General features: G+C 67.7%; 49 protein-coding genes (2 of these 49 only partly in view). 32 read left to right on the top strand and 17 right to left on the bottom strand.

Annotated features, from left to right (window positions below; all coding sequences use genetic code 11):
- The 5 genes from ptsP to ftsH form a co-directional block, all read left to right on the top strand.
- On the top strand, nucleotides 1–818 hold the final stretch of the coding sequence (gene ptsP / locus ASE22_RS25230) for a phosphoenolpyruvate--protein phosphotransferase (RefSeq protein WP_056366520.1). The gene continues 1,462 nt to the left of window position 1, outside the view; 818 of the gene's 2,280 nt are visible here — the last part of the coding sequence; the start codon falls outside the window, past its left edge; the stop codon is at nucleotides 816–818.
- 114 nt (nucleotides 819–932) lie between these two features.
- Nucleotides 933–1,862 (top strand): helix-turn-helix domain-containing protein, encoded by a 930-nt coding sequence (locus tag ASE22_RS25225; protein WP_056366517.1) that lies wholly within the window; start codon nucleotides 933–935, stop codon nucleotides 1,860–1,862.
- A gap of 58 nt (nucleotides 1,863–1,920) precedes the next feature.
- On the top strand, nucleotides 1,921–2,856 hold the full coding sequence (locus ASE22_RS25220) for a tetratricopeptide repeat protein (RefSeq protein ID WP_056366514.1): 936 nt from the start codon (nucleotides 1,921–1,923) through the stop codon (nucleotides 2,854–2,856).
- 304 nt (nucleotides 2,857–3,160) lie between these two features.
- Complete coding sequence (gene tilS, locus ASE22_RS25215; RefSeq protein ID WP_082545845.1) at nucleotides 3,161–4,105, top strand: tRNA lysidine(34) synthetase TilS; 945 nt, start codon at nucleotides 3,161–3,163, stop codon at nucleotides 4,103–4,105.
- Nucleotides 4,106–4,184: 79 nt separating this feature from the next.
- Nucleotides 4,185–6,137, top strand: a complete 1,953-nt coding sequence (gene ftsH, locus ASE22_RS25210; RefSeq protein WP_056366511.1) for an ATP-dependent zinc metalloprotease FtsH — start codon at nucleotides 4,185–4,187, stop codon at nucleotides 6,135–6,137.
- A gap of 68 nt (nucleotides 6,138–6,205) precedes the next feature.
- On the opposite strand, the gene ASE22_RS25205 is transcribed toward ftsH, so the two are convergent.
- Nucleotides 6,206–6,598: a winged helix-turn-helix transcriptional regulator gene (locus ASE22_RS25205; protein WP_056366644.1), complete on the bottom strand. Its 393-nt coding sequence runs from the start codon at nucleotides 6,596–6,598 to the stop codon at nucleotides 6,206–6,208.
- Between the two features lie 135 nt (nucleotides 6,599–6,733).
- Here ASE22_RS25205 and ASE22_RS25200 point away from each other — a divergent pair, with 135 nt between their 5' ends.
- The gene (locus ASE22_RS25200) at nucleotides 6,734–7,498 is read left to right on the top strand and encodes an SDR family oxidoreductase (protein WP_056366641.1); all 765 of its coding nucleotides are present in this window, start codon (nucleotides 6,734–6,736) and stop codon (nucleotides 7,496–7,498) included.
- 232 nt (nucleotides 7,499–7,730) lie between these two features.
- On the opposite strand, the gene ASE22_RS25195 is transcribed toward ASE22_RS25200, so the two are convergent.
- The gene (locus tag ASE22_RS25195) at nucleotides 7,731–8,183 is read right to left on the bottom strand and encodes a MarR family winged helix-turn-helix transcriptional regulator (protein WP_056366507.1); all 453 of its coding nucleotides are present in this window, start codon (nucleotides 8,181–8,183) and stop codon (nucleotides 7,731–7,733) included.
- A gap of 82 nt (nucleotides 8,184–8,265) precedes the next feature.
- Here ASE22_RS25195 and ASE22_RS25190 point away from each other — a divergent pair, with 82 nt between their 5' ends.
- The 7 genes from ASE22_RS25190 (at nucleotide 8,266) to ASE22_RS25160 (ending at nucleotide 16,475) form a co-directional block, all read left to right on the top strand.
- Nucleotides 8,266–9,423: an HlyD family secretion protein gene (locus ASE22_RS25190; protein ID WP_056366504.1), complete on the top strand. Its 1,158-nt coding sequence runs from the start codon at nucleotides 8,266–8,268 to the stop codon at nucleotides 9,421–9,423.
- Entirely contained in the window at nucleotides 9,420–10,991 is a 1,572-nt protein-coding gene (locus ASE22_RS25185; protein ID WP_056366500.1) for an MDR family MFS transporter, read from the top strand. Before ASE22_RS25190 ends, ASE22_RS25185 begins: the two co-directional genes overlap by 4 nt.
- An 8-nt stretch (nucleotides 10,992–10,999) precedes the next feature.
- Nucleotides 11,000–12,442 carry an efflux transporter outer membrane subunit gene (locus tag ASE22_RS25180; RefSeq protein ID WP_056366638.1) on the top strand — a complete coding sequence of 481 codons (1,443 nt, stop codon included), beginning with the start codon at nucleotides 11,000–11,002 and terminating at the stop codon, nucleotides 12,440–12,442.
- A gap of 208 nt (nucleotides 12,443–12,650) precedes the next feature.
- Nucleotides 12,651–13,883, top strand: a complete 1,233-nt coding sequence (locus tag ASE22_RS25175; RefSeq protein ID WP_235536056.1) for a hypothetical protein — start codon at nucleotides 12,651–12,653, stop codon at nucleotides 13,881–13,883.
- Between the two features lie 25 nt (nucleotides 13,884–13,908).
- Entirely contained in the window at nucleotides 13,909–14,415 is a 507-nt protein-coding gene (locus ASE22_RS25170) for a PepSY domain-containing protein (RefSeq protein ID WP_056366634.1), read from the top strand.
- A 30-nt stretch (nucleotides 14,416–14,445) separates the two neighbouring features.
- Nucleotides 14,446–15,123, top strand: a complete 678-nt coding sequence (locus tag ASE22_RS25165) for a response regulator transcription factor (protein ID WP_056366495.1) — start codon at nucleotides 14,446–14,448, stop codon at nucleotides 15,121–15,123.
- Nucleotides 15,120–16,475, top strand: coding sequence for a sensor histidine kinase (locus ASE22_RS25160; protein WP_056366492.1), 1,356 nt, complete (start codon nucleotides 15,120–15,122; stop codon nucleotides 16,473–16,475). Before ASE22_RS25165 ends, ASE22_RS25160 begins: the two co-directional genes overlap by 4 nt.
- Before the next feature lie 4 nt (nucleotides 16,476–16,479).
- On the opposite strand, the gene ASE22_RS25155 is transcribed toward ASE22_RS25160, so the two are convergent.
- Both ASE22_RS25155 and ASE22_RS25150 read right to left on the bottom strand, forming a co-directional pair.
- Nucleotides 16,480–18,081, bottom strand: a complete 1,602-nt coding sequence (locus ASE22_RS25155) for a GMC family oxidoreductase (RefSeq protein WP_200933315.1) — start codon at nucleotides 18,079–18,081, stop codon at nucleotides 16,480–16,482.
- Between the two features lie 146 nt (nucleotides 18,082–18,227).
- A complete protein-coding gene (locus ASE22_RS25150) occupies nucleotides 18,228–18,629 on the bottom strand; it encodes a UrcA family protein (RefSeq protein ID WP_268797212.1) in 402 nt (133 codons plus the stop codon).
- Nucleotides 18,630–18,853: 224 nt separating this feature from the next.
- On the opposite strand from ASE22_RS25150, the gene ASE22_RS25145 reads away from it, so the two are divergent.
- Nucleotides 18,854–19,564, top strand: coding sequence for a lysozyme inhibitor LprI family protein (locus ASE22_RS25145; RefSeq protein WP_056366481.1), 711 nt, complete (start codon nucleotides 18,854–18,856; stop codon nucleotides 19,562–19,564).
- Between the two features lie 30 nt (nucleotides 19,565–19,594).
- On the opposite strand, the gene ASE22_RS25140 is transcribed toward ASE22_RS25145, so the two are convergent.
- The gene (locus ASE22_RS25140; protein WP_200956581.1) at nucleotides 19,595–22,087 is read right to left on the bottom strand and encodes a PAS domain-containing protein; all 2,493 of its coding nucleotides are present in this window, start codon (nucleotides 22,085–22,087) and stop codon (nucleotides 19,595–19,597) included.
- A 314-nt stretch (nucleotides 22,088–22,401) separates the two neighbouring features.
- On the opposite strand from ASE22_RS25140, the gene ASE22_RS25135 reads away from it, so the two are divergent.
- On the top strand, nucleotides 22,402–23,187 hold the full coding sequence (locus ASE22_RS25135; RefSeq protein WP_056366478.1) for a class I SAM-dependent methyltransferase: 786 nt from the start codon (nucleotides 22,402–22,404) through the stop codon (nucleotides 23,185–23,187).
- An 81-nt stretch (nucleotides 23,188–23,268) separates the two neighbouring features.
- Nucleotides 23,269–23,418: a hypothetical protein gene (locus ASE22_RS27070; RefSeq protein WP_156397552.1), complete on the top strand. Its 150-nt coding sequence runs from the start codon at nucleotides 23,269–23,271 to the stop codon at nucleotides 23,416–23,418.
- On the opposite strand, the gene ASE22_RS25130 is transcribed toward ASE22_RS27070, so the two are convergent.
- From ASE22_RS25130 to ASE22_RS25120, 3 genes are read right to left on the bottom strand one after another with little or no spacing between them, the layout of a single operon-like run.
- Nucleotides 23,419–24,450, bottom strand: a complete 1,032-nt coding sequence (locus tag ASE22_RS25130) for an acyltransferase family protein (RefSeq protein ID WP_056366475.1) — start codon at nucleotides 24,448–24,450, stop codon at nucleotides 23,419–23,421.
- Nucleotides 24,447–25,457 (bottom strand): glycosyltransferase family 2 protein, encoded by a 1,011-nt coding sequence (locus tag ASE22_RS25125; RefSeq protein ID WP_056366628.1) that lies wholly within the window; start codon nucleotides 25,455–25,457, stop codon nucleotides 24,447–24,449. Before ASE22_RS25125 ends, ASE22_RS25130 begins: the two co-directional genes overlap by 4 nt.
- Nucleotides 25,454–26,575 (bottom strand): hypothetical protein, encoded by a 1,122-nt coding sequence (locus ASE22_RS25120; RefSeq protein ID WP_056366472.1) that lies wholly within the window; start codon nucleotides 26,573–26,575, stop codon nucleotides 25,454–25,456. The genes ASE22_RS25125 and ASE22_RS25120 overlap by 4 nt, the downstream gene beginning before the upstream one ends.
- 233 nt (nucleotides 26,576–26,808) lie before the next feature.
- On the opposite strand from ASE22_RS25120, the gene ASE22_RS25115 reads away from it, so the two are divergent.
- Complete coding sequence (locus tag ASE22_RS25115) at nucleotides 26,809–27,798, top strand: glycosyltransferase family 2 protein (protein ID WP_056366469.1); 990 nt, start codon at nucleotides 26,809–26,811, stop codon at nucleotides 27,796–27,798.
- 39 nt (nucleotides 27,799–27,837) lie between these two features.
- A complete protein-coding gene (locus tag ASE22_RS25110) occupies nucleotides 27,838–29,445 on the top strand; it encodes an FAD-dependent oxidoreductase (protein WP_056366467.1) in 1,608 nt (535 codons plus the stop codon).
- 25 nt (nucleotides 29,446–29,470) lie between these two features.
- On the opposite strand, the gene ASE22_RS25105 is transcribed toward ASE22_RS25110, so the two are convergent.
- The gene (locus ASE22_RS25105; protein WP_056366464.1) at nucleotides 29,471–30,715 is read right to left on the bottom strand and encodes a glycosyltransferase family 2 protein; all 1,245 of its coding nucleotides are present in this window, start codon (nucleotides 30,713–30,715) and stop codon (nucleotides 29,471–29,473) included.
- A gap of 247 nt (nucleotides 30,716–30,962) precedes the next feature.
- Here ASE22_RS25105 and ASE22_RS25100 point away from each other — a divergent pair, with 247 nt between their 5' ends.
- Genes ASE22_RS25100 through ASE22_RS25090 form a run of 3 tightly spaced genes read left to right on the top strand, consistent with a single transcriptional unit; the run spans nucleotide 30,963 to nucleotide 36,000 of the window.
- Nucleotides 30,963–32,519 (top strand): lipopolysaccharide biosynthesis protein, encoded by a 1,557-nt coding sequence (locus ASE22_RS25100; RefSeq protein WP_082545848.1) that lies wholly within the window; start codon nucleotides 30,963–30,965, stop codon nucleotides 32,517–32,519.
- A 49-nt stretch (nucleotides 32,520–32,568) separates the two neighbouring features.
- Nucleotides 32,569–34,701: a GumC family protein gene (locus ASE22_RS25095; protein WP_056366458.1), complete on the top strand. Its 2,133-nt coding sequence runs from the start codon at nucleotides 32,569–32,571 to the stop codon at nucleotides 34,699–34,701.
- Between the two features lie 36 nt (nucleotides 34,702–34,737).
- Nucleotides 34,738–36,000 (top strand): outer membrane beta-barrel protein, encoded by a 1,263-nt coding sequence (locus ASE22_RS25090; RefSeq protein WP_056366455.1) that lies wholly within the window; start codon nucleotides 34,738–34,740, stop codon nucleotides 35,998–36,000.
- A 3-nt stretch (nucleotides 36,001–36,003) separates the two neighbouring features.
- Here ASE22_RS25090 and ASE22_RS25085 read toward each other — a convergent pair whose 3' ends face one another.
- From ASE22_RS25085 to ASE22_RS25070, 4 genes are read right to left on the bottom strand one after another with little or no spacing between them, the layout of a single operon-like run.
- Entirely contained in the window at nucleotides 36,004–37,140 is a 1,137-nt protein-coding gene (locus tag ASE22_RS25085; protein ID WP_162248294.1) for an acyltransferase family protein, read from the bottom strand.
- On the bottom strand, nucleotides 37,137–38,486 hold the full coding sequence (locus ASE22_RS25080) for an O-antigen ligase family protein (RefSeq protein ID WP_056366449.1): 1,350 nt from the start codon (nucleotides 38,484–38,486) through the stop codon (nucleotides 37,137–37,139). The genes ASE22_RS25085 and ASE22_RS25080 overlap by 4 nt, the downstream gene beginning before the upstream one ends.
- A gap of 7 nt (nucleotides 38,487–38,493) precedes the next feature.
- Nucleotides 38,494–39,090: a polysaccharide biosynthesis/export family protein gene (locus ASE22_RS25075; protein WP_056366446.1), complete on the bottom strand. Its 597-nt coding sequence runs from the start codon at nucleotides 39,088–39,090 to the stop codon at nucleotides 38,494–38,496.
- Nucleotides 39,091–39,130: 40 nt separating this feature from the next.
- Entirely contained in the window at nucleotides 39,131–40,603 is a 1,473-nt protein-coding gene (locus tag ASE22_RS25070) for an exopolysaccharide biosynthesis polyprenyl glycosylphosphotransferase (RefSeq protein ID WP_235536018.1), read from the bottom strand.
- 395 nt (nucleotides 40,604–40,998) lie between these two features.
- Here ASE22_RS25070 and ASE22_RS25065 point away from each other — a divergent pair, with 395 nt between their 5' ends.
- Complete coding sequence (locus ASE22_RS25065; RefSeq protein ID WP_235536019.1) at nucleotides 40,999–41,904, top strand: glycoside hydrolase family 16 protein; 906 nt, start codon at nucleotides 40,999–41,001, stop codon at nucleotides 41,902–41,904.
- A gap of 3 nt (nucleotides 41,905–41,907) precedes the next feature.
- Here ASE22_RS25065 and ASE22_RS25060 read toward each other — a convergent pair whose 3' ends face one another.
- A complete protein-coding gene (locus tag ASE22_RS25060; protein ID WP_056366440.1) occupies nucleotides 41,908–43,260 on the bottom strand; it encodes a UDP-glucose dehydrogenase family protein in 1,353 nt (450 codons plus the stop codon).
- Nucleotides 43,251–45,539, bottom strand: a complete 2,289-nt coding sequence (locus ASE22_RS25055) for a glycosyltransferase (protein ID WP_056366437.1) — start codon at nucleotides 45,537–45,539, stop codon at nucleotides 43,251–43,253. Before ASE22_RS25055 ends, ASE22_RS25060 begins: the two co-directional genes overlap by 10 nt.
- A 242-nt stretch (nucleotides 45,540–45,781) precedes the next feature.
- On the opposite strand from ASE22_RS25055, the gene ASE22_RS27065 reads away from it, so the two are divergent.
- Nucleotides 45,782–46,060 carry a hypothetical protein gene (locus ASE22_RS27065; RefSeq protein ID WP_156397557.1) on the top strand — a complete coding sequence of 93 codons (279 nt, stop codon included), beginning with the start codon at nucleotides 45,782–45,784 and terminating at the stop codon, nucleotides 46,058–46,060.
- A gap of 1 nt (nucleotide 46,061) precedes the next feature.
- Here the strand turns inward: ASE22_RS27065 and ASE22_RS25050 are convergent, their stop codons facing one another.
- Both ASE22_RS25050 and ASE22_RS25045 read right to left on the bottom strand, forming a co-directional pair.
- Nucleotides 46,062–46,856, bottom strand: coding sequence for a metallophosphoesterase family protein (locus tag ASE22_RS25050; RefSeq protein WP_056366434.1), 795 nt, complete (start codon nucleotides 46,854–46,856; stop codon nucleotides 46,062–46,064).
- The gene (locus tag ASE22_RS25045; protein WP_056366432.1) at nucleotides 46,853–47,659 is read right to left on the bottom strand and encodes a hypothetical protein; all 807 of its coding nucleotides are present in this window, start codon (nucleotides 47,657–47,659) and stop codon (nucleotides 46,853–46,855) included. The genes ASE22_RS25050 and ASE22_RS25045 overlap by 4 nt, the downstream gene beginning before the upstream one ends.
- Nucleotides 47,660–48,289: 630 nt before the next feature.
- On the opposite strand from ASE22_RS25045, the gene ASE22_RS25040 reads away from it, so the two are divergent.
- From ASE22_RS25040 to ASE22_RS25005, 9 genes are all read left to right on the top strand, one after another.
- Nucleotides 48,290–49,297 (top strand): phosphoribosyltransferase family protein, encoded by a 1,008-nt coding sequence (locus ASE22_RS25040; protein ID WP_056366430.1) that lies wholly within the window; start codon nucleotides 48,290–48,292, stop codon nucleotides 49,295–49,297.
- A gap of 561 nt (nucleotides 49,298–49,858) precedes the next feature.
- Nucleotides 49,859–50,053, top strand: coding sequence for a lasso RiPP family leader peptide-containing protein (locus ASE22_RS27060; RefSeq protein WP_056601294.1), 195 nt, complete (start codon nucleotides 49,859–49,861; stop codon nucleotides 50,051–50,053).
- An 81-nt stretch (nucleotides 50,054–50,134) separates the two neighbouring features.
- The gene (locus tag ASE22_RS25035; RefSeq protein ID WP_235536024.1) at nucleotides 50,135–50,440 is read left to right on the top strand and encodes a PqqD family protein; all 306 of its coding nucleotides are present in this window, start codon (nucleotides 50,135–50,137) and stop codon (nucleotides 50,438–50,440) included.
- Nucleotides 50,433–50,855 carry a lasso peptide biosynthesis B2 protein gene (locus ASE22_RS25030; protein ID WP_056366427.1) on the top strand — a complete coding sequence of 141 codons (423 nt, stop codon included), beginning with the start codon at nucleotides 50,433–50,435 and terminating at the stop codon, nucleotides 50,853–50,855. The genes ASE22_RS25035 and ASE22_RS25030 overlap by 8 nt, the downstream gene beginning before the upstream one ends.
- Nucleotides 50,852–52,729: an asparagine synthase-related protein gene (locus ASE22_RS25025; protein WP_056366424.1), complete on the top strand. Its 1,878-nt coding sequence runs from the start codon at nucleotides 50,852–50,854 to the stop codon at nucleotides 52,727–52,729. Before ASE22_RS25030 ends, ASE22_RS25025 begins: the two co-directional genes overlap by 4 nt.
- A complete protein-coding gene (locus tag ASE22_RS25020) occupies nucleotides 52,726–53,736 on the top strand; it encodes a hypothetical protein (RefSeq protein WP_056366421.1) in 1,011 nt (336 codons plus the stop codon). The genes ASE22_RS25025 and ASE22_RS25020 overlap by 4 nt, the downstream gene beginning before the upstream one ends.
- Nucleotides 53,733–55,541: an ABC transporter ATP-binding protein gene (locus ASE22_RS25015; protein WP_056366419.1), complete on the top strand. Its 1,809-nt coding sequence runs from the start codon at nucleotides 53,733–53,735 to the stop codon at nucleotides 55,539–55,541. The genes ASE22_RS25020 and ASE22_RS25015 overlap by 4 nt, the downstream gene beginning before the upstream one ends.
- Nucleotides 55,531–56,745 carry a nucleotidyltransferase domain-containing protein gene (locus ASE22_RS25010; protein WP_235536027.1) on the top strand — a complete coding sequence of 405 codons (1,215 nt, stop codon included), beginning with the start codon at nucleotides 55,531–55,533 and terminating at the stop codon, nucleotides 56,743–56,745. The genes ASE22_RS25015 and ASE22_RS25010 overlap by 11 nt, the downstream gene beginning before the upstream one ends.
- Nucleotides 56,746–57,075: 330 nt before the next feature.
- Nucleotides 57,076–57,671, top strand: the 5' end (the start) of a protein-coding gene (locus ASE22_RS25005; RefSeq protein ID WP_056366416.1) for a family 16 glycosylhydrolase. 1,465 nt of this gene lie beyond the right edge of the window; 596 of the gene's 2,061 nt are visible here — the first part of the coding sequence; the start codon lies at nucleotides 57,076–57,078; its stop codon lies beyond the right edge, outside the window.

Here is a 57,671-nt window from a genome sequence, read left to right as displayed (position 1 = left end):
CGCAGCGCGAACGCCAGCTTCGGCTCTATCGCGAGGTGCTCGACACCGCGGGGGATCGCCCGGTGATCTTCCGCACCGTCGATATCGGCGGTGACAAGGCGCTGCCCTATCTGAAGACCGGCGACGACATGGACGAGGAGAATCCCGCGCTTGGCTGGCGCGCGATCCGCCTCGGCCTCGAGCGAGACGCGCTGATGAAGGTCCAGGCGCGCGCGTTGCTCGAGGCGGCGGCGGGTCGCACCCTCAATGTCATGTTCCCGATGGTGTCCGAGCCGTGGGAGTTCGACGAGGCTGTCGCACTGTTCGAGGCGCAGCGGAAATGGATCCACGACCACGGGCGCGCGGTGCCGAACGCGATCCGCTTCGGCACCATGCTGGAAGTACCGGCGCTGGCCGAAAGCCTCGACATGCTGCTACCGCGGTTGGACTTCCTGTCGATTGGCACCAACGATCTCACCCAGTTCCTGTTCGCGGCCGATCGCGCCAATCCGAAGCTGGCCGAGCGCTACGACTGGCTGAGCCCGGCGATCCTGCGGTTCATCGGCCGGGTCACGCGGCAGTCGCGCGAGGCCGGCGTGCCGGTGGGCGTGTGCGGCGAGATGGGCGGCCGCCCGCTGGAGGCGATGGCGCTGATCGGCCTGGGGATCGATCGCCTGTCGATCACTCCCGCCGCGGTCGGCCCGGTCAAGGCGATGGTCCGCTCGCTCGACGCGGCCGCGCTGCGCGAGCGGATGGGTGAGTTCCTGACCCGCCCGGTCCGCACCCTGCGCGGCGATCTTGCGGCCTGGGCCGAAAGCAATGGGGTTGCGGTCGCCTGAAATGCGCGGCAGACCGTTCCCGTGACGGGGGAAGGTTACGTCTGAGGCGCGGATGCTGCTTGGTTTGACGATTGCTTGCTTGCCTGATCGCTCCGGAGCGTGGAGAAGAGCGCGATGAGTGAAGGCGCGGATCCCCGCAATGTCGGTGAACAGCTTGCCGCCGAACGCGCTCGGCAGGAGCTGGAACTCAGCGACGTCGCTGCACGCACGCGCATTCCGCTGCGGCATCTCGACGCGATCGAGAAGGGTGAGCATGACGGCTTGCCGGCGCTGCCCTATTCGGCGGGCTTCGTGAAGAGCTATGCCAATATGCTCGGCCTCGACGGCCAGGCGTTGTCGCGCGCGTTCCGGGATCAGATCGGCGGCGAGCAGCGGGCCTATTTCGAACCCGAAGCCTATGAACCTGTCGATCCGACTCGCGTGCCGTCTCGCCTGCTGGCGATGGTCGCGCTCGGGATCGCGCTGCTGCTGGGGATGGGATATCTACTGCTCCGCTTCGAAGGCGACAGCACCGATCTCGCCAAGCTCGCCGCCGACACGGTGCAGGACATCCGGCCGGTTCCGGCGCGGCAGCCGGCTTCGCCGCCCATCGCGCCGCCGGCCGTCCCCGCAGTTCCGACCGGCCCGATCAGCGTCACCGCCAGCGAGGATGCCTGGGTCAAGATTTCCGAGCGGGACGGCCCCAGAATCTATTTCATGGATGTGCTGGCCGCCGGGCGGAGTTTCACCCTGCCCGAGGACGCCGCCGATCCGATCCTGCGCACGGGGCGGCCGCAATCGCTGAAGGTCCTGATCGGCGCTACCGAATTGCCGCCGGTGGGCGAGCCCGACCGTCTGGTCCGTTCCTACAGCCTGAAGCGCGACGCGCTGGTCGCGATCGCCACCGCCGCGCCTGTGTCGGCCGCACCGGAGGATGGAAATGCGAGCGACGCGGGGTCGGTGCCGGAGGGTGGGCGCGATCTTCCGCCGATCGACGCCGCTTCGCCGGGCCGCGCCGGCACGGCTGGGCCGACCGGTGACTCGGACCGCCGCCCGCAGCCTTGATCCCGACCGCCGTCAGACGGCATTATCCAAGCGAAACGATCACGGGGAATTACCGATCATGAAGAAGGCGATCCTCGCCCTCCTGCTTATGTCCGCCACCGCCGTTCCGGCGCTCGCCCAGCAGTCGATGCCGGTCGAGAAGCGGGTCGACAAGCTGGAAAAGGAAATGAAGGCCGTCCAGCGCAAGGTTTTTCCCGGTGGCGCCCAGCAATTCTTCGAACCGGAGATCAAGCCGCAGGTCGCCCCGCCCGTGCCCGCGGGCTCGCCGGCCGACACGCCGGTGGCCGACCTGACCCGTCGGGTCGACGCGCTCGAGAAAGCGCTGGCCCAGCTGACCGGACAGGTCGAGCAGAATGGCTATAATCTGCGCAAGCTGGAAGATCAGTTCGCCAAGATGAAGGGCGATGCCGATTTCCGGCTGAACGTGCTGGAAGGCAAGGCGCCGCCGGCTCCGGCCGGCGCGACGACGGGCGCCACGGTTCCCTATGTCGTTCCGCCGCCCGCCAAGGGCGTGACCGGCGGGACCGCGCCGGGCCCGAAGCCGTTGCCGACCCTGCCGGAGCCGGCCGCCCCCGCTCCAGCGCCCGTGGCGGCGAGCGGCGATGCCGGCAAGGACGCCTATATGGCGGGCTATGCGCTGTGGGAGCAGAAGAAATATCCCGAAGCGGCGGCCGCGCTGAAGGCGATGTACGCCAAATATCCGAAGAACAAATATGCCAGCTACGCCCGCAATCTCGCCGGCCGCGCCTATCTGGACAACGGCCAGTATAACGAGGCGATCCGCGAATTCTTCGAAAGCACCAAGATCGAGGATGGCGAGCGCGCCCCGCACAGCTATGTCTACATGGCGCAGGCGCTGATGAAGCGGAAGCCGCCACTGCCCGACAAGGCCTGCCAGGCCTATGAGGTGCTGATGGCCAAATATCCCGACAAGGTGACGGGCGGCCTCGCCGACCTCGTCGCCAGGGGAAAGGCAGATGCCAAGTGCAAGTGACGGGAAAGATGGCCTGACGATCCTCCGTCGTCATCCCGGCAAAGGCTGGGGGCGGTGTGTCTCGCCAGCCGGATGGCGTTGCGTGGGAAGACAGGCATGGGTGCCAGCTTCGCGGGAGCTTTGCGTAAACGCTGCCCCTCTTCCGTCATCCCGGCGAAAGCCGGGATCTCACTTTATCTTCGCCTTTTCGGGGGGATGGCAAGGCAGGGAGATCCCGGCTTTCGCCGGGATGACGGTCGGGAGATTTTCGGACGCGGGCGCTTTCGCAAGATCCCGCCTCCGCTCGCATGGCGGTTGATGTGAGGTGACGGGCATTTCCCCTGCGCAGCGCGAGCGCTTTCTCGCCGATCTCGCGCGCCTGCTACCCGGCGCCACCGCCCGGCTCGGCCTCGCCGTCTCGGGCGGTCCCGACAGCATGGCCCTGCTCCACCTCGCCGCCGCGGTTTGTCCCGGCCGGGTCGAGGTAGCGACCGTCGACCACGGGTTGCGTGCGGATGCGGCCGCCGAGGCCCGGCTGGTCGCCCGCGCCTGTGCCGCCTTCGCCATCCCGCACGCTACACTGCCGGTGGCGGTCGAAAAGCGGGGCAGCGTCCAGGCCGCCGCCCGCCGCGTCCGTTACGAGGCCCTGGCGGCATGGGCGCGGGGGCGGGGGCTCGCCGCCGTCGCCACCGCGCATCATGCCGACGACCAGGCCGAGACCGTGCTGATGCGCCTCGCGCGCGGCGCCGGGCTGACGGGTCTGGCGGGCATCAGGGAGCGCCGCGACCTTGGCGGTGTCCTGCTCGTCCGGCCGGTGCTCGGCTGGCGCCGGGCGGAACTGGCGGAGATCGTGGCTGGGATCGAAACCGTCGACGATCCGAGCAACGCCGATCCGCGCCATGATCGCACCCATGCGCGTGCCCTGCTGGCGGCGGCCGGCGAGCGTCTCGATCCCGTCAGGCTGGCCGCGACCGCGGCGCACCTCGCCGACGCCGACGCCGCGCTCGACTGGCTGGCCGGGGAGGCGATCCGGTCGAGGGTCGACCGCCTCGACGATTGTCGAACCCTAGCGGATCTCGAGGGGTTGCCGCGCGAGGTCCGGAGGCGGATACTCGCCCGGCTGGTCGGCGAGGCCGATTCGGCGGTGGACGGCCCGACGCTCGAAATCGCGATGGTGCGGCTCGATGCGGGGCAGGTTGCGAGCCTGGGCACACTCAAACTGTCGCCTGGACGCCGCATTCTGATTGAAAAAGCGCCTCCGCGACGCTGATCGTGGGAGCCTGCCGATCTGTTCCATTGTTATTAAGGCAGCGATGCCTATCTTGACCCGCGAAAGGCGGAACTGATCGATGAATGACGAAAAAGAGCCGAAACAACCGAACCCCTGGATGAAGAGCCTTGCCATCTGGATGGGTATCCTGCTGGCGCTCGTCGTCTTCGTGTCGATGTTCGAAAGCTCGTCGCGCACCGCCGGCGGCGATCAGATCGCCTATTCGGAATTTCTCTCCAGGGTCGATGACGGCCAGGTCCGCGAGGCGGATATCGGTGAAGGGACGATCAGCGGCAAGTTCAACAACGGCGCCGGCTTCACCACCAACGCCCCCAACGATCCGATGCTGATCCAGCGGCTGGCCGAGAAGAACGTCACCTTCCGCGCCAAGCCCGCCGAGCAGACCAGCTTCTGGATGATCATGCTCTACCAGTCGCTGCCCTTCCTGCTGATCCTCGGTATCGCCTTCTTCGTGATGCGCCAGATGCAGAAGAACGCCGGCTCGGGCGCGATGGGCTTCGGCAAGAGCCGCGCGAAGATGCTTACCGAAAAGCATGGCAAGGTCACCTTCGATGATGTCGCCGGCATCGACGAGGCGCGCGAGGAGCTTCAGGAGATCGTCGATTTCCTCAAGGATCCCACCAAATTTGCCCGGCTCGGCGGCAAGATCCCGAAGGGCGCGCTGCTGGTCGGCTCGCCCGGTACCGGTAAGACGCTGCTCGCCCGCGCGATCGCGGGCGAGGCGAACGTGCCCTTCTTCACCATCTCGGGCTCCGACTTCGTCGAGATGTTCGTCGGCGTCGGCGCGAGCCGCGTCCGCGACATGTTCGAGCAGGCCAAGAAGAACGCGCCGTGCATCGTCTTCATCGACGAGATCGACGCGGTCGGCCGCCATCGCGGCGCCGGCCTCGGCAACGGCAATGACGAGCGCGAGCAGACGCTGAACCAGCTCCTGGTGGAGATGGACGGCTTCGAGGCCAATGAGGGGATCATCATCGTTGCGGCGACCAACCGTCCCGACGTGCTCGATCCTGCGTTGCTGCGTCCGGGCCGTTTCGACCGCCAGGTCGTCGTGCCGCGCCCCGATATCGAAGGGCGCGACAAGATCCTGCTCGTCCACATGAAGAAGATCCCGCTCGCCCCCGACGTCAATTCGCGCACCATCGCGCGCGGCACGCCGGGTTTTTCGGGCGCCGATCTCGCGAACCTCGTCAACGAGGCCGCGCTCCTCGCCGCGCGCAAGGGCAAGCGTCTCGTCGCGATGAAGGAGTTCGAGGAAGCCAAGGACAAGGTGATGATGGGCGCCGAGAGGAAGTCCATGGTCATGACCGAGGACGAGAAGAAGGCGACCGCCTATCACGAGGCCGGCCATGCTCTCGTCTCGCTCCACGTTCCCGGCTGCGATCCGCTCCACAAGGTGACGATCATTCCGCGCGGCCGCGCGCTGGGCGTGACCTGGAACCTGCCCGAGCGCGATCGCTATTCGATGACGATGAAGCAGATGAAGGCGCGCCTCGCGCTCTGCTTCGGCGGCCGCATCGCCGAACAGCTGATCTACGGTAATGACGAGCTCAACACCGGCGCGTCCAACGACATCCAGCAGGCCACCGACATGGCCCGCTCGATGGTCATGGAATATGGCATGTCGGAAAAGCTCGGCTGGCTGCGCTATCGCGACAATCAGGACGAGGTGTTCCTCGGCCATTCGGTCGCCCGCAACCAGAGCGTCAGCGAGTCGACCGCCCAGTTGATCGACCAGGAGGTCCGCCGCTTGATCGAGGAGGCCGAGCAGGCCGCGCGCAAGGTGCTGACCGACCATCTCGACGAACTGCACCGGCTCGCTACCGCCTTGCTCGAATATGAGACGCTGTCGGGCGACGAGGCCAAGCGGGTCATCGTCGGCGACGACATCGGTCGCGACCAGGGCAATTCGCGCGCACCCGCTGCGCTCAGCACGGGCGGGTCTTCGATCCCGAAGAGCCGGCGTCCCGGCAGCGGGTCCGGTGGCTGGGGCGAACCCAAGCCGGCCTGACCGCCGGCTATATCGGTACCTGAGGGGCCGCGTTCCGAAGGGGGCGCGGCCTTTCGCTTTTGGGGCGATCAGCGTTCGTCGAAGGTTCGCCGCGCCGCCTCGACCCGGCCCAGATTCTCCTCGGCCCATATCCAGACGCCACAGAAGGCAGCGCTGAGCGTGCCGCCAAGGTCGGTCAACCGATAGTCCACCCGCGGCGGCACGACCGCATGGACGGTGCGGATCACCATCCCGTCGCGCTCCATCTGGCGCAGGGTCTGGGTCAGCATCTTCTGGCTGATCCCGGGGACGAGACGGCGGAGCTGGGTGAAGCGCAACTCGCCATGCTCGGTCAGCAGTTCCAGCAGGATCATCGTCCATTTGTCGGCAACCCGTCCGATCAGCTCGGTCACCAGCGCCTCGACCTTGGGGGCGACACTGTCGGGCGGGGCGGTGCGCGCGATCCGCTCGGCGCGTTCGATCGTCTGTCGGTCGAAGGGAAGGCCGTTCGTCACAATAGTCTCCTCCGGGTAAGTATAATTCTTTCGGGTGCCTTCTTTCCAGTGGAGACCGAGGCGTTACATGGACCAGCCGTAGCATTTGCAAGGAGCATGACCATGAAGCTCGACGGCAACACCATCCTCATCACCGGCGGCGGCTCGGGCATCGGCGCGGCGCTGGCGCATCGCTTTCACGATCTCGGCAACCAGGTCGTCATCGCGGGCCGGCGGCTCGAAGCGCTCGAGGCGGCGGGCGCGGGGCGGGCCAACATGGCCGCGATGCAGCTCGACGTCGAGGATCCGGCCTCGATCGCAGCCTTCACCAGGAAGATCGTCGCCGACTATCCGCGTCTCAACGTCCTGATCAACAATGCCGGGATCATGCGGTTCGAACAGCTCGACCGTGCCCGCGACCTCGCCGATGCCGAGGCGACGATCGCCGCCAACCTGATGGGCCCGATCCGGATGATCGACGGCCTGATCGATCATCTGTCCGGCCAAGCCGATGCCGCGATCGTCAACGTCACCTCGGGCCTGGCCTTCGTGCCGCTGGTGACGACAGCGACCTACAACGCGACCAAGGCGGCGATGCACTCCTATTCGGTCGCGCTGCGGGAGGCGTTGAGGGGCAGGGTCGAGGTGATCGAGCTGGTCCCGCCCGCGGTCCAGACCGGGCTCACCCCGGGCCAGGCCGATCGGCCCGGCTACATGCCGCTCGACATGTTCGTCGACGAGGTCATGGCCCTGTTCGCACAGCGCCCGACGCCGCCCGAGATCCTGGTCGATCGAGTGAAGATCCTGCGCCATGCGGAAGCCGGGCAGCGTTTCGACCAGACGCTGATGCAGCTCAACGACTTCGCACGTGCAGCACGAGAGGGATAGGATTCGGTGTCATGGTCCCGGCGAAAGCTGGGGCTGCGGGAAATGTCGGAAGGGGGCTTCAGCCGAGCGCGAGATAAGCCAGGGCGCTTACGCCGATGGCGGCCATGCTGCACAGCGCCAGAAGGCGACAGCTGCATTCGCAAAGACCAGGGTTAACCCGTTCCATACGACTCTCCCGACGAGCGTCCCCGCGCTGTTCTCGCGCGATCGACGACGGGGGAAGAGTATCACATTATCCGCAATTCACAACATCGCCGTCATCCGACAGCGACGCGGTCAGGCGGTCCAATATGTCCCGAAGGCGGATGCGATCCGTCTCGGACAGCACTGCGCACATTTCCTGGAGCAGTTCCTTGCGAAGAGGCTCGGTGGCGGCGATCGCCCGCTCCCCGCTCGGGGTGATGGCGAGCCGCTTGACCCGGCGGTCCTGCGGGTCCGCCGTGCGCCTGATCAGCCCGTCGCGCTCGAGCGAGTCGAGCGACTCGGTCACGGTTCGCGGCGCCAGGCTGAAGAGTTCGGCGATGTCGGCGGCCCGCGCCGTCCCGGCCCCCTGCTGGATGTAGAGCAGCATCTTCGTGCGGGCGAGGGACGCGCCATGCTGCGTCATCGCCCGGTCGACCCGGCGATGAATCAGGAGATAGGCCCTGGCCAGGCCCTTGATGATTTCGTCCTCGCTAACTTTCATGAGGAGCCTCATTATATGGTATTGCATAATGCTGCAAGTGCGAGCATATCGCCCGCCACAGGATTGAGATACGGAACTCCAGATGAGCAACGACAGTGCCCAGCCTTCCTCTTCCGAGCATGAGGAAAACAAGCCGTCGCCCCTGCAGAACCCGCGCGTGCGGCGGATCTTGTTCGTCGTCGTCGCAATCGTCCTGATCGGCGGCGCGCTGGGTTTCCTGCGCTACCATCTCTACGGCCGCTTCCAGCAGTCGACCAACGACGCCTATGTGCAGGCCGACGCCGTGACGGTCGCACCCAAGGTGTCGGGTTATGTCGAGCAGGTCTTCGTGATCGATAACCAGAACGTGAAGGCGGGCCAGCCGCTCGTCCGGATCGATCCGCGCGACTACCGCGCGCAGACCGCGCAGTTCCGCGCGCAGATCGACGTCGCCCGCGCCAATGCCTCCGGGGTCGACGCGCAGATCCTCGAGCAGCGGGCCGCGATCGTCCGCGCCCAGGCCGACGTCGCCGCCGCGCGCGCCGATGCCGGTTTCGCGCAGGCCGAATATGCGCGGTACAAGCCGCTTGGCGAAAGCGGTGCCGAGACGCGCGAGAAGGTCGCCGAGCTCCGCAACCAGGCGGCGCTCGCCGCCGCCAAGCTCGACGGTGCCCGGGCTGCGCTCGACAGCGCGCGGCGCCGGATCGGCACGCTCCAGGCGCAGGTCCTGCAGGCCAAGGCCCAGGGCGAGGCCGCGCGCGCCCAGCTCAGCGCCGCCAGCACCGATGTCGAGGCGACCGTCGTGCGCGCCGCGGTCGACGGCCGGATCGGCGACAAGAGCGTGCGGCAGGGCCAGTTCGTCCAGGCCGCCACCCGGATGATGAGCGTGGTGCCGACCCACGACCTCTATATCGAGGCGAATTTCAAGGAGACGCAGCTCGGCCTGATGCGGGTCGGCCAGCCGGTGAAGGTCGAGGTCGACGCGCTGCCCGGGGTCGACATCCCGGGGCGGATCGCCAGCATCTCGCCGGGTACCGGCGCGCAATTCTCGGTGCTGCCGCCGCAGAACGCGACCGGCAACTTCACCAAGATCGTCCAGCGCATCCCCGTCCGCATCGCGATCAGTCCCGGCCCCGAAACCCGCGCCCTGCTCGTACCCGGCATGTCGGTGGACGTCACCGTGGACACGCGCTCGGCCAAGGGCGCCGCGGACCGGGTCCGCGAGGAGCAGGAACGGCATAACGCCCGGACCGGACGATGAGCGCGGCCACCGCTGACCGGCGCGGTGCCGCGGCGGTGGGCGCCCCGGCCCAGCGCGCGGATGCCAGCGCCTGGCTGGCGGTGATCGCCGGTAGCCTCGGCGCGATGATGGCGACGCTCGACATCTCGATCGTCAACTCGTCGTTGCCGACGATCCAGGGCGAGATCGGGGCGAGCGGGACCGAGGGAACGTGGATCGCGACCGCCTATCTGGTCGCGGAGATCGTCATCATCCCGCTCTCCGCCTGGCTCGAACGCGTGCTCGGCCTCCGCACCCTGCTGCTCGTCGCCACGATCCTGTTCACGGGCTTCTCGATCATGTGCGGCCTCGCCGCCAACCTGACGGTGATGATCATCGGCCGGGTGGGGCAGGGCTTCACCGGCGGTGCGCTGATCCCGACCGCGATGACGATCATCGCGACGCGATTGCCGCGCGAGCAGCAGCCGATCGGCAACGCGCTGTTCGGCGTGACGGCGATCCTCGGGCCGGTGCTGGGCCCGCTGATCGGTGGCTGGCTGACCGAGAATATCAGCTGGCACTATGCCTTCTTCCTCAACGTGCCGGTCAGCATCGTGCTCGTCCTGTTGCTGCTCGTCACCATGCCGCACCAGAAGGCGCGGCTGGGCGAGCTCGCCCAGGCGGACTGGCTCGGCATCGCCGGGCTCGCGCTCGGCCTCGGCGGCCTCACCGTCGTGCTCGAGGAGGGGCAGCGCGAGCAATGGTTCGAGAGCGCGCTGATCGTTCAGGTCTCGATCGTCGCGGCGATCGGCTTCGTCTCGCTGTTCGCCGGCCAGTTCCTCGCCAGGCGCCCCGTCATCAAGCTGAAGCTGCTGCTCGACCGGCAGTTCGGCGCGGTTGCGGTCATGGCGGTGGTGATCGGGATGATGCTCTACGGCACCTCCTATGTGATCCCGCAATTCCTCGCCTCGATCGCCGGCTACAATGCGCTGCAATCGGGCAAGATCGTGCTGATCTCGGGCATCCCCAGCCTGATGATGATGCCCTTCACGCCGCTTCTGATCCGCTATGTCGATATCCGCATCGCGGTCGGTGTCGGCCTGGCCGTCATGGCGATCAGCTGCGGCATCGACACCTCGCTCACCGCCCAGTCGGCGGGCGGCGATTTCGTCGATTCCCAGCTGCTGCGCGGTGTCGGCACGATCATGGCCTTCCTGTTCCTCAACCAGGCGGCGATCGCCTCGGTGACGGCGGAGGATGCCGGCGACGCGGCAGGCCTGTTCAATGCGATGCGCAATCTCGGCGGATCCTTCGCGCTGGCCGGCATCGCGATCGTCCAGGACCAGCGCCAGTGGCTCCACAACCGGCGGATCGAGGAGACGATCGGCGCCAATTCGGAGGGCGTGCAGGACTATCTGGCGGCGCTGACCCATGCCCTGGGCAATGCCGACGCGGCGCTCCGTACCCTCGCCGGGACGATCCAGCGCGATGCGCTGGTGATGACCTTCAACGATATCTTCTGGCTGATGACCGTCGGCATCGTCTGCGTGATGCCGCTGGTCCTGCTCCTCCGCCCGCTGCCCCATGGGCAGTCGATCGCGATGCATTGAGGTTGATGATGCGTGTTCCCCTCTGGCTTGTGCCGATGACCCTCCTGGCCGGCTGCACCGTCGGCCCCGACTATCGCGGGCCGACGTCGGCGGGGGCGGCGAGCCCCCCGGCGGCCTTCGTCCGCGCGCCCGGCGACGTCGCCGCGCAGGCGCCGCAGGCGGCGGCCTGGTGGACCGCGCTCGGCGATCCGGTGCTCGACGAACTCGAGCAGCGCGCGCTGGCGGGCAGCCCCAGCGTCGCGATCGCCCAGGCGCGGCTCAATCAGGCGCGTTCGGCGCTCGGCCTCGAACGCGCCAATGCCCTGCCGAAGGCCAATGCGTCGGCCGTCTACCTCCACGCCCGCGTGCCCGGCCTTGATCTGGGCTCCTCCGACGGGAGCGGGGAAGGTGGTGCGGATGGCGGCGGCGGAGACGAGGAGGAATCGCTCAGCGTCTACAATGTCGGCTTCGACGCGAGCTGGGAGATCGACCTGTTCGGCGGGCAGCGCCGCAACGTCGAGGCGGCGCGCGCCTCGCTCGGCGCGGCCGAGGCCAATGTCGCCGATGCGCGGGTGAGCCTCGCGGCCGAAGTCGCCCAAGCCTATGTCGCGCTGCGCGATCGCCAGCAGCGTCTCGCGCTGGCCCGCGAGTCGGTCGAGAAGCAGCGCGCCATCTACGCGCTGACCGCGCAGCGGCGCGAGCGCGGGGCCGCCTCGGCGCTCGATGTGGAGCGGCAGCGGAGCCAAGTCGAACAATCCCGTGCCGCGGAGCTGCCGATTGGCGCCGAATATGACGCTTATCGCAACGCGCTGGCGACCCTGACCGGCGAGGTGCCCGGCGCGCTCGACGCCCTGCTCGCCGAGCCGCGGGCGGTTCCGTTGCCGCCGGCCGAGGTGGCGGTGGGCGACCCGGCGGCGCTCCTCCGGCGCCGTCCGGACGTGCGCGCGGCCGAGCGCAAGCTCGCGGCTTCCACGGCGAAGATCGGTGCGGCCAAGGCGGCGGCCTTTCCGCGGCTCAGCTTCATGGGGATCATCGGCCTGGGCGGCACCAGCATCGGCGACGTGGTCGATCCGGATAAGCTGGCCGCGATCGTGGCGCCGCAGCTGAGCTGGAACTTCCTCGATTTCGGACGCAACGCGGCGCGGGTCGGTCAGGCGGAGGGCGCGCGCGACGAGGCCGCCGCCCAATATCGTTCGTCGGTGCTCGCCGCCCTGCGCGATGCCGAGGACGCACTGTCCCGCTACGGCGCTCGCCGCCAGGCCGTCGCCACCGCCGCCCGCAGCAAGGCATCGGCTGACACCGTGGCGGCGATCGCGGGGCAGCGCTTCGGTGCCGGCACCGCGACCCGCATCGAACTGCTCGACGCCGAACGGCAGCGGATCGCGGCCGATCAGTCGCTGATCCAGGCCAAGGCCGAGATGACCACCGATTTCATCGCCCTCGAAAAGGCGCTCGGCCTCGGCTGGGAATAGCGCCGTTACGGGTCATCCGGACGAAGCTGGGGATCCATCGCCTTCATCTCCTCGACGAGAAAAAGAGAGATCCCGGCTTTCGCCAGGATGACGACAGGCGTGAACGGTCGTCCGGGCCAACATTGCGAAAATCAAATCTTCGCGCTATCTGGCCCATAAGCAGGCCCTCTATCCACCGCCTCGTCGAACGAGGAGATCGAGATTGGCGGTGCAACTGGTCGTCGCGCGGTCCGGGATCGGAACCATGCCGGATGCCGGGACGGCAGGAGGCGAAGCCCCGCAGCCGGGATGCGCGGCGGCACCCTTGCTGCGCGTCGCCTTTCTGTTCAACGCCCAGGCCCACCAGATCCTGCACGGGATCACGACGGCCGAGGCGCTTGCCCTCGGATGGCGGGCCAATGTCGACATATTGTCCGCGTCGGCGGCGCATCTCGACCTCGCCCGCTCGCTGACCCGCGCCGAGAGCCACTGCCTGCTGCGCTTCGAGCGGATCGGCCCGCCGCTGCTGCACCGGACCGCCGAGCTGCTGCGCAGCGCCGTGCCTCCCAAGCTGCTGACCCTCGCCGCGGTCCGCCGCCAGCTGAACCTTTATGATGCGATCGCCCTGCCCGAGCGGACGTCGACCGTCATGCGCCGCTTCGGCGTCACCCGGCCCCGGCTGATCCATGTCGATCATGGCGCCGGGGATCGGGCGGCGGGCTTCGATCCGCGCATCGCCCGCTTCGATTTCGCACTCGTCGCGGGCGAGAAGCAGCGCCGCCGCATGCTGGCCGAAGGGCTGATCCGGCCCGGCGCCCATGCCGTGGTCGGGTACCCGAAGTTCGAGGCGATCGACCGGCTGCGCGATCCGCACTGGTCGCCTTTCGCCGATGCGCGCCCCGTCATCCTCTACAACCCGCATTTCTCGGCGAAGCTCGGTTCCTGGCCGCGCGACGGCGTCGCGATCGTCGATACGATCGTCCGCGACGGCCGCTTCAACCTGGTCGTCGCTCCCCATATCCGCCTGTGCGACACGGCCCGCACCCGCGCCGCGGTAGGCGCGGCGCTGGCGCCCTATGCCGATCGCCCCGACGTCCATGTCGACCTCGGCAGCCACCGCTCGATCGACATGAGCTACACCGCCCTCGCGGACATCTATGTCGGCGACGTCAGCAGCCAGGTCTACGAGTTCCTGCGGGAGCCCGGGCCGGCGCTGTTCGTCAACAGCCATGGCCATCGCTGGCGCGACGATCCCGACTATGCGCATTGGCGTTTCGGCCCGGTGGTCGACGGCGCGGAACGGCTGATCGAAGGGATCGACCGGGCGATCGCGGAGCATGGCGACTATGCGCCCGAGCAGCGACGCGCCTTCGCCGACACCTTCGATCTTAGCGAGGGCCAAAGCCATTCGCACCGCGCGGCCGCCGCGATCGCCGCCTTCCTCGGCGCCGAACCGCGCTGACGCCCCCTTGTCCAAGGAGATGATGATGTTTCGACGGTTGCTCTGCGTCGTTGCTGGAGCGGCGCTGGCGGTCATGGCGGTGCCTGCCACGGCGCAGGACCTGATCGGTCTGACCCGGGCGATCGGCTTGGCGGAGCGCAGCCTGTCGGCGCGTGCGATCGAGGGCGAGCTGGAGACCAGCGGCGGCCGGCTGGTCTATGAGATCGACCTCGTGCGCGGACAGCTGCTCCACCGCGTGCGCGTCGACGCCCGCACCGGCAAGCTCGTCTCGGCGGTGAAGCCCAGGGCGGAGAACTGGCTGCGCGGCTGGTTCGACAAGGATCGCCTGCGGAGCGGGGGCAAGGCTACCGCGCTGGCCGATCATCTCGTCGAGCTCGAGCGGCACAGCCGTGGCGAGGTCAAGGAGGTCGAGTTCGAGATTCGCAAGGGTCGCGCCGTCTACGAGATCGAGCTGGCGACCGCGGCCGGGGTCGGCAAGGTCCTGCTCGACGCCTCGACGGGGCGGCGGATCGCGTTGGCCTATGATGATTGAGATGCGGCGGGGGGAGGCTATAGCTGGCGAATGCACGTCCTCCTGATCGAAGATGATCCCCGTGTCGCCGACCATGTGAACAAGGGCCTGCGCGAGGCGGGCCATATCGTCGAAACCGCCACCGATGGCCGCCAAGGCCTGTTCCGGGCCGCTGCCGAGGGATTCGACGTGATCGTCCTCGACCGCATGCTGCCCCAGGTCGACGGGCTGAAGATCCTCCGCACGATCCGCGCCACCGGCGACACCACCCCGGTGCTGATCCTCAGCGCGCTCGGCGACGTCGACGAACGGATCAAGGGGCTGCGCGCGGGCGGCGACGATTACCTGCCCAAGCCCTTCGCCCTGTCCGAGCTGGTGGCGCGGGTCGAGGTGCTGGGCCGGCGCGGTCCGGCGCTCGCGGAAGCGTCCGAGCTCAGGAACGGGGATCTGGTGATCGATCTGCTCGGCCGCACCGTGACCCGCGCGGGCCGGCGCATAGACCTCACCCAGCGCGAGTTCCGCATCCTCGAATATCTGGTCCGCAGCGTGGGCCGGGTCGTCACCCGCTCGATGCTGCTCGAACATGTCTGGGACTATGCCTTCGATCCGCAGACCAACATCATCGACCAGCATGTCAGCCGGCTGCGGCAGAAACTCGATCGCGGTTTCGAAGCGCCGCTGATCGAGACGGTGCGCGGCACCGGCTATGTGGTGCGGCCGGTGGCGTGAGGCAGCTCTTCGCCAGCCTCTCCTTCCGCCTGGCGCTCACTTATGCGGGGCTGTTCGTCGGATCGCTGCTGCTGCTGGTCGGCGCTTATTACGCCATGGTCGTGCGCGTTCCGCTCCGCCAGGCCGAGCAGGTCGTGCGGCGCGAGGCGGACGTGCTCGCCAACCTGTACATCGTCGACGGCGAAGCGGCACTGGTGCGCCGGCTGCGCGCCCGCGATGCCGCGTCGGATCGCTACAAGGCGTTTCACGCCTTCATCGACCGGAAGGGCCGGGTCGTCACCGCAAACCTGCCGAGTTGGCCGCGCACCGTGTTCGAGGGCTGGGGCAGGCTCGAGGCCGACATTTCCGTCGATGGCGACGAGCATGATTTCGAGGCGCTGGCGCTCGACCGCCGCTTCGACGACGGCGCCCGGCTGATCATCGGACGCGATATCGACAATATCAGCGAACGGGAAAGGGCGCTCGCTTCGGGCGCTTCGGTAGTGGCCGTGGCGGCGCTGCTGCTGGCGCTGCTCGGCGGTCTGCTGATGAGCCGGGCGATCGGCCGGCGGGTCGACCGGGTCGCGGCGACGGCGCGCAGCGTCATGGCCGGGGACATGTCGAAGCGCGTCTCGGTGGACGGCAGCGACGACGAGTTCGACCGGCTGGCCGAGACGCTCAACGCGATGCTCCACCGGATAGAACATGCGATGGAGTCGGTGCGACGGGTCTCGGACAGCGTCGCGCACGAGATGCGCACCCCGCTCGCCCGCCTGCGTGCCAGCCTGGAGGATGCGCTCGCGTCCGGCGAAGGCGATGCGCCGCGGGTCGCCGAGGCGCTGGCCGAGGCGGAAAGGCTCGGAGCGATCTTCGACACCGTGTTGCGCATCGCCCGGCTCGAGACCGGAAGCCGCGAGATCGCGCTGATGCCGTCCGACCTCACCGCGCTGCTCGAGGACGTGGCCGATTTCTACCGGCCCGAAGCCGACGAGCGCGGCATCATGCTGTCGACCTTCGTACAGGCCGGCATGGTCCTGCGCTGCGACCGCGACCTCGTCTTCCAGGCGGTCGCCAACCTGCTCGACAATGCGATCAAGTTCACCCCCGAGGGCGGGGAGGTGGTGGTTTCGGGACAGGACGAGAAGGGCGCGCTGCTCATATCGGTGCGCGATACAGGGCCCGGCATAGCGGATGGCGATCTCCCGCACATCACCGAACGCTTCTATCGCGCGCGGAAGGGGCCCGGCGCGGGTATCGGCCTGGGCCTCAGCCTCGTCGACACGATCGCGCGACTGCACCGATCGACGCTGGAATTCGTCAATCTCGACAAAGGCTTCTGTGTCGAATGGCGCTTCCCCACCTCGGCGGCCTGACGGATTAGCGGCGATCCTCGATGATCATCGCCGCGCCCTTCTCCGCGATCATCAGCGTCGGCGAACTGGTGTTGCCCGACGGGATGCGGGGCATGGCCGACGCGTCGACGACCCGCAGGCCGTCGAGGCCCCGGACGCGCAGCCGCTCGTCCAGCACGGCGCCGGGATCATCGTCGCCGCCCATCGCGGCGGTTCCGACCGGGTGGAAGATCGTCGTCCCGAGCTCGGCCGCCGCGGCGAGGAGCTGTTCGTCGCTGTCGAGCTCGGCGCCCGGCCGGAACTCTTCCGGCCGGTAGCGGGCCAGCGGGGCTTGCGCCGCGATTTTCCGCGCCAGCCGTAGCGAGTCGACCGCGGTCCGCCGGTCCTCCTCGGTCGACAGATATCCTGGTGCGATCCGGGGCGGGGCGGAGGGGTCGGCGCCGGCCAGGTCGATCCGGCCCCGGCTGGTCGGCCGCAGGTTACAGACGCTGGCGGTGAAGGCGCCGAACCGGTGCAGGCCGGTGCCCCACGCGTCGAGCGACAGCGGCTGGAAATGAAATTGCAGGTTGGGCCTCGCATGGGCATCCGACGATCGCGCGAACATGCCGAGCTGCGAGGGCGCCATCGTCAGCGGCCCGGTCCGGAACAGCGCATATTCGAGCCCCATCGCCGCGCGGCGGAGAAGATTGGCATAGTCGGTGTTGAGCGTGCGGACCCCCCGCACCTTGAAGATCGGGCGGATCTGGAGATGATCCTGCAGGTTGGCGCCGACCCCGGGAAGGTCGTGGACCGGCTCGATGCCCAACCGCTTCAACCGCGCCGCCTCTCCGACTCCCGACAGCTGGAGCAGCTTGGGCGTGCCGACCGCGCCGGTCGCCAGGATTACCTCGCCATCCGCGCGCGCCGTCCATTGCTCGTTGCCGCGCCGGAAGACGAGGCCGGCCGCGCGGCGATCGTCGAACAGGATGCGATCGATCTCGACCCCGGTCTCCAGCCGCAGGTTGGGCCGTCCCAGCGCCGGCTTCAGGAAAGCGCCCGCCGCGCTGACCCGCCGGCCGCCGCGCTGGTTGACATGGAAATAGCCGCAACCGGCATTGTCGCCGCCGTTGAAATCGTCGACCGGCGCGATGCCCAGCGCCGCGCCTGCTTCGCGGACCGCGTCGAGGACCTCCCAGCGGAGGCGCGGACGCTCGACGCGCCATTCGCCGCCGCGGCGGTGATGGCTGCCGCTCGCCGACGCATGGTCCTCGTGGCGCAGGAAATGGGGAAGGACATCATCCCATCCCCAGCCGGCCAGCCCCAGCTCGCGCCAGCCGTCATAATCGGCGGCCTGGCCGCGCATGTAGATCATCGCGTTGATGGCGGAGCAGCCGCCGATCACCTTGCCGCGCGGATAAGCGAGCCTGCGTCCGCCGAGCCCCGGCTCCTCGGCGGTCTCGAACATCCAGTCGGCGCGCGGATTGCCGATCGCGAAGAGATAGCCGACCGGGATGTGAAACCAGATCCAGCTATCCGTGCCGCCCGCTTCGAGCACCAGCACGCGCTTGGTGGGGTCAGCGGAGAGGCGATTGGCGAGCAGGCAGCCGGCGGTTCCCGCGCCGGCGATCACATAGTCGAAGCTTCCCAGATCCTTCACCCGGTCTTCATCGTGGGGATCGCGCGGCTAATCAAGCGCCATATGGTTGAGATGGGCTGGCGATCGGCCCCCTGATCGGCAGGCGTGGATGGCGGTCGCTGGCGGGCGAGGGGCCCCGTCCGCCGGCGAGCTCCGGCTCAATCGGGATAACGGCTGTCCCAATCCGCCGGATAGGGCGCCTGCCAGCGCGACGAGGCTACCCAGGTGGTGCCACGCGGCGCGAAGCCTTCCTCGATCGTGCCGGCGCGGGCCATGGCATCCTTCACCGCGGCGTCCTGGCAGGACGGGGCGATCGGGCTGGAGGTGTCGCTCTCGCCCAGCTTGTCGCAGAGATAGCGGGCCGTCAGCTTGAGCCGGTGGCGGAATTCGCTCTGGCCTGCCTTGGTGCTCAGGTCGAGATCTGCATAGCTGACCGCGTGCGATGCGCTCTGGGCACTGTCGGGCAGCTTGCCGTAGCGGCCGGTAACGACCAGTTCTTCGCCATCCTGTGCGAAGGCGGGCACCGACGTGCCCAGCAGCACGGCGCCCGCGACGAGCAGCAGGCTTTGGTGGAGATCGATTGTATCATTGTCGCATCCTTCCTCGAAAGGCCGGCCGACAGGCTCTGTTTATCAGCGGCCGGCACCCAGGAACGATCTGTGGCGGGGGCCTGTTCCGGCACCGACGGCGCGCGCGGCCAAGTCCTTGAGCCATTGTGCTTTTCATCACCGCGCCGCGCGGCGGCAGCGGGCATGACGAGTCGTCACCATCCGGAGAGACGACAATGAAGGCCATGGCTCCGATCCTCGCCACCCTCCTTGCCCTGCTTGCCACGGGGGTTGAGGCGGGCGGCATCGACTGCGCGAGGGTCGCGACGAAGCTCGAAAGGGCGATCTGCGACGATCCCGCGATGCGCGACTATGACGCGCGCATCGCTGGTGCCTATGCGCGGGCGCTGGCGATGTGGGACGGTGCGATCGCATCCTATGTGAAGAACGACCAGCAGCAGTGGCTGACCAGCTTCCAGGCGATCGAGCGGCTCGACGCCGCGACCGAGACCGATTGCGTGCTCAGCGACACAGCCTGCCTGCGCGACACGATGCGCCGTCGGGTCGACGACATCGAGAGCGGGGCCTATGTCCATTCGGGCGTCTATCGCTCGGCGGGAGGGATGAAGCTGCTGCTCCATCCCGGTCGCGCCAACGGCTTCCGGGTGCGCCTCTATGATCCGGCCAGGACGGCGGAGGTGAACCTCGTCACCCTGGAGGGCGATCGCTCCGCCCTGTGGGATGGTCCCCAGGTCATGGTGTCGACGATGGGCGACGCCGACGGGCTGCCGCTCGCCAAGGATGACGGCTGCACCCTGCGGCTGCTGCCCGAGGCGCTGTCGATCCGGGTGGTCCAGGCTGGCGCCTGCCGCGGCCGCAGCTTCGAGGGCAGCTACGACCGGCTGCTCGACGAGACGCTGCGCAGCTACGAACTCGAGCTCTACTGACCCGAAGCGCGCGCGGGTGCGCTTCGCCGGTCAGCGCCGTTCGGGGTGGAGCAGCCGGTCGACCCGGCCGGCTAGGTCGTCGATGGAGAAGGGCTTGGTCAGCACCTCCATGCCGCGTTCGACATGGCCGTGGTTGAGCACGGCATTCTCGGCATAGCCGGTGATGAACAGGATCTTGAGGTCGGGCTGCATCTTGCGGGCCGCCTCGGCGACCTGGCGGCCGTTGAGCCCGCCCGGCAGGCCGACGTCGGTGATCAGCAGGTCGATCCCGCTGTCGGCTTCCAGGATCCGCAGTCCCGCCGCGCCGTCGGGCGCTTCGAGACAGGCATAGCCGAGCTCGGCGAGCGCATCGACGACCAGCATGCGCACCGTCGGCTCGTCGTCGACGACGAGGACCCGCGCATTGGCTTGCTCCGACGCCAGTGCCGCCGCCCCGGTCCTGTCGCCCTCGGGTTCCTCCTCCACCCCGAAATGGCGGGGCAGGTAGATGCAGACCATCGTGCCATGGTCCACCTCCGAATAGATGCGCACATGGCCGTTCGACTGGCGCGCGAAGCCATAGACCATCGACAGGCCCAGTCCGGTTCCCTCACCGATCGGCTTGGTGGTGAAGAAAGGATCGAAGACGCGGTCCAGGATCGTCTTGTCGATGCCCGAACCGGTGTCGCTGACGCAGATGGCGACATATTGTCCGGGGAACAGGCCGCGTTCGCGCGCGGTGCGCTCGTCCATCCATTTGTTCCCGGTCTCGATCGTGATCGCGCCGCCGTCCGGCATCGCGTCGCGCGCGTTGATGCACAGGTTCAGAATCGCGTTTTCGAGCTGGTTGGCATCGACGAGGCTCGGCCATAGACCGGCCGCGGCGATCGTCTCGACCTCGATCGCCGGCCCCACCGTGCGGCGCACCAGTTCGACCAGGTCGGGCAGCAGCCGGTTGACGACCATGGCCTTGGGCGCCAGCGTCTGGCGCCGGGCAAACGCCAGCAGCCTATGGGTGAGCGCGGCCGCGCGGCGGGCGGCGCCCTGGCCTGCGATCAGATATTTTTCGATCTCTTTGCTGCGTCCCTGCGCCAGCCGCACCGCGATCATCTCATAGGAACCCGAGATGCCGGCCAGAAGATTGTTGAAGTCATGGGCGAGGCCGCCGGTCAGCTGACCTACCGCCTCCATCTTCTGGGCTTGGCGGAGCGCATCTTCGGCATCTTGCAGCCTTTCCTGTTCAGCCAGTCTTTCGGTGACGTCATAGACGAACTGATAGGCGCCGATCTGCGTGCCCTCGCCGTCGCGCAACACGCCGAAGCGCATTTCGTAGCAGCGGCGGATGCGGTCGTGATCGCCGAATTCGCCGATCTCGACGAACTCCTCGCCGTCGATCGCCCGCTGCCACACCGCGCGGATCGACGCTTGCGCCTCGGGCTTGTCGGCGAGCATGTCGAGCATGTTCTCGCCGACCTTGGGCCGGATGCCGTAGATGCGTTCGAACTCGACCGCCGAGGCGCGATTGATCGCCAACCAGTTGAAATCCATGTCGGAAACCTGGATGAAGGCATTGGTACCCTCGACGATGTCGGCCAGGATCTTGCGCTCGGCCAGCGCCGCCGCGACTCGCGCCTCGAGCGTTCGGTTGAGCTCCAGCAATTCCAGTTCGGCGGTCCGCCGCGCGGTGATGTCCTGGAACAGCACGGCCACCTGCCGCCGTTCGGGCGGATCGAGCCGGAAGGCGGACAGACTCAGATGGCGGCCGGTCTCGATCAGTTCCTTTTCGAAGCGGACCGGCTTGCCGGTGCGAAGGACCTCGCCATAGCGCTGAAGCCATTCCTCGGCCTCGTCGCCGACGACCTCGCGCAGGCGCTTGCCGACCACGTCGGGAATGCCGGCATTGGCGGTATAGGCCGCATTGGCCTCGATATGGACATAGTCGCTGAGCGGGCCGTGCGGTCCGTCGACGAACTCGATCACGCAAAAGCCTTCGTCCATGCTGTCGAACAGCGCATGGTAATGCTGTTCGCTTTCGATCGAGTCCCGTTCGCGCTGGATCTGCGCGGTCACGTCGCGATAGATCAGGCAGATGCCCTCGACCTCGCCGTCGTCGCCGGGGATCGGCGACGCCGACATATTGGCCCAATGCCGCTCGCCTGGCCGGCTGGCCAGCTCGACCGGATAGCCTTCCTTCAGGACGGTTCCGCCTTGCCCGGTCTTTTCGACGATCTCGTCGACCAGGGGGGCGATCTCGGGGAGGACATCGTGGATCGGGGCGCCGAGCCTCGCCGGGTGGCGGTTGCCGATCAGGTCGGCGGCGGCGGCATTGTAGACCGTCGATCGTTCCGGCCCCCAGGAGATGAACATCGGCATGTGCACGCCCAGTGCCAGGGCCAGGTTGGCGCGCAGGGCGGCCGGCCATGCTGCCGGCGGCCCCAGGGGCGAAGCCGACCAATCCGTGTCCGCGATCGCCGCTCCCATCGCGCCGCTGCGCCGGAGCAATTCCCACTGCTCGCCCGCCATGTTGCCCGTGCCGTCCGCCATGCGCCCCTGCCTGGTCGGGAAACGACTATGCGGGTGCAAATGGCCCCGCGCATAATCCGGTTTCCCCCGTTCGATCGACAGGCAACGCACAAATCCTGAAATGGATCAATGTTTTGGACCAGCTCCGGCAACTCTTCCCGCGCCCGGCAGCGCGCGTCGGTACTTCCCATGGCCCTGCGCATCGGACCGGCGGGGAAGGGGGATGGTCGGCGACGGCTTTCGATCAACGCCTTGCCCGGTCGACGACCGACATGGCCGCGGCTTGAGCGCGCGGGCCGAACGGTCCAGTTTCCGCCGATACAAGGGAGGATGCCATGCGCTGTCGATCGATGTTCCCGGCTCTCGCGGGGGCGGCCCTGCTGCTCGCGGCGGCGTCCTCCGCCGCGGTACCCGCCTATCTGCAAAAGGCGGTGGCGGCGCCGGGACGCCCGGCCGATGCGACCATGCTCGATGCAGGCCGCAAGCCTGCCGAAGTGCTCGGTTTCCTCGGGTTGAAGCCCGGCATGGCCGCCGCCGACGTCATGACCGGGTCGGGTTACTGGGCGGAGATCATGGCCAATACGGTCGGTCCGCGCGGCAAGGTCACGGCGTTCGAGCCGGCTCAGTTCTACAATGATCCCGAAGAGCAGAAGGTCTGGAAGGCGTTGACCGCCCGGCGGTCCGACATCGACTTCCAGCGCTATCCGTTCGAGGCCTTCTCGGCCGGCGACCGGCGCTTCGACGTCGTGATGATCAGCCTCAACTATCACGACCTCTATTGGGAATCGGCCAAATACGGCATTCCGCGCACCGACCCGCAGGCCTTCCTCGCGCAACTCTACGCGGCGGTGAAGCCGGGCGGCGTGGTGGGCGTGATCGATCATGCCGGTCCGGCCGGCGATACCCGCGCCGTCGTCGACAAGCTCCACCGGATCGACCCGGCGGTGGTGAAGGCCGACTTCGCGGCGGCCGGCTTCAGGCTGGAGGCGGAAAGCCCGCTGCTCGCCAATCCCGGCGACGATCACACCAAGCTGGTGTTCGATCCCGCAGTGCGCGGTAGGACCGATCTTTTCCTCTACCGCTTCCGTAAGCCGAAACAGGGCGGATCGACCGCCCCGTGACGGGCCGGCACGGCGTGCGACCTTTCGCCTTTACCACTTGTTAGCACCTCGCCTTCTATGATCCTGGCGAGGGAGTCGCCCATGATCAGCAAGATCGTCGCCGCCGAACGCACCGCCTCCGTGGTCGATAGGGATAGCCGATGGCATCCGGGTGCCTGCGTCATGGTCGCGATCGTCCTTGCGCTGGCCTCCTGGGCTCCGGTCCTCGTCGCCGGAGCCTTGCTGAGCTGATCAACGCAGGCCGAGGAACAGGCGGCGCGTCACCTTCCCCTTCGCCAGAAGGGCCTCCAGCAGCATCGGTCCGGCAATTGCCGCGGCGAGGCCCGCGATCAGATGGATCGCGAAACTCTCGATCCCGAGCGTCTTCAGCAGCATCCGCATCGCGACGATGAAGAAGATGTGGAACAGGAAGATCGCGAAGGACGAGGCGCCGATCCGTGCGAGCAGCGCCACCCTCGGCACATGGCCGATCAGCAGCAGCGGCGAGATTCCGCCGATTATCAGCGATAGCCAGGTGCCGCGCCGCGCGCCCATGTGCGGTGGCATCGTCGCCACGTTGTAGGCGTGGAGAGCGAAGGCCACGACCAGGATCGCCAGCAGCAGCCATGTCCAATTCGGCGTCAGCTCGCCGATGAAGCGCCGCGCGGCGATGCCGATGAAGAAGAAGGGCGCCAGGAAGGCCGCGCCGTTGATCGACAGGAAATCGAACGGTTCGGCGGGGACGGTCAGCAGGAAGGCGACCAGCACCGCCATGGCGCAGCCCCGCGGCGACCCGAGCAGGAAGCGTTCGAGCAAGGGCAGCAGCAGGAAGATCAGCAGCATCGCCTGCAGGAACCAGTAGATTTCGTAGGAGAAGAAATAGGCGTGGAGAAGGCCGGCGGCGGCATCGGCGGGCGGCATCGGCGCGCGCGCCAGCGCCACCAGGTAGAAGAGCGTCGTCGCCGACAGCAGCGGCAGCGCCAGCCGCCGCAGCTTGCCTTGCAGGAAGCGGCCGGGCCGCGCCGGGTCGAGCGGCTTAAATGTATAGACATAACCGGAGATGAAGGCGAACAGCGGCATCCGGACATAGAGCAGGACGTCGAGGACCTGGCGGCCGATGCTGGCATCGGCGATCCGCAGCCCGTCGTCCGCCTTGCCGCCGACGACGTGGAACAGCACGAGCAGCAGGCAGGCGAGGCCGCGCGTCACCTGTACCCGGTCGATCGCCTTCGGTACCGCGACCGTGCCCGCCGCCAGGGGCTTGCCGGGCGCCCGGCTGCTCATCGGAAGGTCAACGCCGGCAAGTGCCGCTCGCCGGGACGCGGCTGGACCAGCTGCCGGAGATAGCCGCTGCCCCAGCCCAGATGCATGATCATCGCCGCAAAGCCGCTGGCGGCGGCACAGGCCGACCGTTGCCGCAAGCCCAGCAGCATCCCGTAGGTCAGGCAGATCGCCGCCCAGCCGATCGCGGGCAGCGCGAAGATCGGGTGCAGCAGGGCGAGAGGCAGCAGCGCGATCGCCACCGGTACCAGCAGGGGCAACGCCTGGCGGGGCTTCAGCCGGATGCGGTGCAGCCGCATCGTCCGGGCGCGGCCCTCGCCATATCTGAAATATTGGCGCAGCAGCGCGCCCGCCGTCTTGCGCGGATGGTAGACGATAGCCTGGCCCGGCTCGAGCCAGATGCGCCCGCCCGCCGCCTGGAGACGGATGTCGAGCTCAGCATCCTCGTTATGGCTCTGCGCCTCGCGGTAGCCGCCGACCTTCAGGAACAGGTCGATCCGCATCAGTGCATGATGGCCATGGTCGACATAGCGCCCCTCGCCGAGATGCCGGTGCGGCGACCCGCCGGTGCCGATCAGCGAGTTCTGCGCCTCGGCGCAGGCCCGCTGGAAACAGGCCTGCCCGCGCGTCACCATCGGCACGACCACCGATGTCGCGTCATGGCGGGCGGCGCTGTCGAGCAGGCCGGCCATATATCCGTCGGGATAGTCGCAATGCGCGTCGATCCGCAGCAGCCATCGTTTGCCGCGCCCCATCGTCGTCACGGCGAGGTTGACCCCGGCGCTCTGGATGCGGCGCGGGTTGGGCAGCAGGTGGATGTTCCGGTGGCGGCGGCGATAGTCGGCGACGATCTCCAGGCTGCGGTCGGTGCTGCCGCCGTCGGCGACGACGATGTCGGCGCCGCCGGTGTCGGCGACCAGCCGATCGAGCAGGCGCGGCAGATTTGCCTGCTCGTTCAGGCAGGGGATGACGATCAGCACGTCGCCGGCGAGGATGTCCGCCGCCGTCACGCGCCGCGCCCCGCCAGCGCCGCCGCCAATGCGGCGCAATCCTCGCGCCCGGTCACCAGGTCGGGCAGCGGGATATGGTCGAGCCGGGCCCGTTCCGCCGCATAGCCCGCCTCGTCGAGCGTACCGAGGAGTGCCGCGAGTTCCGGGACCGGATCGCGGAGCAGGACGCCGGCACCGCGCCGTCGCAGCCATGCGCCGGTCTCGACATGGTCGAGCGCGATCGGCACCGATCCATGGAAGCTGCCCTCGTACAGCCGGTTGGGCAGCAGCCAGGAGGAGTTGAGTCCCTCCTCGAAATAGTCGATCGCCCAGGTGAAATGGGTGCGCCGGTAGAGTCCGGGCAGATCATCGGGCATGTAGGGGCCGGCATAGGCGAGCCCGTCGCTGTCGCGGACCACCCGGTCGAAATCGGGGATCTCCGAGCGCGCGGGCTTGCCGGCGATCAGCACCTTCACCCGTCCCTCGGCCTGTCGTGCAAGCGCGGCCAGCATGTCGAGCGATCTTTGGCAGCGCAGCATGCCGAACCAGCCGATCGTCCAGGGTGGTCCGGGGTCGCGCGGCAGGTCGGGACGGGCAATGGCCTCGGCAAGGCGCAGCACCTTGTTCTCGACGAGCAGCGCAGGCTCCGGCGGCGACAGGCGCGGCGTGAAATAGTTGGATAGGAACGCCGGCGAGCTGGTGACGAGCAGGTCGACCCGTTCGAGATGCGCCCGCTCAATTTTCTGGATCAGCCGATCGACCGCCCGGGTACCGAGCAGGGTGCGATGGATATCGAGACATTCGTAAACGAGGCGCACGTCCGGCCGGCCTCCCGCGACGCGCGCCGCGAGAATCAGGGATTCCAGGTTGCGCGCCATGTAGATGGAACAGTCCTGGACCGCCGTGCCGATGCGGCTCGCAAACAACCAGTTGCGCAGCACCGCCGCGGCGCGCTGACCCAGCCTGGCATCGGCGGTGCGGCCCAGATCGACCACCGGAGCGCCGCCGATGTCGGCGGGGGCGAGGGGAGAACGGCGGAAGCCCAGCACCACCGGCTCCAGCCCGCCCGCTTGCATCATGACGATCCGCCGCGCGACCGCTGCATCGTGCAGGTCATGGACGAAATAAGCGACCTTCAACCTGGTTCCTTTCGAGGCCCCCGCCGCGAATCCCCCGTGTCGACCACCGTCTTATTGCGCTGCACCCAACGCGTGTCGGCAATAGCCGTTTTTCGCGTCGATCGCGGTTTCTTCGATGGCCCGTGCAGTTTGGCGGCCCGAACGAACGCCGCGGACCCTGCCAGCGACGGGGAGATGTATATCCTCTGGCGGATGGCCGATTTCCCTCCTTCTCCGACAGGGAGCCTCCGCTGATGTCCGACCGGCAGCAGGGGGTCTGCGTCATCGTCGCCGCCTATAATGGGGAGCGGACGATCGCCCGCGCCGTGGCGTCGGCGCTGCGCGAGCCCGAGGTTCGGGAGGTCATCGTGGTCGATGACGCCTCGACCGATGCTACCCCGGCCCGCGCCGCCGAGGCCGACGACGGCAGCGGCCGTCTCGCCATCCTGCGCCACGATCGGAACCGGGGGCCGTCGGTCGCGCGCAATTTCGCGCTCCGGTCCAGTTCGGCCGATCTCGTCGCGGTCCTCGATGCCGACGATTTCATCGTGCCTGGCCGCTTCGCCCGGCTGCTGGCGATGCCCGACTGGGACATGATCGCCGACAATATCGCCTTCGTGCCCGAAAGCCGGGCAGCGGGGTTCGCTTTCGCCGACCTGCGCGATTTTCCCGCCAACGGGCGGCTGATAGGGCTCCCCGCCTTCGTCGCCGGCAATATTCCGCGGCGCGGGGTAATGCGCGGCGAGCTGGGCTTCCTGAAGCCGCTGATGCGCCGCGATTTTCTCGTGCGGAACGGGCTGGGTTACGACGAGGCGCTGCGACTGGGGGAGGATTTCATCCTTTATTGCCAGGCGCTCGCGGCCGGGGCGCGGTTCCGGCTGACCGACCTTTGCGGCTATGTCGCGGTCGAGCGCGCGCATTCGCTCAGCGGTCGGCACCGTACCGCCGATCTCGCGGCGCTGGCGGTCGCGCATGAGCGGCTGCTCGGCCTTCCTGGACTGCCCGCCGGCGACCGCGCCCTGGTCGAGCGTCATCTCGGCCATGTCCGGCGCAAGCTGCACCACCGCGATTTCCTCGACCGCAAGCACAGCGGCGGCCTTCCGCGCGCGGTGAGCGACTATGCCCGCCGGCCCGCGACCTTGTGGCGGATCGCGCAGGACGTCGCCCGCGACAAGCTGCGCCGCCGGAGCGATATCGACGGGGCGATGGAGCCCGAGGGCGCGCTGCGCTATTTGTTCGGCTGACGTGGCAGCCGCCAGGGAGAATGGCACAAGGGGAACGGATTGATCATCGATCTCGAGCAGGTGGCCGATGGCCAGCTGTGGGTGAACTCCGCGATATGTATCGTGGGCGGTGGCGCGGCGGGCGTCACTATCGCCAAGGCCTTGCTCGACCGCGGCGTGGACCTGTGCCTGCTCGAAGCGGGCGGCACGAAGACCGAGCTGGCGCAGCAGGCCCTGCTCGACGGCGAATCGATTGGCGCGCCAATCCGTCTCGACGAAGGCCGCTTCCGCCGGCTGGGCGGTGCCACCGGCAGCTGGACCGGCCGCTGCGCCGAACTCGACCCGATCGATTTCGAACGGCGCGACTGGGTTCCGGGCAGTGGCTGGCCGATCGGGCTCGACGACCTCCGGCCCTATTACCGCGCGGCCGAGGCGATGTGCGGCTTCGGCGAACCCTGGCGCGAGCATGTGCGCGAGTTCGAACGGCTCGCCGCCTTCGACATGGTCGACGAAGCCATCGAACCCTTTCTGTGGCGCTTCGCCCCGCACGGCCGCAATCGCTACCAGGATTGGGGTAGCCGCTACCTGGCCGAACTGCGGCGGTCCCGCCGGGCCAAGCTCATCCTCCACGCCAATCTGACCCGGATCGAGGATAGCGCCGACGACAACCATATTCGCGCCATCGTCGCCGAGTCCGCCAGGGGGGGCTCGGTGCGGGTCGAGGCCCGGCATTTCGTGCTCTGCTGCGGCGGGATCGAGAATGCCCGGCTGCTGCTCAACGCGGCGATCACCGCCAGCGGCCCGCTGCGTGCCGTCGGGCAGACGACCGGGCACTATTTCATGCAGCATCCGCGCGTGAAGGTGGCCGACGTCATGCTCGACCCGGCCGGAATGGGGCTGCAGAACCTGCTCAACCGCTTCGTCGTCCGGAGCGGCACCGAATATGAGACCGGCCTGGTCCTGCGCGATCGGCAGCAGCGCTCCGAACAGCTGCTCAATGCCAGTGCGGTAATCCGCTACGCGCCGAGGCCGGGATCGCTGCGCGACGCGATCCAGCAGCTGCGCGCCGGGACGCCGCTCAACCGGATCCGGATGACCGCGCCGCGGCAGGGCGTCAGGCCCGGCGACTTTTGCCGCGACGTCTGGCGCTATGCGCGCGGCGTGCATCCGATCCTCGCCGATCCGGTGGCGAGCGTCGTCGTCGATGTCGAACAGGCCCCCGATCGCGCGAGCCGGATCGCGCTCGCCGACAGCAAGGACAGCTTCGGGCTCAACAAGGTCCGGGTCGATTGGCGGATCGCCGACCTCGAACGGCGGACGGTTGCGCATTTCACCGGCCGCATCCGCGAGATGTTCGCCCGGCAGGGATGGGGCTCATTGCTGCCGATCGCCGGCCTCGAGGAAAGCGGCGGGCTGACCGCCGAGCATATGATGGAAAGCTACCACCATCTGGGCGCGACCCGCATGTCGGCGACCCCGGCGACCGGCACCGTCGATGCCGATGGCCGGGTCCACCAGCTTGCCAATCTCCACGTCTGCGGCGCCTCGGTCATGCCGACCGGCGGCCATGCCAACCCCACCTTCACGATCGTCGCGCTGGCGCTGCGGCTGGCCGAGCGGATCGGCAAGCTCGCGGCGCCCGTGCTCACGCCGACCGTGGACGGCTGAACGACGCCGACGCACTCTTCCGACATCAGGCGGCGGCGAGCGGCTCCACGCCATACATGCCGCGATCTGTGCGGCGCGCGTCGAAATAGGACCGGATCGACGATCGCTTGAACAGGTGGCGGGCCATGATGCCGAGCTGGCCGAGCTCGAACCTGCGGTCGGTGACGCCCGACAGGCGCCGCATGCGATAGGTGACGGGCAGCAGCATATTGCCCTCTATCCGGTTGCGGAGCGATTTCGGGAAGGCCGCGATGGCACCGAAGAAGCGTCGCGCCTCGCGCCCGTCCTGGAAGATCGACCGGGCACCGCGCTGGAAGATGCGGCGCAGCGCGGCCTTCTCCTGCTCGCAAAGGTCGACGACGGCGAGCGATCCGGCCCGCTGCGCGGCCGCCTCGAAATCGGCGGCCGCGAGGTCCCACAGCCCCTTGCGCGCCATGATGCTGCCGCGCTGGATCAGCGCGGTCAGCGTCTCGCGCGGGGACAGTTCGCCATTCTGCGGCGTGCCGATGTAGAATTCGGCCAGCTCGTGGCTGCCGTGAAGCTCGCGGAAGATCAGGTGGTTGTACTTCCGCCAGGCCTGCTCGACCTCGTGCGCCTTGACGGTCGCGCCCTTGGGGCCGCGCACGCCGGCATGGTGGCGTTGATGGAAGGCGACGATCGGCAGGCCGACCCCCTTGAACGCCCGTCCCAGCCGCAGCGCCATCTCGTAGTCCTGCGACCGGGCGAGGCGGGTGTCGAACGGCCCGACAGCGGCGTAGCAGCTCCGCCGCGCGAGCATGGCGCCCTGCCAGATGAAGAAATCCTCCATCAGCCGGACATACAGCGCCGCGCGCTCGTCCGACGCATAGGCGGTGTTGCGCTCGCGCGCATCGTTCGGCCATTCGCCGAAGAATTTGTCGCACAGCCCATAGGCGTAACCGGCATCGGGACGATCGACCAGCGCCTGGTGGAGCGCGGCGAGCGTGCCCTTCGCGGCGATATCGTCATCGTCGAAGATCCAGACGAAGTCCTGCGAGGCGCGGGCCAGGCCGTTGTTCAGCGCGGCGGCCTTGCCGGCATTGTCCTGCCGCACATAGGCCACGCCACGCGCCGCATAGGCGGCGACGACCTCGCCCGTCGCATCCTCCGAGCCATCGTCGATGACGATCACCTCCGCGGGCGGAGGCTCCTGGCCCAGCACGCTATCCAGCGCCTCGGCCAGGTAATGGGCGCGGTTGAAGGTCGGCATCAGCACCGTCACGGGAAGGGGGGCATTCGCGGCATCGGTCATATGGGCCGTGTCTCCGTTGTCACGCCTCCCCCCCGGAGGCGATTCGGTGTGGATCACCGGTCGACGGCTTCGCCCGCGACCTGCCTTGCGCGCCCCATCGGGGCCATCCGGCGCGCAAGGCCTTGTGAGTCCGTTGCCCAACCCTATTCCGATGCTCGGATGAAAAAAAGATGGTTTTATGCTGCAGTGCGAATATAACGATCGCGTTGGGGGGCAGTAAACACTAACCGTAGGGTGGTGCACTGCCATGATATCGGCACGGGAAGAGAGGTCTTCCGCAGATAATAGAGACCTCCGGCGCCATGCTGTTCATGGAACGGTTGCGATTGGTGCCGCGCAAGTTGTGAAATTTGCAACGCAATTACTGTCCGTCGTGATTTTGGCACGGCTCCTCGCACCTGCGGACTTTGGATTGTTCGCCATGGTCATGCCGTTGGCGGCGTTCGTGATGATGGTGCAGGACATCGGGTTGTCGCAGGCGGTGATCGCCTCCCCGCATCTCTCCCATGCCCAGGCGAGCACGATGTTCTGGATCAATGCGGTGCTGTCGCTTGTCCTGGCCGTGACGTTCGCCGTGTGCGCACCGCTGATCGCGGCCTTCTTCGACGAACCGCGACTCGTAGCACCGGCCTTGGCGCTGGCCGGATCTGTCCTCGTCTCCGGGCTCGCCACCCAGCATTTCGCCCAGCTTACCCGGTCGCTTCGATTCGGGACGATCGCGCTCATCGACATCGCCTCGACCCTGTTCGGCTTCGCGGCGGCGCTCGCGCTCGCGTGGTTCGCGCCCAGCATCTGGGCGCTGGTCGCTTCGGTGCTGGTCGGCATGGCGGTCGGGCTGGTCGGCGCGTGGCTGACGGCGCGCTGGTTGCCGGGGCGGCCCGCGCCTTTCGGCGAGGTGCGCGAACTGCTTCGCCTCGGGGCGGGGCTCTCGACTTTCACTCTCACCAATTTCCTCGCCCGCAATCTCGACAATGTCATGATCGGGCGCTGGGCGGGCGCGGTGCAGCTGGGTTTCTACGATCGCGCCTACAAGTTGCTGCTTTTCCCTTTGCAGCAGATCAACAACCCGATCGGCCGGGTGATGGTGCCGGTGCTGTCGCGCCTTGCCGACGAACCGCACCGCTACCGCCATGCCTATCGGCGCACGATCCGGCTGATGCTGATGATCACCCTGCCCGGCGTCGCCTTCATGCTGATGTTCGCGGAGCCGCTGGTGGTCACGCTGATGGGACCGCGCTGGCAGCCGGCCGCGGTCATCTTCACCTGGCTCGCCGTCGCGGCGCTCCACCAACCGATGACCTCCACCTTCGGCTGGCTGTTCATCAGCCAGCGGCGCGGCGGCGAGTTCGGACGCTGGGGCGTGTTCAACATGGTCACGAGCATTCTCGCCTTCGCGGCGGGCCTGCCCTGGGGCGCGGTCGGCGTGGCGGCGGCCTATGCGCTCAGCGACCTGCTGGTCCGCATGCCGGTCCTGTGGTGGTGGGTCGGCAGGGCGGGGCCCGTGCGCCACCGCGACCTGCTGTCGATCATCTGGCCGTTCGCGATCGCGCTGGCCGGCACATTGGCCGGCCTGGCCGGATGGCGCTTCTGGGGCGGCGCCACCAGTCTGCCGGGGCTGGTGCTGGCGGCCTGTTTCGCTTTCGGGAGCTTCTGGTTCCTGCTCGCATTCTCCACCGCCGGCCGCGCCACGCTGGCCGAGGCCGCGGGCCTGGCGAGCGCCAGACTGGGCAGGCTCGGGCCACCGGCCCGTGTGCCGGACCGGCACGAGGGAGGGGTAGGGGAACCCGCAACCGAATCACGTTGAGGCTGAAAGGGGGCTTTTGGCAGGTCAAATCGGAGGTTGATAATCGATCATGGACCATGTGCAGGACTTCCCCACCGCGGACAACCGGGCCGAAGGCGGGCGGCTGAAAGGCTTGCTGCCGGATCCCGGCCACCTGTGGATGATCTTCAGGCGGCATTTGTGGCTGTTCCTGGGGGTCGCCTTGCTGATCCTCGCGGCGGTGGTGCTCCGCACCGTGACGATGGTGCCGATCTACACCAGCACCGCCAGCGTGGTGATCGAGCCGCGCACCAACGACGTCATCAAGATGCAGTCGGTCGTGCCCAACCTCCCCAAGGACAGCGACGTCGTCGATACCGAGGTGCGCATGCTCACCTCGCCGACCCTGGCGATGCGCGTGGCTACCGACCTCAGCCGCCAGGGCTATGAGGTCGGGCCGATCCGGAGCGAGGCCGAACTGCAGCGCGCCGCGGCGCGGCTGCTCCGTCAGGTCGCGGTCGTCCGCTCGGGGCTGACCTATGTCATCGACATCACCGCGAGTTCGGACCGCCCCGACATGGCCGCGGCAGTCGCCAACAGCTTCGCCCGCCAATATGTCGCGGCGCAGACCGATTCGAAGGTCGGCGCGACCCGGTCGGCCAATGTCTGGCTCAACCGCCGCATGACCGAATTGCGCGCCGCCGCCGGTGCGGCCGATGCGGCCCTCCAGAACTACAAGATCAGCAACGGCCTGATGAGCGCCCAGGGCGCCACGATGGCCGAGCAGGAAGTGTCCTCGCTCAACCAGCAGATTTCGCTCGCCCGCGCCGAACTGGCCGAGAAGCAGGGCCGTCTCAGTGCGGCGCGCGCCCAGCTCCAGCGCGGCGGCAAGGGCGCCGATGTCGGCGCGGCGCTCGGCTCGGGCACCGTCGCCGGCCTGCGCGCCCGCGAGGCGGAAGCCAGTCAGCAGCTCGCCCAGCTCGAGACACGCTATGGCGATCTCTATCCCGAGGTGCGGACCGCCAAGAGCCAGCTCGCCGACATCCGCTCCCAGATCCAGCTCGAGATCGACCGAATCCTGTCGAGCCTCGAGGCGGAGGTGCGGGTCGCGTCCTCGCGGTTGAGCTCGCTTCAGGGCAGCCAGGCGCAGGCGAGGGGCACGCTGGCGTCGAACAACTCGGCGCAGGTCGGCTATCTGGAACTCGAACGGCGTGCGGAGGCGAGCAAGCAGATCTACGAGGCGTTCCTCAACCGATCGAAGGAGACCGCGGCACAGGAAGGCCTGCAACAGCCCGACGCGCGCATCTCTTCGCTCGGCGTGGTGCCGACCCTACCGGACTCGCCCAACGTCAAGCTCGCAGCCCTGTTCGGCATCGTCGGCGCGCTGTTCGGCGGCCTGGTCGCCGTAGCGCTCGCCGAATATCTGCAGCGCGGAGTACAGACCAAGGACGACGTCGAAAAGCGCCTGCGCGTCCGCTATGCCGGTGCGGTGCCGAGCCTGGGCTCGACGCTGGGCGGCCTGCGCGAGACCGAGACTCCCCAGGACTATATCATCTCGCACCCCTTTTCCTCGTTCGCGGAATCGCTGCGCAGTCTCAGGGCCTTCGTGGCCCTGCGCAGCCGGGCGCGGACGCTGGCGATCACTTCGCCGCTGCCGCAGGAGGGCAAGACCACGACCTCGGTCTGCCTGGCCCGCACGGCGGCGATGGCCGGGACGAGCACCGTGCTGGTCGACTGCGACCTGCGCCGCCGCGGATCCAGCGAGATGCTGGGCATCCAGCCGAGTGTCGGCCTGATCGAGGTGTTGTCGGGCCAGGCCCGTCTCGACGATGCGCTGGTCGTCGACGAGGCGACCGGCCTCCATGTCCTCGGCACGGCCGAAGGGCAATTGAGCGCCTACGACCCGCTGACCCCCGCCAATCTCGACAAGCTGCTGCGCCAGCTGCGCGAGCGATTTGAGCTGGTGGTGATCGATACCGCCCCGATCCTGGGGGTCGCCGATGCCCGCGCGGTCGCCTCCGTGGTCGACAGCGTCCTGGTCATTACCCGCTGGCGCAAGACTTCGATCAGCGCGGCCGAGACGGCGATCGAACTGCTCGTCGACGCCAATGCCAATATCGCGGGCCTCGCGCTGACCCAGGTCGACATCCGCCGCTACGCCAGCACGGGACAGAGCGACGTCTACGGCTACCACCAGAAATTCAAGGGATATTACCAGAACTGACCGCTCTTGGGGGCAAGGGAAATCAGAGGAGGAAGCATGCGAATCCCCCAGTGGCTCACCATGTTGTCGGGCACTGCACTATGTTCGGTCGCGCAGGCGCAGGATATTCCGCCCGACGTCGGCGTCGCCGATCGCAACCGTCCCGCGTTCGACGCGCCCGGTCTGAGCGCCGGCTCGCTGCTCATCTATCCGAGCGTGACCGGTCGGGCCGAATATGACGACAATGTCCTCGCCAGTTCGGCCGGCAAGCGCGGCGACAAGATCTTCTATCTCGAACCGGAGGTGCGGGTGCGCAGCAATCTGGCGCGCCACGCCTTCGACCTGAAGGCCTATTATCACCGCAGCTTCCACGCCAAGCTCGATACCGAGGATGCCAGCGAATATGGCGCCAACGGGCGCGGCGTCGTCGACGTCACCCGGCGCACGCGGATCCGCTTCACGGGCAGCGCCGAGCGCAACGCGGAGAACCGCAGCAGCCTGGGCAGCTTCACGGGATCGCGCACCCGCGTGAAATTCGACCGCTATGCCGGGTCGGCGGGGCTCGAACAGGAGGTGGGTGACTTCATCCTGCTCGGCAAGGGCGAATATCGTCGCATCCGCTATATGGACACGACCGATCCGCTCGGAAATCCGATCGACCTGAGCTTCCGCAACCTCAAGGTCCGCAATGCCACGGGCCAAGTTTCGTACCGCCTGCGATCGGGCACCAGCGCCTTCGTCAGGGTCCAGCGCGAGAAGCGCACCTATGACCTGCGGCCGGGCGACCCGGGCTTCGATCCCATCACGCAGACCGACCGGAGCGCGAAGGGCCTGCGCGCCGAAGCCGGTCTGGGGCTCGAACTGACCAGCCTGGTCTACGGGAATATCCGGGTGGGCTATCTGAAACAGAATTATGCCGATCCGAAGCTGCGCGACGTCGACGGCCTTTCCTATGGCGCCGACATCCTGTGGAACATCACCTCGCTGACCAGCTTCAAGCTCACCGCCCAGCGCGCGGTCGACGAGACCAGTTCGCAGACCACGGCGGGCAATCTGCGCAGCGAGTTCACCGCCGATATCGACCATGAGCTGTTGCGCAACCTGATCCTCTCGGTCGGCACGCGCTATGCCCGCATCAGCCCCGCGGGCCTTTCCCCCAGGAGCCGCGAATATGAGGCGCGGTTCGGCGCCCGCTATCTGCTGCCGGGCAGGTTCATGGAATTGCGGGCAGGTTACGCCTTCGAGAAGCGCAGTTCGGCGAACCCCGCGATTCGTTTCAGCTCGAACAATGTGTTCGTCGCGCTGATGTTCAAGCGCTGATCGTCACGAGGTCCGGCGCAAGCGCGGCGTTGTCGCCCGCCCGGGCCTCGCCGACGGTGTCCGTCCGCCGCACAGCACCGCCAGCAGGCGCGGTGCGATGCGGCTCAGCACCGCGTGGAGCGCCACGCCCGCCGCCAGCGCCTGCAGCGGGGCCGTCAGGAAGAACAGCGGATAGAGCGGGTGGTCATAGTCGAGCCCGATCCGGTGAAGGACATTCCAGGCAAGGCCCAGCCACAGGACGTGCGAGCAGAAGACCAGGAAGATCATCGGTTCGATCGCCGTCACCCTCCCGGCCCAGGGCTGTCGCACGACCCAGCCGGCCAGCAGCCAGGTGGCCCCGGCGCCGAACACCCTCTCCAGATACAGCCCGGCGGTGAACGCCGCATCGAGCGTCGGCTGATCGAAGGCGCCGGTCAGCATCGCGGTGGTGACCGAGGTGGTGAAGGCCGGGACGAGCAGCGCGGCCGCTGCGATCAGGGCGGTGGCGGTCCGGCCCGGCCTCGCGCGGACCTTGCCTAGCGCGACCCCGACCCCGACGGTGAAGAACAGGAAGGGGCCCGAACCGATGAAGAGCGGATAGGTCCAGTCGGCGAGCGTGATGGCCAGGGCGAACAGGATCGCGGGAACCGGCCAGCGACCGATCAGGGCCCTGAGCAGCGGGTAGAGGATGGCGCAGACGAACATGTCGCGCAGGAAATAGAGCGGCAGGATCGCCGGCTCGGCGGTCAGCGCGAAAAGCTCGTTGGCCCATCCGAGCCAGCTTCGCTCGGGAAGGCCGCCGTCGAGGATCGCCGCCAGCAGCACGGCGATCAGATTCCAGCAGAACAGTGGGACCAGCAGCGACCATGCCTTTTTCGCAAGCCGCGCGCGGGGGGCTATGCCCGTGTCGAGGCGCACCATCAGATAGCCCGAAATGATGCTGAGCAGCGGCACGCTCGCCCGGCCGAACAACTCCTGGCAATATTGGAAGACCAGATCGAACGCTCCGATCGCGCGTGGCGGATCGCCCAGGTCGATCCGCCACGGCGGCACATGGATGATCACCAGCCCCAATATGCCGAGGACACGGGCGACCTTGATGGAATTGGAGACTGCGGGGGAGAGAGGGGGCCTGGGGCGCTCGGGCGGGGGACCGCTCAAGCCGTCGCCTTCGGGCTGTACAGGGGTCGGCGGCGCTCGCCCCGAAACTGGCGCGGCCGGCCGGGAAGCGGTTCGGGCCGGTAGCCGCGCGCGAGCCAGCCGACGCTGACGACCAGCCCCGCGGCGAGCAGCGAGGTGGTGTAGTGGAAGGGGCCGGTACCGATCGATTCGAACGGCATGCGGACGACCTCGTAGGTCAGCAGCGTGCACCATCCGATCATGATCGCATCGGGCCGGATCATCGTCCGCATCAGCAGCGTGATCGCCAGCCCCGAGAAGACGAGGGCGAACAGCGCCAGTCCGATATAGCCGAGATGGACGAGCAGTTCGGTCGGGGTGCTGTGGAAGTTGAAGCCCGACCGGGAGGCGATGCCCGCATGACGCCATAATCCCTCGGCATCGAGATTGCCCTTGCGCCAGAAGGCGTTGTAGCCCAGCCCGAGCAGCGGCTTTTCGGATATCAGCGCGTCGGCCCGGTCCCACAAATAGGTCCTGCCGGTCAGCGTGCTGTCCTTGCCCATCGCCCGCGACATCTGCGCGACCAGCGGCGGCAGCCAGATATGATGGGTCAGCACCGCGGTCGAGATGCCGACGATCGCGGTGATCGCCGTCACCACCCGCACGGCCTTCTGGAATAACCGCGAGAAGCTCCACAGCAGGAACAGCGGGACGGCGATTGCCACCGCCAGGATGGCGCCCGAGGATCGTGAGGCGATGAGCATCTCCATCTGCACCGCAAGCGCGACCAGGGCGACCAGCGCGAGGAAGCGCTTCCGCTCCTCGATCGAATCGAACAGGACGGCGAGCGAGAGGATGACGCCCACCGCGCCGCAGTCGCCCGCCGTGTTCTTCGCCTGGGCGAGGCCGGCAAAGGCCGAGTTGCCCATCGCGCCGCCGCCCCAGGTGACGCTGCGCCCGAACAGCAGCGAGGAGAAGGCGTAGACGGTAAAGGCGAGGAACACGCCCCGCATCGCCGCCTTCCGGTCCAGCCCGGCGCCGATGATGCAGCCGATGAAGGCGGTGATCAGGAACTGGAAGCCATAATAGCGGGTGGCGTCGGGATCGAGCGACCACAGGCAGGACGTCACCGCGAACAGCGGCAGCAACAGGTAGAGGCTCGACGCGCGCAACAGGCGCGGCAGGTCCTCGCGCCGCCAGATGCAGTGGAAGGCCAGCAGGACCAGCAGGAGCAGCGGGGTCAGCGACTTCAGCTGCGGCACGAACAGCATCAGGCTGACCGACGCAAAGCCGAAGAACAGGTCGTAGCCCTTGGCAGCGCGGATGTCGGTCGGCCGTTCGGCCGCAGCAAGCCGCGCGATCACCAGCGTAGCGGGAGCGCTGTTCATGCGGACCCTAGAAGAAGCGCTCGCCGACCCGGACCGTGTCGCCCGGCATCAACAGCACCGCCTTGCCCTTGATCTCGACCGGTCGCTCCATCGTGTCGAGCGCACGCTTGATGAACACCCGGCGGGTGTTGGCACGATAGCCGAAGCCGCCGGCCATCGCGACGGCCTGCTGGACGGTGATGCCGTTGACGAACGGATATTCGCCGGGCTTGTTGATCTCGCCCAGTATGTAGAAGGGCCGATAGTTCAGCACCTCGGCACTGACCCTCGGATCCTTCAGATAGCCGGCGGCGAGCTTCGAGCGGATGTTCTCCTGCAGCGCTTCTACCGTCTGCCCGCTGGCGGGGATGTTGCCGATCAGCGGGAAGGAGACGATGCCCGTGCTGCTGACGACATATTCGCCCTCCAGCTTGGGCTCGCCGAAGACACTGATCCTGAGCTTGTCGCCAGTCCCCAGCACATAACCGGGCGCGAGCGTGGTTCCCAGGGGCACCGGGGGCTGGTCCTCCCGCGCGGCGGCGGGGACGGCCAGCCCTAGCATCATGAGCAGCGCGAGCGCCAGGGCCGCGGCGCGGCGAAGGGTAGATGTGGCGAAAGCCTTCATGTCGAAATCCTTTTCGCTGCCGGATCCGATCCCCGGCAGATCAATAGGCCTCCTTGTGGAAGAACAGCGTGATCGCGGTGCGGACGATGATCACGAGATCCAGCGAGATCGACCAGCGTTCGATATATTCGAGATCGCTGTCGAAGCGCCGGATGATGTCCTCCTCGCGCAGCGTGTTGCCGCGGAAGCCGCGCACCTGCGCCAGGCCGGTCAGGCCGGGAAGGACGCGGTGTCGGGCCGGATAGCGCGCCACCACCTCCTCGTAGAGCCGGTCGGCCGCCTTGGCGCCATAGGCATGGGGACGCGGGCCGACCAGGGACATGTCGCCGCGCAGGATGTTGATCAGCTGCGGCAGCTCGTCGAGGCTCGTCTTGCGGATGAACGCGCCGACCCGGGTCACACGGGAATCGCCGCGCGTGACCAGCTTGTCGGCATTCTGATCGCTCGCCGCGAGGTGCATGCTCCGGAACTTGAGCATGGTGAAAGGCTCGTTGTTCATGCCCCGGCGCTTTTGCCGGAACAGCACGGGGCCGGGTGACTCGATCCAGATGGCGGCGGCGACGAACAGCATCAGCGGGCCGAAGAAGAGCAGCGCCAGCGCGGCGACGCTGCGGTCGAGCGCTATCTTCATCAGGGCGCCGATGCCCTGCATCGGCCGCTGGTAGAGCGCGATCGTAGCAAAGGGGCCGCAGCGCTGGATGCTCATCGTCCGGCGGGCGAGTTGCAGTTCCGAAGGCACGATCATGACGTCGACGTTCACTTCCTCGAGGCGGCGGACGACATGTTCGACAACGCCCTGTTCGTGCCAGGGAAGATTGAGCAGGATCGCATCGATGTGACCCGCCCGGGCGCGTGCGATCAGGTCGTCCAGGCCCCAGCGAAGCTTGATCCGTTCGGGCGCCGCGACGTCGACATCGCGGGTTTCGCCGTAGATGCTGTCGATCTGGAAGCGGCGATCGTTGTTGTTGAGGATGTTGAGCAGATGCTCGATCCGGCCGTCGGTGCCATAGATGGCCAGCCGGTCGCCGAGGGTGCCGTTCCGATGGAGCGACGCCGAAAGCTGGTCCGACACCACCATCACGCCGTAGATCACGACGCAGCCGAGCGTCACGCCGGTGGCGATCCACAGCCGCGACAGCTCTAGATGGTCCTTCGACATGAAAGCGAGGACGATGATCGCGCCGGTAGCCTTGAGCCAATAGCCGATCTTCTGCGCCAGCCGGTCGGTGCGGCAGTCGAACGCCGAGTCCGGACCGATGGCGCACAGGCCGGCATAGGTCACCAGCCAGATCATGGTCCCCCAGAACACGCTGACCGGTTCGTGGATGATCCATTTGGGAAACAGCGACGCGCTGAGCATCAGCGCGGCCGCGAGCGCCGCGAATTCACATGCGCGCCGCGTATCGCGCGCGATGTGGAAAGACAGCCCTTTTCGCCGGACCGGCGGCACGGAGACCGAAGCCGGCGACGGCTCGTCGATGATCTCGTCCGGACGGAGCGGCGCACTTGCCATATCATTCCCAGGCTTGAGCCTGAGGTGCATCGTTGAACGAAGCATATCTAGCTCCCTAAACCCACAGCGGCGAGTTTCGATGAGCCCCCAATCACGATTACTTTGCAACGCACCATCCGCAGGGTCAACGCCGTAACGTGACTTGCGCGCGGATTCGTGAATATTCGGCGTGCATTAGGCACCTTTCGCCGCACCGTAAATTTGTTCCATGAATTAGCGAGTATTTTCAGGTTAATTTTGAGATTTATTATCAACCGGTCGTTAAATGCACTCGTTTCGTCGAAAGTGATCGAATTCACCGTCGTTTCGGAGCGTTTGTTCAGTTTCGTGTAATCCAGGCGCTCGGCGATTGGCATTTGGCCATGCTTATGCTGCGGTGCAAAAAGGAGATGGCCATGCGCATCTATATTGCCGGCGGTGTCGCACTGCTCGCCTGCTCGGTCGCGGCACTGGCGATCGGCGGCGGCAAGACCGGGTCGTCCGCCGTTTCCGGGCCGCCGGCGGGGCTCGCGATGCGGATGAGCTTCGAGGAGGAATTCGACGGCAGCGCGTTGCGCGACGATATCTGGCGCACCGCCTACAAGACGTGCGGAAAGGCGGGCTCGATCGCCAACCGCAGTCTCTACGGCAATCGCGAGCGGCAGATATATTTCGATCGCGACTTCCTCGGCGCCGGGGTCCAGCCTTTCGAGGTGCGCGACGGCAAGCTCGCCATTACCGCGCGTCCGCTGTCGCCGGCGGTGAAGGCGAAGCTCGACCGGGCGCTGGCGAAGCAGCCCGCCAACATCGGCGGCAGCGCGCTCGGTCAGGCGCTCTACAGTTCGGGGCTGATCACCACAAAATGCAGTTTCGAGCAGGCCTATGGCTATTTCGAGATCCGCGCGCGCTGGACCGGCGGCAAGGGCATCTGGCCCGCCTTCTGGCTATTGCCCGCCAAGGGCGGCTGGCCACCCGAGATCGACATATTGGAAGCGCATGGCGACAAGCCCGGCACGGTATTCCAGAGCCTGCACTCGAAGCTGCAGAAGTCGATCACCCGCAAGGTGACGATGGCCGGGACCGCCGACCAGTTTCATCTCTACGCGGTGCTGTGGACCCCCGAGCGGCTCGATTATTATATCGACGGCGTCCGGACCGCCTCGATCCCGACCACGGCGGACGCCGGCCAGCCCATGTATCTTCTCGCCAATCTTGCGATCGGCGGGAAATGGCCGGGCGATCCCGACGCGGGGACGGTCATGCCGGCGCGGATGGAAATCGATCACATCCGCGTCTGGCGATTCGCCGACCGTCCCTCCTGATCGTCAGGCGGTGACGGCGGCGGCGCGCGCCGGTGCTTCCTTGGGCTGGGTCGGGCTGCGGCCGATCGAGATATAGTGGAAGCCGGCGCGGGCCATGTCCTCGGGCTCGTAGACGTTGCGCAGGTCGATGAACAACGGCTTCTGGAGCAGGTCGCGCACCCGGTTGAGGTTGAGCGCGCGGAACTCGTTCCATTCGGTCATCAGCACCACCGCCGCCGCATCCTCGACCGCCTGATAGGCGTTGCTGACGAACTCGACGCCGGACAGCATCTTCTCGGCCGCCGCACGGCCTTCCGGATCATAGGCGCGGATCCTCGCGCCCGCCTTCTGCAGTTCCGGAATGACGACCAGGCTGGGCGAATCGCGCATGTCGTCGGTATTGGGCTTGAAGGTCAGCCCCAGGATACCGATCGTCTTGCCTTCGACGCTGCCGCCGCAGGCGGTAATGACGCGGCGGGCCATTTCCTTCTTGCGCTCGTCATTGGCGTCGACCGTCGCCTGGACGATCCGCAGCTTGGCATGGGCCTGCTCGGCGGTGCGCAGCAGCGCCAGCGTGTCCTTCGGGAAGCAGGAGCCGCCATAGCCGGGGCCCGGGTTGAGGAATTTGTTGCCGATGCGGCGATCCATGCCGATGCCCTTGGCCACGCCCTTAACGTCGGCGCCTACGGTCTCGCAGAGATCCGCGATCTCGTTGATGAAGGCGATCTTCACCGACAGGAAGGCATTGGCCGCATATTTTATCACCTCGGCCGTGCGGCAGTCGGTGAACAGAATCGGCGTCTCGCGCAGGAAGAGCGGGCGGTAGATCTCTGCCATCACCTTGCGCGACGTATCGCCCGACACGCCCACGACGACGCGGTCGGGACGCAGGAAATCCTCGATCGCCGAACCTTCGCGCAGGAATTCGGGGTTGGAGACGACGTGGACCTCCTTGCCCGGCACCACCTCGGCGAGAATCGCTTCCACCTCGCTCGCGGTTCCGACCGGCACGGTCGACTTGTTGACGATGACGCAGCCTTCCGGGACCAGCTTGGCGAGGTCGCGGACGGCGGCGAAGACATAGCTCAGGTCGGCATGGCCGTCGCCGCGGCGCGACGGGGTCCCGACCGCGATGAACACCGCTTCGGCATCCTTGACGCCATCGGCGAGGTCGGTCGTGAAGAACAGCCGGTCGCCCTTCACGTTGCGGTTGATCAGGTCGCCGAGGCCGGGCTCGAAGATGGGGATATTGCCAGCATTATAGTCGGCGATGCGCTTCTCATCGATGTCGACGCATGTGACGATGTGGCCGAACTCGGAAAAGCAAGCCGCCGAGACGATTCCAACATAACCTGTACCGATGATCGTCAGGCGCATAAACTTGCCTCCTCGTTGCTGACTTGGGGGATCCGGATGGTGATTTTCGCGAGCCAGCTCCGGTACGACCGATAGCATGCATCGCCGGAAAAATGGATTCGCGCGATGTCCAGCGCGTTGGCCGCGAGCGCGGCACGCGCGGGTTCGGCCTGCATGAGGCCGACCACGGCGTCGGCGAACGGGGTCGGATCATCGGCCTTCAGGACCGCTTGGCTGGCAATCTCCTCGACGCCCTGCAGCGTCACTCCGGTCGCGACGATCGCCTTGCCCCGGGCCAGCGCCTCGATCAGCTTGATCTTGAGGCCCGAACCCTGGATCAGGGGCGAGATCACCACACCGGCGTCCGCATAAAGGGGCGCGAGGTCGTCGACAAGGCCGAGAAACCGGACTCCGGCCGGGCCGCCCTGCGAAAAGGCCGAAGCGACCGAGCCCGCGATGTCGAGCGTGGCCGCCGGCCGCGCGGCCCGGATCGCCGGCCACACCCGCTCGAAGAACCAGCGCAGGCCATGGACGTTCGGCGCGGTGTTGCTGCCGACGAACAGCAGCCGGTCGGTTTCGCCGGGCTGCGGCGCCGCGACCGGATCGGCGGCCATCGGCGCCAGGATCACCTCGCTGTCGGGCAGCGCCTCTCGGATGAAGGCGGCCTCGGCCTGCTGGATCGCGATCACGGCGTCGCCCGTGCCGAGCAGCGCCAGTTCGGCGTCGCGGCCGATCGCGGCCACGCTATCGCCGCCCCCGGTCGTGGCAAAGCCGTCCGAGCGGGCGTGGAACAGGTCGTGCATCACGATCGCGGTCGGCGCCTCGGGCCGGGCGACGAACGGAAAGCCGCGCGACTGGAACATATAGTCGGCGACGACGATGTCGGCGCGGGGCCGGGCATGACGCGCGACGAAGACCTGGTCCGCCTTGGTCCAGGGCATGGCGATCGCATAGGGCGCGGGACGATCGGCGGTCCAGCTGGCCGTGATCCCCATCTTTCGAGCGATATGGCGGGCGATGCCGGCCGCGGCGCCGAAATAGACCCGGGGATCGCGCGCGACGATCCAGCCGCCGATCCGCCAGGCGCCGCGGATGTGGTGGCTGGCGAATATCGCCATCTCCGGTCGCAGCCGGAAGAAGGGCAGGCGCCCGAAGATCCCCGGGGACGGCTGGACGAGATGAGGCTCGTGGCCCGCCGCGCGCGTCGCCCGGGCGAGATCGAGCAGATAGGCCGAACTGCCGTTGGTCGCGCCGATCAGCCGCTGGTTGCTGATGAAGCAGACCCGCGGCATCGCCGGAGCCGGGGCCGGGGCAGGAACGGGGCGAAGGGGCTGGCCGAGGCGCGCGCGCCCGGCCAGCCGTCCGAGCCGGGCCATGATCGGCATGCGGAACAGCGCGATCGATCCGGGGCTTCCCAGCATCAGCCGAACGGCGGCAATCGGGCGGCGCGCCTTGAGCGCCTCGATCGCCCGGGTGAAGTCTCGCGCGGCGCGGATCGCGCGGTTGCGCCGGGCGAGCGCACGCCGGACGTCGGCGGGGGCGTCATGGAGGTCGGCCGCCAGCCGGTCGCCCGCCCGCATCATCGCCTCGACATTGGCGAGCGACAGCCGGTGCGAGATCGAGCGGCCGTGCTTGCGGTAGAAATAGCCGGCCTCCGGCACCGTCCGGTAGCGGGCGCCGGCGCGCAGTAGCTGGATGATCAGTTCGTCGTCCTCGGCGATGCGTAGACGTTCGTCGTAGCGGATCGCGTTGGCGGCGATCAGGTCGCGGCGGATCAGCGGCTTGAGAAAACCGAGATTGGGCATCCGCCCGTAGAGCATCGTCTCGCGGAGATAGTCGGCCGGGGCGACCCAGCGGCCCTGCCGGGCGCGCGGTCCCCGGAAGAAGGTCCCGGGGGGGGTGCGGTCGGTATCGTCGAAGATGAGCAGGTCGTCGGCGACGATATCCGCTTCGATCGCGTCGGCCACCGCGACGAGGCGCCTGAGGCGGTCGGGATGCATCAGGTCGTCGCTGTCGAGGATCGCCACGAAGCGGCCGCGCGCGAGATCGAGCGCGCGGTTGCGCGCGGCCGCCGGGCCGCCGTTGCGGCCCATGCGATGGAACTGGACCCGTCGGTCCGACAGGGCCAGTTCCTGTCCGATCGCGATCGATCCGTCACTCGAGCCGTCGTCGACGATGATCAGCTCGATGTCGCGCAGCGACTGGTCGAGCGCTGATCGGGCGGAGGCGCGCAGATGGGGCGCCGCGTTGAAGCAGGCCATGATGACGCTGACGGTCGGACAGTCGGCGGCGCGGTTCATCCTGGGTCACCCGGCAGTCCTGCCCAGCCCGAACCGGGCGGACGGATGTGATCCCCCCGCCCAAATGATGCAGTGCAAAATGGCAGTTTTCCAAGACTCCCGCCTTCGTCCCGTCGCGAACGATGAAGTGGTCGTCTCAATTGTCGTCCTTCGGGCTGCAGATGACCCAGGCACCCGCTAACTATTAACCCAAGGTTAGACGCGGCTTGCTCGCGCGCGGAGATGCATCTACACCAAATGGCGTGAAACGGGCGCCGGATAAGATCGAAGCGGGCGGCGGAGGGGATGACCGGGACCGGCCTCTCAGGGCCACGTTCCTGTCGATCGGTTCGACCCATTCCCCAGCCCGCAGCTTGCGCGCCTATTTGCGTAGGCGAATGGAACAGCCAGCTACCGCCACCGAAGGCGAACGGCGTTTTCCCGGTGCCATCCGCGTGCTTCTCGGCATCGTTCTCGCGATAGGCAGCTGGATGGTCGTGCTGGGCGGCGCCTGGCTTGCGTTCCGCTACGTCATGGGCTGACCTACCGGGCGACGCCATCGGCCGCCTTCTTTCCGGTCTGGATCAGCCCGACATCGCCGTCCTCGATCCTCAGCGCGGTCAATGTCCCGCTCTGATAGGCGCCGGTGTCGATGCCGATCCGGTTGCCCGCCAATTGCGGTTCCGCCGCGATCGTATGGCCGTGGACGATGATCTTCTCGAAGCGTTCGGTCGACGCGGTGAACTCGGCGCCGATCCACAGCAGGTCCTCCTCCTCCTGCCGGGCGAGCGGCCTGCCGGGGCGGATGCCGGCATGGACGAAGGCATAGTCGCCGAGGACCAGCATCGGCAGGGCCTGCTGGAGACAGAGCAGATGGGACGCCGGCATCCGCGGCAGCAGCGCGTCGCGCGCGGCGATCAGCGCGCGCGCCGGGGCGCCCGGCGGCGGCGGCTCGACGCCATAGCAGCGCAGCGTCGCATCCCCGCCGAACATCAGCCAGTCGCCGTGATCGGCGGGGTGCTCGACGAACTCCAGCATCGCCCGCTCATGGTTGCCCATCAGCAGTCGGACCTCGAACGGGTGGAAGCGCTGCAGCCATGTCACCGCCTCGACGACATGCGCCGAATGGGGGCCGCGATCGATCAGGTCGCCGAGCAGGACGATGATCGGCCGCCGGCCGCGCCAGCGCGCCTCGGCGTCGGCGGCGATGCCGGACAGCAGTTCGCGCAGCAACTGGTAGCAGCCATGGATGTCGCCGATCGCATAGAGCAGTTGGCCATCGACCTTCGCTTCGACGGAGTCGCGGGGCGGAGCGGGGCGGCGGGGCGTCATCGTCATCGGACGCGGTTCGCGGCGCGACCGTGGATCGACAGGCGCTTCAGGTCGCTCGCCAGTTCGCGATAGCCCTCCAGGACCCCCTGGGGATCCCGCGAGGCCAGGTTGCGCAACCGCGCCCAGCGACGCTGATGCTCGACGAGGAAACGCCGCTCAACGCCCTGGTCTATCGCCTCGGCATAGGTCAGGCGAAGGTGGCGATCGGCGTCCAATATGTCGGGGCGCATGCACCAGGCGCGCTCGAGGCGGTCGCCTTCGCAGGCACCGGGGGAGGCAGTTGCCTCGCCGGGTCGGTTCGCGGCTACCCGTGGCGTTGCGGTCTCGCCTGTGGCGCGCTTGACCGACGCGGACGGCGGCCGGAGCGCTTCGGGGTGGACCGCCGTCTCGGCCGTAGCCGCCGGCACGACCGCCACCCTGGCCCTCCGTGGCACGTCGCGCCGTTCGGCGCCCCGCTCGAAAGGCGTTTCGGCAACGCCGATCGCCGGCGCGGCGGCCGGGACGGAGTGGCTGCGCGAATCGACAAGGTGGATGCCGCCGATCGCGGCCATGCCGAGCAGCAGGCCCGCGGTCGCGGCGGCGAGCAGCTGCCCCGCACCCCGCCGGCCCCGGGCGCGCGGCGCGGAGGGGATGGTGGATCCCTCGACGGGCATTGCCCTCGTCCGGGGGGCGACAGGGGTGGCGGCCGGGCCCGGATCGCCGAAGATATCGGTCATATCCTTGCGGATGTCGGCCAGCGAGAGGCGGATCGGCGCCACGGCCGGTACCTCATCGGGCCGTTCGTCGGGCCGGGTGCTTTCGACGATCATGGGAAGGGAACTCCTTCGCCCGTTCCGGCCGGATGGCGATTCGCGGCCGCAAGCGGGATCGGTTGTCGGACGATGCCGGGAAGGGGCGGCGCATCGTCATGGATACGCATCCCATCGCACGGGTGGCCATCGCACGGTGAAGCAGCTTGACCGCATGCGGCCACCAAATCGAGCCTCGCTGCGACCAACGGCCTCGCCGGCGTGGCGGGCGGATGCGACCGTCCCGCAACGGTGGACCCGGCTCACATGGGTTTGCGGCGAAATGTACGTAAATCGTGACGAGCAGAAAGTAACGGATAAGATCATGTGGCTCGAAGGGGTCACGATCACGATCGTGATCGCGGCTCCCGTCGGGGCTGGTCAACTTGTTTGGGATCGAATCCCCCGGCCGCGCCGCGGGCATCCGAGCCGCCCCGGACTGGCGCCGCACGCGCCTGATCGGGAAACGGATCGACGCGGGCGGTGGCGGCCGCTGCCGCCTGGTTCGTCAACGCTTCGCCCTGCGGCGATACCGCTTTGCAGCATGGGCGATTACACGTCGCGAATAATCCAATAGCTTCAAGAGATTGGGGTACGGTGCGAGCGTAGGCGCCGTGGGGGCAAGCAACAGGGATATGGAGTGTCCCGGCGATGGAATATCGTTCTTTTGCCGACCTTGCCGCCACCATTGCGCGGAACAGCTACAAGTTGCCGCCCGACATCGACCTGATCGTCGGGATACCTCGCAGCGGCATGCTCGCGGCGAACATGCTCGCTACCCACCTCAATCTGCCTTTCCTCGATCTCGAGAGCTTTGTCGCGGGGCTCGACCCCTATGTCGGGCGAACCGTCCGGTCGACGATGCGGGTCGACGGGTCGGAGGTGCCGACCCGGGTCCTCGTCGTCGACGATAGCATCCTGTCCGGGGAGTCGATGGTCGAGGTGCGGGCGCGGCTGGCCGAAGCGCGGTCCGGCGCCGACATCACCTATTGCGCGGTCTATGCGGCACGCGAGGATCATCCGGAGATCGACGTCTGGCTCGAGATCGTCGATCATCCGCGGATCTTTCAATGGAACCTGATGCGCCACCGGCGGCTTGGCGATGCCTGTTTCGATATCGACGGCGTGCTGTGCCACGATCCCGCCGCGGACGAGAATGACGATGGCGAACGCTATGGGCAGTTCCTCTCCAATGCGCGGCCGCTCCATCTTCCCGGCGTCCCTATCAAGCATCTGGTGACGAGCCGGCTGGAGAAATATCGCGCGCAGACCGAGGAATGGCTGCGCAGGCACCGCGTCGATTATGAGAAGCTCTGGATGCTCGACCTGCCTTCGGCCGAGGAGCGGCGACGGCTCAAGATGCACGCGATCCACAAGGCGCGGATCTATCGGAAGACCAACGCCTGTCTTTTCGTCGAGAGCGAGGACCGCCAGGCGATGGAGATCGCCGACCTGAGCGGCCGCCCCGTGCTGAGCATCGAGGCGCAACGCATCATCTGGCCCCAGAACCAGGCCGATGCCGCGCGGCACCGGTTCCAGCGAGAGAAATCCCGGCCCGATGCGGCGGGCCAGGGGATGAAGCGGGCGGTGTTGCGGCTGCTCCGTCGCACGTCCGCCGGAACCGCCTTCGTCCAGAAGCTCCGTTCGCTCAAAGCCTGATTCCGCCACGCCTTGCGGCGATCCGCGTCGGCGAGGCGGTTAAAAGTTGCGGTGCAGGACGGTGGGCCGGCCAGAGGGCCGAATTATTGGCCTCGGCGTCAGTCGTTGTCGTAGAACAGACCCGCGAACCCCACAGATTATCGTACCGGATTCGCAACATGTCTTCCGCCTGGAGATGGGTGGGGGTCAGGCCGCACTAGTAAAAATGCGCTACGGGATTCTACGATGCAAGACGATCCCGCCGCCGCGCCCGTCAAATGAACCGGCGTTTTCCATAAGTGGCGATAGGCTAGGTATATCTTTGTATATAACAATAATTATCAATAATGGATAATGATTAATATAGGTTAATTAAAAGAATGTCTCAAGGATGTAGTAAAATTTACCAAAATTGAGCGCGAATGGGGTTAAGTCCATTTCCGGAGATTATCAATATAGATGGCGATCTATGCTCGGCCGGGATTGAGATGAATGCTTGATGAACGACGAAAGTGACTAAGTAAGCTTTGGCTGCTCGTTGACAGCATCGGCTTCAAAGCACAGACTTTTCATCGACCGGCTATGGGGCGGCTGGCTCACATGGCCGGTCTTTTTGCGTTCATGGGAGGTTCCAACATGCCCAAAGCTCAATATGAAGCGCCTGAACTGATCGATGCTGGCCTGTTCGAGGAGATCACCGAGGGCGGTGCAAACGGCTCCGTCCTCGACGCATCCTTCTCGGCCGGCACGCCGGTTTCCGATCTGACCTTTTCCTGATCGGGACGAGACGACTTGGCCAGCCGCGGGTTTCCGCGGTTGGCCCTTCGTCGCGCCTTCACCCAAGACTGTCGGGGGAACATGCCGCAGGATCTGCCGATCAATTCATCCGCGCTCGTCATTCCCGGTGGCGACGTCGTCCATTGCGATCTCGACGGCGAGGCCGTGCTGCTCCACCTGGGAACGCGGCGCTACTTCAAGCTTAATCGCGTGAGCGCCCATGTCTGGGATCGTATCGGCGATAGCGCCGCGGTCGGCGCGTTGCGGCGGTCGATCCTCGAGGCGTTCGACGTCGACCCCGATCGCTGCACGCGCGACCTCGATGCCCTCCTGCAGGCGATGAGCACCGCCGACCTCATCGAGATCAGGCATGTTTCGATTGCGTAGACGCGCCGCACTCGCGTGGCGGCACGGGCGCCTGCTCGTCCAATGCCTCGCGGTCGTCGTCGCGGTCCGTGCCGGCCTGAGCCTGTTCGGCTCTCGCGCCATTCTCGACCATATCGCGAAGCGGGCATCCCCGCGCGTGCCGGATGGGCATCTCCACCTTCATATCTGGTGTGTGCTGCACTGCGCGCGGATCGTGCCGGGGGCGACCTGCCTCACCCAGGCGCTCGCTGCCCATTATCTCTGCGCGCGTGCCGGCTATCCGACCCGCATCCGCATCGGCGTCCGCAAGCGCACCGACGGCGGTATCGCAGCGCATGCCTGGCTCATCCACGGCGAGACCGTCCTGATCGGCGGGCAGGACGAGAATCTCACCCGGTTCACGCCGCTCGTCGATCTGCAGGCCGGTGTGCGATGAGCGGTTTCGCGGTCCTCGTCCGTCGCGACGGCGCGCCTATCGAAGCCCTTCCGCGCGCTGCCGAGGCGGCTCTTCGCCACCCCGTCCGTTGGCTGGGCGGAGAATCCTGGGCGATGGCCGCGCCGATACCGCTTGCCGGGCCCGGCGACGCGGCGATGGCGATCGCGGCCGATGCGCGGCTCGACAATGGCGACGAGCTGGTCGCGACGCTGCGGCTTCCCGCCGGCCTGACCGACGCAGCGATCGTGCTGGCGGCCTATCGGCGCTGGGACGTCGACTGCGTCCGGCGGCTGGCGGGCGATTTCGCCTTCGTCATCCGCGACGATCGGCGCGGCGTGATCTTCTGCGCGCGTGACCATTTCGGTGTCCGGCCCTTTTATTATTTCCTCGACGACCGGCTGTTCGCCGCCGCGACCGTCACCCGCTTCCTCACAGCGCTTCCGGCGATCGGCGACGGGCTGGACGAGCAGGGCGTCGCGGAGCTTCTGGCCGGGGGCTATGCCGACGGGACGATCACCCTGCACCGCGGCATCCGCCGCCTTCCCCCCGGTCACAGCCTGACCATCGCGGCGACGGGCGCGCGGATCGCGCGCTACTGGCACCCCGGGGAAGTGGCGGTCGAGGAATGCAACGATGCCGCCGAGGGGTTCCGCGCCTTGTTCGCGGACGCCGTCGCCCGCCGCTGCGCCGACCGCGACGGCGTCGGTGTGATGCTGAGCGGCGGGCTCGATTCCTCGTCGGTCGCGGCGCAGGCGACGCAGGGCTTCGCCGCCACCGGCCGGCGCATGCCGAGCCTGTCGCTGACGCTCGACGGGACGCCCGGCTGGAACGAGCGGCCCTATATCGAGGCGGTGCTCGGCCAGGGCGGCCTCGATCCGCTCTTCATCGATACCGCCGGCCATGACCCCGTCGCCGAACTGTCCGACTTGCTCGACGAACAGGAAGGGCCCTTCGTCGCCTATAATGCCAGCCTGTCGCGGCGCCTCTATCGCCGGGCTCGGACCGCGGGCCTGACCCGGTTGCTCGACGGCCATGGCGGCGACGAGGTCGTATCGCACGGGCTTGGGCGCCTCAACGAACTGGCCGCCGAAGGCGACTGGCGCGCGCTCTGGCGCGAGAGCGCCGGCATCGCCGGCATCTACGGGCTCGACCGCTGGTCGGTGATGTCCCCCTATCTGAGCCACAACCGCTATATCAGGCTCGCGCGACGACGTTGGGCGGGGGCGTGGGCGCGGCTGGGCCGGGCCGGGCCGGTCGCTCCGTCGCCGCTGGCGCTGGTCGAACCCGGCCTCGCCGCCCGCGTCGGGCTTGCCGAGCGTTGCGCGGACCGCTCCGTCAAGGCCTCCGCGCGCCACAGCGAGCGCGATCTCCACATCGAATTGCTGGCCGCCCCCGGGCAGGGCTATGGCTTCGAGGTGCTCGACCGGATGGCCGGCGCGGCCCGGGTCAGGGCTCTCTATCCCTTTTACGATCTGCGCCTCGCCGAGTTCTGCCTGTCGCTGCCGTCGCACCACAAGCTGAACCGCGGCCAGCCCCGTCATGTCCTGCGGCAGGCGACGCGCGGCCTGCTGCCCGATCGGGTCCGGCTGCGGCCCGACAAATATGATTTCGCGCCCGCGCTGGCCGACGCGCTGCTGCGCCGTCGCGAGACGATCGTCGAGCGGATCGAAGGGGACCGCTCGGGCCTCGACCGGTTCGTCGACATGGACGTCGCGCGTGCGTCGCTCGGCCGGTGGCTCGATCGCGGCCGCGCTGTCGACGGACATTCGTTGTTCGCGACCTGGCGAGTGTTGATGCTGGCACTGTGGCTCGACCGCCGCGAGGGCGTTTCGGCGGGCCGGTCCGACATCGCCGAACGGGAGGCCGCGGCATGAGGAAGATCAGCCGGGAGGAGTGCGGCGAGGCGGCCATCGTCCAGCGCGCCCCTGCCACCGAATATTTCGCCTTCGGCCTGTCGATCCGGTCGGACGTGCCGCTGCCCGAACTGTCGCCGTCCGAGCTGACCGGACGGCATCCAGATCTCGCCATCCGGCTCGAGCCCTGCGGCCGTTCCTTGCCGCCCGAAGGGACCGGGGTGGTGATCGATCTCGATCCGGCCGGCGGCCATTATCTCGCCTGGCCCGGCGTCGCGGCCTTCCGCTTCCGCGGGACCGGCCGGATCGATGTCGAACCCTATGCGGGCGTCCCGGCGGCGTTGCTCGCCTTCCCGTTGCTGGGCCCCATATTCGGGCTGATGCTTCACCTGCGCGGCGCGCTGGTGCTGCATGCCAGCGCGGTCGCGATCGGCGGGGCGAGCGCGGTGTTCGTCGGCGACAAGATGGCCGGCAAGTCGACCACCGCGGCCGCCTTTATCGAGGCCGGCCACCGGCTGCTGACCGACGACCTGCTGGCGATCGACCTGGTCGATCCGCTCGTTCCGCGCATCCTCCCGGCTTTCGCGCAGCTCAAACTGTCCGAGGAGAGCTCGGCCGCGATCGATCTCGATGGCGCCGAGGCGCTGGCGCTCCCCCATGCCGGCCTGCCCAAGCGCCAGTTCCGGCTGAGCGGAGGCTTCTCGCACCGGCAGGTGCGGCCCGACGATATCTTCGTGCTGGAGCGTGGCGGCGACGCGCCTTCGGTCGAACCGCTCGAGGGTTTCGACGCCCTTCGCGCGGTGATGCGCTTCTCCTACGTCGCCCGCTTCGGCCGCGCGGTGTTGCAGGGCACGGCGGAGGCCGACCACATGCAGCGTTGCGCGCGGCTCGCCCGCCAGGCGCGGCTGTGGCGGCTCCGCATACCGGCCGGACTCGACCGGCTTCGCGACACGGTCGCCTTCGTCGAGGCCCTGGCGGGGAACGTCGATGTGCGGCGTCCGGTCTACCCGGAAAGCCGATCGCCATGACCGGCGGGATCGTCGACTTCATCGGCTTCGTGATGCGGCGCGGCGGCGGCAGGGGGGCGACGGCGCTGGCCCTGTTGCTGCTCGCCAGCCTCTTCGAGGGCGTTTCGATCCTGCTCCTGATACCCCTGCTCCAGTTCGCAGACGGCGCCGCGGGCGGCGTGCCGATAGCGGGCCTGCCGCTGGCGAGCCATTTGTTCGATCCGGGCACGCGGCTGTCGCTGGCGCCGCTGCTCGGCTGTTTCCTGGCCTTCGTCGCCGCGCAGGCGATCCTCAACCGGGCCAAGACCGTTCATCTCGCTCGGATGATGCAGCTCTGCGTCGACACCATGAGGCTGCGCCTGTTCCGCGCGATCGGCGGCGCCCGCTGGACCCTCGTCGCGGCGACGCGTGGTGCGGACCTTCAGCAGGCGCTGACCGGCGATGTCGAACGGGTCCGGGCCGCGGTCCACAACCTGCTGCTGCTGCTGCAGGCGGTCGTCATGATGGCGATCTACGCCGCGCTGGCCGCCGTCATCTCGCCCGCCATGACGCTGTTCGCGATCGGTATGGGCGGCGCGGTGCTGCTGGCGCTCTATCCGGTCCGGCGCCGGGCGACGCGCTTCGGCGAAACGCTCGGCGGTTCGCTGGCCGACCAGCAGCATATGATCTCCGAGTTTCTGTCGGGCATGAAGGTCGCTAAGGCCTTCAACGCCGAGGCGCGCTATGTCGCCCGGCTGGAGGCCATGCTGCGCGACGTGCGGCGGGAGATGGTCTGCTTCGCCCGCGCGACGGCCAGCGGCACCCTGGCATTCCAGCTGGTCGGCGCAGGCGCGGCGGTCGGCTTCATCTATGTTTCGGTGGCGATGCTCCACCTGCCGCTGGCGCGGATCGCGGTGCTGCTGTTCGTGTTCGTGCGGATCGCGCCGCGGTTCAACATGATCCAGGATTCGCTGCAGCAGCTTCTGTCGCACCTGCCCGCCTATCTGCGCACGCAACGCCTGATCGAGCGCTTCGAGGCGGGGCGCGAGAAGGCCGAGGGCGCCGGTCTCGCGGTTGTCCCGCCGCTACGCCGCGAGATCCGGTTCGAACGGGTCGGGATGGATCATGGCGGAGGCGGTCCACCGGTGCTCCGCGATGTCAGCTTCGCCATCCCGGCCGGCCGGATCACCGCGATCGCCGGTCCGTCAGGCAGCGGCAAGACGACGCTGGCCGACATGCTGATGGGGCTGGTCGAGCCGAGCGCGGGGCGGGTGCTGCTCGACGGGCGACCGCTGGACGGCTGCGGCTTGCGCGCCTGGCGGGAGCGGGTCGCCTATGTCCCGCAGGACGGCTTCCTGCTTAACGACAGCATTGCTGCCAACCTCGCGGTCGCCGCGCCCGACGCCGATGCGCGGCGGATGTGGCGTGCGCTCGAGGCGAGCGGCGCGGCGGCCTTCGTGGCGCGGATGCCCGCCGGGCTCGACACGGTCGTCGCCGATCGCGGCATCCGTCTGTCGGGCGGCGAGCGCCAGCGCATCGCGCTCGCCCGCGCCTTGCTGCGGCGGCCCGACCTGCTGATCCTCGACGAGGCCACCAGCGCGCTCGACGAGAATAATGAGGAGTTGATCATCCGGTCGCTCGAGCGGCTGCGCGGTGCGATGACGATCCTCGTCATCGCCCACCGCGCGCGGATCAACGCCATCGCCGATCAGGTCGTGCTGATCGAGCAAGGACAGGTTCGCGTATGCGGACCGGACGATCGCGACGGAGTCCTCCTCTTCCCACCGAAGCGGGCCGACCGCGCGCCGCTCGTCGCTGCCGCCGGGCCCGGCTCCGGTGGCGAGTGAGTCCTTCCCTCTCGGTGGCGTCTCGCCGGGGCGGGGCGGCATCGCGCATGCCGATCCGGCCGAGGCCGCTCCCTCCCGCGACGGCGTGGCCCAACGCCCGGCGGCGGTAGAAGGCGCGGCGGCGCGGACAGGCTGTCGCGCCGAACATGCCCTGTTGCTGTCGCTGATCGCCAGCGCGCTCGACGGCACTGCCCGGACGCCGTCCTGTCGCGGCGATCGGTTCGATTGGGACGAACTGATCGGCATGGCCGTGCGCGGACGGCTGCTGGTCCATGTCCAGCAGGGGCTCGTCGTCAGCGGCATCGCCGCTCCTCCCGGGCTCGGCCCGGCCGTCAAGGCATTCCGTCAGCGGTCGCTGATGGCCAATAGCGTCAATCTGTCCACGGTACGGCGGGTGAGCGGGGCGCTTGACGACGCCGCCGTCGATTTCGTCATATTGAAGGGGCCGCTTCAGCTCCGCGCCCTCTATGGGGACTATTTCGTCCGCCCGTCGTCCGATCTCGACCTGCTGGTCGATCGCCATGACTACGACCGGGCGGCGGCCGTCCTGAAGGGCTTGGGCTATGCGCCGGCGGAGCGATGCGAAAGCCGCTGGTGGCGCCATTATCTGGGCGAACAGCATTTCCTGCCCGCGGATCGTTCGTTCGCCGTCGTCGATCTGCACCACCGCGTGCAGCAGCCCGGCTGTCCCGCTCCGCGCGAAGTGGCGTCCTATATCGGCGACGGGCATCGCGTGCCGCTCGGCACGAGCGAGGTCCCGGTGCTGTCGGCGGTGCATGCCTGCCTCCTCGCCGCGATCAGCTTCGTCAAGGCGACCTTCCATCGTGAACATTCGCTGCGCTATCTCGGCGATCTCGCGATGCAGTTGCTCGGGATGTCCGATCGGCAACGGCACAGGCTGGAGGCGGTCGCCCGGGCGCAGGGGATCCGCCATCTCCTGCTCTTCGCCTGGAACATCGCGGGCGAACTGCTTCCCGTCGATCTACCGCCGGCATCTGTCCCCCGGCCATGGTCACGGCTCGACCGCGCGACGCTCGCGGCGATGAGCCTGTCCCCGGAAGACCCGGCGATCGCATGGCCCAGGCGGCGCGCGTTGCTCTGGCATCTGTGCGATCCGATCGGCCCGTTCGGCCGGATCGGCACCTATGCCAGGGAGGCGCGCTTTGCCGCCGCGGCCGAGATCAGCCGGATCGCTCCGCGGTAGCGTCGCAGGGCCCGCTCGCCGGCGCGAGAATCTTGCAAGATCGGGTGGTACATTCTGTAATAGTCGACAGCATCCGGTGCGAGAATCTCGATGTCGATGACGTGATCGGTACCGGCTTCGTCTTCCCCTGACGCTGGTCCTGCTGGGTTTCAGCGCTTGTGCGGCCGCCTTCCGCCTTATCCTTTCCTGCCGGGAGATGCGCCCTGCGACGGCGACGCCTGCGGCGAGAAATCGCCGGTAATCCGCCGATAATGTTTCACCCCCGATGTGCTTTTAGGATTCGTAAACCAGCCGGGTTCATGGCATTGCGCAGGTAACGGGCGGAACATCATGAAATATACTGGCGAGATCATCGGGGACGCGACCTCGACGACCTATTCTATTGGTACGTCTCCGAAATATATTGTCGAACTTCCTGGAGGCGGTACCGACAAGGTGATCGCCCAGACCAACTATGTCCTGCCCGACCATGTCGAGAATCTCGAGATCTGGGGCGCCTATGCGGGGGTCGGCAACGCTCTCGCCAATCGTATCCTCGGCAATGGCGAAGCCAACCAGCTCGAGGGGCGCGGCGGCAACGATATGCTGACCGGTGGTGGCGGATCCGACATCTTCATCTTCGGCGCGGGATCGGGGAACGACGTCATCAGCGATTTCAAGGCCGGCTATGACGACGATGCCGACATCGTCCGCCTGGCGGGCCTCGGCCATTTCAAGAGCTTCCAGAATGTCCTCGGCGCGATGACGCAGCAGGGCGCCGACGTCGTCCTGCGCCTTTCCGCCGATGATGCGGTGACGATCAGGAGCGTTTCGATCGACCAGTTCACCGCCGACAATTTCCAGCTCCCGCTCGATGCTTCGCGACTGCAGCTCAGCTTCGCCGACGAGTTCGACAGCCTGAACCTGTGGAGCAACGGCGGCGGCGG

The organism is Sphingomonas sp. Root720, assembly GCF_001428605.1.
GTDB lineage: Bacteria > Pseudomonadota > Alphaproteobacteria > Sphingomonadales > Sphingomonadaceae > Rhizorhabdus.
This window is presented reverse-complemented; position numbering and strand designations above follow the sequence as displayed.

Coding starts and splice junctions, on each gene's coding strand:
- ASE22_RS25225 (WP_056366517.1), top strand. CDS start 933: ATGAGTGAAGGCGCGGATCCCCGCAATGTCGGTGAACAGCTTGCCGCC.
- ASE22_RS25220 (WP_056366514.1), top strand. CDS start 1,921: ATGAAGAAGGCGATCCTCGCCCTCCTGCTTATGTCCGCCACCGCCGTT.
- ftsH (WP_056366511.1), top strand. CDS start 4,185: ATGAATGACGAAAAAGAGCCGAAACAACCGAACCCCTGGATGAAGAGC.
- ASE22_RS25200 (WP_056366641.1), top strand. CDS start 6,734: ATGAAGCTCGACGGCAACACCATCCTCATCACCGGCGGCGGCTCGGGC.
- ASE22_RS25195 (WP_056366507.1), bottom strand. CDS start 8,183: ATGAAAGTTAGCGAGGACGAAATCATCAAGGGCCTGGCCAGGGCCTAT.
- ASE22_RS25190 (WP_056366504.1), top strand. CDS start 8,266: ATGAGCAACGACAGTGCCCAGCCTTCCTCTTCCGAGCATGAGGAAAAC.
- ASE22_RS25185 (WP_056366500.1), top strand. CDS start 9,420: ATGAGCGCGGCCACCGCTGACCGGCGCGGTGCCGCGGCGGTGGGCGCC.
- ASE22_RS25180 (WP_056366638.1), top strand. CDS start 11,000: ATGCGTGTTCCCCTCTGGCTTGTGCCGATGACCCTCCTGGCCGGCTGC.
- ASE22_RS25170 (WP_056366634.1), top strand. CDS start 13,909: ATGTTTCGACGGTTGCTCTGCGTCGTTGCTGGAGCGGCGCTGGCGGTC.
- ASE22_RS25165 (WP_056366495.1), top strand. CDS start 14,446: ATGCACGTCCTCCTGATCGAAGATGATCCCCGTGTCGCCGACCATGTG.
- ASE22_RS25145 (WP_056366481.1), top strand. CDS start 18,854: ATGAAGGCCATGGCTCCGATCCTCGCCACCCTCCTTGCCCTGCTTGCC.
- ASE22_RS25140 (WP_200956581.1), bottom strand. CDS start 22,087: ATGGCGGACGGCACGGGCAACATGGCGGGCGAGCAGTGGGAATTGCTC.
- ASE22_RS25135 (WP_056366478.1), top strand. CDS start 22,402: ATGCGCTGTCGATCGATGTTCCCGGCTCTCGCGGGGGCGGCCCTGCTG.
- ASE22_RS27070 (WP_156397552.1), top strand. CDS start 23,269: ATGATCAGCAAGATCGTCGCCGCCGAACGCACCGCCTCCGTGGTCGAT.
- ASE22_RS25130 (WP_056366475.1), bottom strand. CDS start 24,450: ATGAGCAGCCGGGCGCCCGGCAAGCCCCTGGCGGCGGGCACGGTCGCG.
- ASE22_RS25115 (WP_056366469.1), top strand. CDS start 26,809: ATGTCCGACCGGCAGCAGGGGGTCTGCGTCATCGTCGCCGCCTATAAT.
- ASE22_RS25105 (WP_056366464.1), bottom strand. CDS start 30,715: ATGACCGATGCCGCGAATGCCCCCCTTCCCGTGACGGTGCTGATGCCG.
- ASE22_RS25100 (WP_082545848.1), top strand. CDS start 30,963: ATGATATCGGCACGGGAAGAGAGGTCTTCCGCAGATAATAGAGACCTC.
- ASE22_RS25095 (WP_056366458.1), top strand. CDS start 32,569: ATGGACCATGTGCAGGACTTCCCCACCGCGGACAACCGGGCCGAAGGC.
- ASE22_RS25090 (WP_056366455.1), top strand. CDS start 34,738: ATGCGAATCCCCCAGTGGCTCACCATGTTGTCGGGCACTGCACTATGT.
- ASE22_RS25080 (WP_056366449.1), bottom strand. CDS start 38,486: ATGAACAGCGCTCCCGCTACGCTGGTGATCGCGCGGCTTGCTGCGGCC.
- ASE22_RS25075 (WP_056366446.1), bottom strand. CDS start 39,090: ATGAAGGCTTTCGCCACATCTACCCTTCGCCGCGCCGCGGCCCTGGCG.
- ASE22_RS25070 (WP_235536018.1), bottom strand. CDS start 40,603: ATGGCAAGTGCGCCGCTCCGTCCGGACGAGATCATCGACGAGCCGTCG.
- ASE22_RS25065 (WP_235536019.1), top strand. CDS start 40,999: ATGCGCATCTATATTGCCGGCGGTGTCGCACTGCTCGCCTGCTCGGTC.
- ASE22_RS25060 (WP_056366440.1), bottom strand. CDS start 43,260: ATGCGCCTGACGATCATCGGTACAGGTTATGTTGGAATCGTCTCGGCG.
- ASE22_RS25055 (WP_056366437.1), bottom strand. CDS start 45,539: ATGAACCGCGCCGCCGACTGTCCGACCGTCAGCGTCATCATGGCCTGC.
- ASE22_RS25050 (WP_056366434.1), bottom strand. CDS start 46,856: ATGACGATGACGCCCCGCCGCCCCGCTCCGCCCCGCGACTCCGTCGAA.
- ASE22_RS25045 (WP_056366432.1), bottom strand. CDS start 47,659: ATGATCGTCGAAAGCACCCGGCCCGACGAACGGCCCGATGAGGTACCG.
- ASE22_RS25040 (WP_056366430.1), top strand. CDS start 48,290: ATGGAATATCGTTCTTTTGCCGACCTTGCCGCCACCATTGCGCGGAAC.
- ASE22_RS27060 (WP_056601294.1), top strand. CDS start 49,859: ATGGGGCGGCTGGCTCACATGGCCGGTCTTTTTGCGTTCATGGGAGGT.
- ASE22_RS25035 (WP_235536024.1), top strand. CDS start 50,135: ATGCCGCAGGATCTGCCGATCAATTCATCCGCGCTCGTCATTCCCGGT.
- ASE22_RS25025 (WP_056366424.1), top strand. CDS start 50,852: ATGAGCGGTTTCGCGGTCCTCGTCCGTCGCGACGGCGCGCCTATCGAA.
- ASE22_RS25020 (WP_056366421.1), top strand. CDS start 52,726: ATGAGGAAGATCAGCCGGGAGGAGTGCGGCGAGGCGGCCATCGTCCAG.
- ASE22_RS25015 (WP_056366419.1), top strand. CDS start 53,733: ATGACCGGCGGGATCGTCGACTTCATCGGCTTCGTGATGCGGCGCGGC.